This is a genomic window from Spirosoma endbachense (assembly GCF_010233585.1).
GTDB lineage: Bacteria > Bacteroidota > Bacteroidia > Cytophagales > Spirosomataceae > Spirosoma > Spirosoma endbachense.
The window spans coordinates 4,600,018-4,657,688 of sequence record NZ_CP045997.1 but is presented as its reverse complement, the minus strand read 5'-3'; the positions used below and the strand labels follow the sequence as shown (position 1 = coordinate 4,657,688).

The 57,671-nt window shown below is 48.2% G+C and carries 42 protein-coding genes (2 of these 42 only partly in view); 31 read left to right on the top strand and 11 right to left on the bottom strand.

Features of this window, described 5'->3' with window-relative positions; all coding sequences use genetic code 11:
* On the bottom strand, positions 1–908 hold the 5' portion of the coding sequence (locus tag GJR95_RS18770) for an SMP-30/gluconolactonase/LRE family protein (RefSeq protein ID WP_162387320.1). 91 nt of this gene lie to the left of the window's left edge; only the first 908 of its 999 coding nucleotides appear in the window; it begins with the start codon at positions 906–908; its stop codon lies beyond the left edge, outside the window.
* Between the two features lie 543 nt (positions 909–1,451).
* Between GJR95_RS18770 and GJR95_RS18765 the strand changes: the two genes are divergently transcribed.
* The gene (locus tag GJR95_RS18765) at positions 1,452–1,934 is read left to right on the top strand and encodes an ankyrin repeat domain-containing protein (protein ID WP_162387319.1); all 483 of its coding nucleotides are present in this window, start codon (positions 1,452–1,454) and stop codon (positions 1,932–1,934) included.
* 74 nt (positions 1,935–2,008) lie between these two features.
* Here the strand turns inward: GJR95_RS18765 and GJR95_RS18760 are convergent, their stop codons facing one another.
* The 4 genes from GJR95_RS18760 to GJR95_RS18745 all read right to left on the bottom strand — a co-directional run bounded on the left by GJR95_RS18760 (position 2,009) and on the right by GJR95_RS18745 (position 5,930).
* Positions 2,009–2,725, bottom strand: coding sequence for an SDR family oxidoreductase (locus GJR95_RS18760; RefSeq protein WP_162387318.1), 717 nt, complete (start codon positions 2,723–2,725; stop codon positions 2,009–2,011).
* Positions 2,726–2,846: 121 nt separating this feature from the next.
* Positions 2,847–4,199, bottom strand: a complete 1,353-nt coding sequence (locus GJR95_RS18755) for a PQQ-dependent sugar dehydrogenase (protein WP_162387317.1) — start codon at positions 4,197–4,199, stop codon at positions 2,847–2,849.
* A 219-nt stretch (positions 4,200–4,418) separates the two neighbouring features.
* Positions 4,419–5,207, bottom strand: a complete 789-nt coding sequence (locus GJR95_RS18750) for an alpha/beta hydrolase (protein ID WP_162387316.1) — start codon at positions 5,205–5,207, stop codon at positions 4,419–4,421.
* A gap of 135 nt (positions 5,208–5,342) precedes the next feature.
* Positions 5,343–5,930 (bottom strand): Crp/Fnr family transcriptional regulator, encoded by a 588-nt coding sequence (locus GJR95_RS18745; protein WP_162387315.1) that lies wholly within the window; start codon positions 5,928–5,930, stop codon positions 5,343–5,345.
* 284 nt (positions 5,931–6,214) lie between these two features.
* On the opposite strand from GJR95_RS18745, the gene GJR95_RS18740 reads away from it, so the two are divergent.
* Complete coding sequence (locus GJR95_RS18740; protein ID WP_162387314.1) at positions 6,215–6,967, top strand: hypothetical protein; 753 nt, start codon at positions 6,215–6,217, stop codon at positions 6,965–6,967.
* Positions 6,968–7,072: 105 nt separating this feature from the next.
* Here the strand turns inward: GJR95_RS18740 and GJR95_RS18735 are convergent, their stop codons facing one another.
* Positions 7,073–10,027 (bottom strand): glycosyltransferase family 117 protein, encoded by a 2,955-nt coding sequence (locus GJR95_RS18735; RefSeq protein WP_162387313.1) that lies wholly within the window; start codon positions 10,025–10,027, stop codon positions 7,073–7,075.
* A 256-nt stretch (positions 10,028–10,283) separates the two neighbouring features.
* Here GJR95_RS18735 and GJR95_RS18730 point away from each other — a divergent pair, with 256 nt between their 5' ends.
* Entirely contained in the window at positions 10,284–10,742 is a 459-nt protein-coding gene (locus tag GJR95_RS18730; protein WP_162387312.1) for a GNAT family N-acetyltransferase, read from the top strand.
* 102 nt (positions 10,743–10,844) lie between these two features.
* On the opposite strand, the gene GJR95_RS18725 is transcribed toward GJR95_RS18730, so the two are convergent.
* The gene (locus tag GJR95_RS18725; protein ID WP_162387311.1) at positions 10,845–11,597 is read right to left on the bottom strand and encodes an SDR family oxidoreductase; all 753 of its coding nucleotides are present in this window, start codon (positions 11,595–11,597) and stop codon (positions 10,845–10,847) included.
* 373 nt (positions 11,598–11,970) lie between these two features.
* Between GJR95_RS18725 and GJR95_RS18720 the strand changes: the two genes are divergently transcribed.
* Positions 11,971–12,270, top strand: coding sequence for a GNAT family N-acetyltransferase (locus GJR95_RS18720; RefSeq protein WP_162387310.1), 300 nt, complete (start codon positions 11,971–11,973; stop codon positions 12,268–12,270).
* A gap of 50 nt (positions 12,271–12,320) precedes the next feature.
* On the opposite strand, the gene GJR95_RS18715 is transcribed toward GJR95_RS18720, so the two are convergent.
* Both GJR95_RS18715 and GJR95_RS18710 read right to left on the bottom strand, forming a co-directional pair.
* Positions 12,321–13,049 (bottom strand): LytR/AlgR family response regulator transcription factor, encoded by a 729-nt coding sequence (locus tag GJR95_RS18715; RefSeq protein ID WP_162387309.1) that lies wholly within the window; start codon positions 13,047–13,049, stop codon positions 12,321–12,323.
* Positions 13,046–14,521 (bottom strand): sensor histidine kinase, encoded by a 1,476-nt coding sequence (locus GJR95_RS18710; protein WP_198424862.1) that lies wholly within the window; start codon positions 14,519–14,521, stop codon positions 13,046–13,048. Before GJR95_RS18710 ends, GJR95_RS18715 begins: the two co-directional genes overlap by 4 nt.
* A gap of 217 nt (positions 14,522–14,738) precedes the next feature.
* On the opposite strand from GJR95_RS18710, the gene GJR95_RS18705 reads away from it, so the two are divergent.
* The 8 genes from GJR95_RS18705 (at position 14,739) to GJR95_RS18670 (ending at position 29,111) form a co-directional block, all read left to right on the top strand.
* The gene (locus GJR95_RS18705; protein ID WP_162387307.1) at positions 14,739–15,641 is read left to right on the top strand and encodes an ABC transporter ATP-binding protein; all 903 of its coding nucleotides are present in this window, start codon (positions 14,739–14,741) and stop codon (positions 15,639–15,641) included.
* A 65-nt stretch (positions 15,642–15,706) separates the two neighbouring features.
* On the top strand, positions 15,707–19,162 hold the full coding sequence (locus GJR95_RS18700) for a M1 family aminopeptidase (RefSeq protein WP_162387306.1): 3,456 nt from the start codon (positions 15,707–15,709) through the stop codon (positions 19,160–19,162).
* A 233-nt stretch (positions 19,163–19,395) separates the two neighbouring features.
* On the top strand, positions 19,396–20,097 hold the full coding sequence (locus GJR95_RS18695; RefSeq protein WP_162387305.1) for an RNA polymerase sigma-70 factor: 702 nt from the start codon (positions 19,396–19,398) through the stop codon (positions 20,095–20,097).
* Positions 20,094–21,098: a FecR family protein gene (locus GJR95_RS18690; RefSeq protein WP_162387304.1), complete on the top strand. Its 1,005-nt coding sequence runs from the start codon at positions 20,094–20,096 to the stop codon at positions 21,096–21,098. Before GJR95_RS18695 ends, GJR95_RS18690 begins: the two co-directional genes overlap by 4 nt.
* Positions 21,099–21,132: 34 nt before the next feature.
* Positions 21,133–24,660 carry a SusC/RagA family TonB-linked outer membrane protein gene (locus GJR95_RS18685; RefSeq protein WP_198424861.1) on the top strand — a complete coding sequence of 1,176 codons (3,528 nt, stop codon included), beginning with the start codon at positions 21,133–21,135 and terminating at the stop codon, positions 24,658–24,660.
* 40 nt (positions 24,661–24,700) lie between these two features.
* Positions 24,701–26,164, top strand: a complete 1,464-nt coding sequence (locus tag GJR95_RS18680) for a RagB/SusD family nutrient uptake outer membrane protein (protein WP_162387303.1) — start codon at positions 24,701–24,703, stop codon at positions 26,162–26,164.
* Between the two features lie 139 nt (positions 26,165–26,303).
* Positions 26,304–27,365 carry a glycoside hydrolase family 2 TIM barrel-domain containing protein gene (locus GJR95_RS18675; protein ID WP_162387302.1) on the top strand — a complete coding sequence of 354 codons (1,062 nt, stop codon included), beginning with the start codon at positions 26,304–26,306 and terminating at the stop codon, positions 27,363–27,365.
* Positions 27,366–27,392: 27 nt separating this feature from the next.
* A complete protein-coding gene (locus GJR95_RS18670; RefSeq protein ID WP_162387301.1) occupies positions 27,393–29,111 on the top strand; it encodes an arylsulfatase in 1,719 nt (572 codons plus the stop codon).
* 144 nt (positions 29,112–29,255) lie between these two features.
* Here GJR95_RS18670 and GJR95_RS18665 read toward each other — a convergent pair whose 3' ends face one another.
* On the bottom strand, positions 29,256–30,104 hold the full coding sequence (locus tag GJR95_RS18665; RefSeq protein ID WP_162387300.1) for a porin family protein: 849 nt from the start codon (positions 30,102–30,104) through the stop codon (positions 29,256–29,258).
* A 250-nt stretch (positions 30,105–30,354) separates the two neighbouring features.
* Here GJR95_RS18665 and GJR95_RS18660 point away from each other — a divergent pair, with 250 nt between their 5' ends.
* Together GJR95_RS18660 and GJR95_RS18655 are read left to right on the top strand one after the other, a co-directional pair.
* On the top strand, positions 30,355–31,470 hold the full coding sequence (locus GJR95_RS18660; RefSeq protein ID WP_162387299.1) for a mannonate dehydratase: 1,116 nt from the start codon (positions 30,355–30,357) through the stop codon (positions 31,468–31,470).
* A gap of 652 nt (positions 31,471–32,122) precedes the next feature.
* Positions 32,123–32,629 carry a GNAT family N-acetyltransferase gene (locus GJR95_RS18655; RefSeq protein WP_198424860.1) on the top strand — a complete coding sequence of 169 codons (507 nt, stop codon included), beginning with the start codon at positions 32,123–32,125 and terminating at the stop codon, positions 32,627–32,629.
* 212 nt (positions 32,630–32,841) lie between these two features.
* Here GJR95_RS18655 and GJR95_RS42180 read toward each other — a convergent pair whose 3' ends face one another.
* Positions 32,842–33,429, bottom strand: a complete 588-nt coding sequence (locus GJR95_RS42180) for a hypothetical protein (RefSeq protein WP_232541239.1) — start codon at positions 33,427–33,429, stop codon at positions 32,842–32,844.
* A 527-nt stretch (positions 33,430–33,956) separates the two neighbouring features.
* Between GJR95_RS42180 and GJR95_RS18645 the strand changes: the two genes are divergently transcribed.
* The 17 genes from GJR95_RS18645 to GJR95_RS18565 all read left to right on the top strand — a co-directional run.
* Positions 33,957–34,550 (top strand): RNA polymerase sigma factor, encoded by a 594-nt coding sequence (locus GJR95_RS18645; RefSeq protein ID WP_162387298.1) that lies wholly within the window; start codon positions 33,957–33,959, stop codon positions 34,548–34,550.
* Between the two features lie 177 nt (positions 34,551–34,727).
* Positions 34,728–35,816: a FecR family protein gene (locus GJR95_RS18640; protein WP_162387297.1), complete on the top strand. Its 1,089-nt coding sequence runs from the start codon at positions 34,728–34,730 to the stop codon at positions 35,814–35,816.
* A gap of 216 nt (positions 35,817–36,032) precedes the next feature.
* Complete coding sequence (locus GJR95_RS18635; RefSeq protein WP_162387296.1) at positions 36,033–39,404, top strand: SusC/RagA family TonB-linked outer membrane protein; 3,372 nt, start codon at positions 36,033–36,035, stop codon at positions 39,402–39,404.
* A gap of 42 nt (positions 39,405–39,446) precedes the next feature.
* Positions 39,447–40,886, top strand: a complete 1,440-nt coding sequence (locus GJR95_RS18630) for a RagB/SusD family nutrient uptake outer membrane protein (protein WP_162387295.1) — start codon at positions 39,447–39,449, stop codon at positions 40,884–40,886.
* Positions 40,887–40,970: 84 nt separating this feature from the next.
* A complete protein-coding gene (locus tag GJR95_RS18625) occupies positions 40,971–42,566 on the top strand; it encodes an FAD-dependent oxidoreductase (protein WP_232541238.1) in 1,596 nt (531 codons plus the stop codon).
* Positions 42,567–42,852: 286 nt separating this feature from the next.
* Positions 42,853–43,365, top strand: coding sequence for an RNA polymerase sigma factor (locus GJR95_RS18620; RefSeq protein WP_162387294.1), 513 nt, complete (start codon positions 42,853–42,855; stop codon positions 43,363–43,365).
* Positions 43,355–43,936: a hypothetical protein gene (locus GJR95_RS18615; protein WP_162387293.1), complete on the top strand. Its 582-nt coding sequence runs from the start codon at positions 43,355–43,357 to the stop codon at positions 43,934–43,936. Before GJR95_RS18620 ends, GJR95_RS18615 begins: the two co-directional genes overlap by 11 nt.
* Positions 43,937–44,291: 355 nt before the next feature.
* On the top strand, positions 44,292–44,771 hold the full coding sequence (locus tag GJR95_RS18610) for an organic hydroperoxide resistance protein (protein WP_232541237.1): 480 nt from the start codon (positions 44,292–44,294) through the stop codon (positions 44,769–44,771).
* A gap of 186 nt (positions 44,772–44,957) precedes the next feature.
* Entirely contained in the window at positions 44,958–45,977 is a 1,020-nt protein-coding gene (locus GJR95_RS18605; RefSeq protein ID WP_162387292.1) for a sensor histidine kinase, read from the top strand.
* Positions 45,958–46,719 carry a LytR/AlgR family response regulator transcription factor gene (locus GJR95_RS18600; RefSeq protein ID WP_162387291.1) on the top strand — a complete coding sequence of 254 codons (762 nt, stop codon included), beginning with the start codon at positions 45,958–45,960 and terminating at the stop codon, positions 46,717–46,719. Before GJR95_RS18605 ends, GJR95_RS18600 begins: the two co-directional genes overlap by 20 nt.
* Before the next feature lie 169 nt (positions 46,720–46,888).
* Positions 46,889–47,935, top strand: coding sequence for an alpha/beta fold hydrolase (locus GJR95_RS18595; RefSeq protein WP_162387290.1), 1,047 nt, complete (start codon positions 46,889–46,891; stop codon positions 47,933–47,935).
* 108 nt (positions 47,936–48,043) lie between these two features.
* Complete coding sequence (locus tag GJR95_RS18590) at positions 48,044–48,832, top strand: DUF1223 domain-containing protein (protein ID WP_198424858.1); 789 nt, start codon at positions 48,044–48,046, stop codon at positions 48,830–48,832.
* A 295-nt stretch (positions 48,833–49,127) separates the two neighbouring features.
* Entirely contained in the window at positions 49,128–49,793 is a 666-nt protein-coding gene (locus GJR95_RS18585) for an RNA polymerase sigma-70 factor (protein ID WP_162387289.1), read from the top strand.
* A gap of 52 nt (positions 49,794–49,845) precedes the next feature.
* On the top strand, positions 49,846–50,850 hold the full coding sequence (locus tag GJR95_RS18580; protein ID WP_162387288.1) for a FecR family protein: 1,005 nt from the start codon (positions 49,846–49,848) through the stop codon (positions 50,848–50,850).
* Positions 50,851–50,880: 30 nt separating this feature from the next.
* The gene (locus GJR95_RS18575; RefSeq protein ID WP_162387287.1) at positions 50,881–54,285 is read left to right on the top strand and encodes a SusC/RagA family TonB-linked outer membrane protein; all 3,405 of its coding nucleotides are present in this window, start codon (positions 50,881–50,883) and stop codon (positions 54,283–54,285) included.
* A gap of 42 nt (positions 54,286–54,327) precedes the next feature.
* Positions 54,328–55,995, top strand: coding sequence for a RagB/SusD family nutrient uptake outer membrane protein (locus GJR95_RS18570; RefSeq protein ID WP_162387286.1), 1,668 nt, complete (start codon positions 54,328–54,330; stop codon positions 55,993–55,995).
* Positions 55,996–56,026: 31 nt separating this feature from the next.
* Positions 56,027–57,671, top strand: the 5' portion of a protein-coding gene (locus GJR95_RS18565) for an FAD-dependent oxidoreductase (protein ID WP_162387285.1). Its footprint extends 116 nt past the window's final position; the window shows 1,645 of its 1,761 coding nt (coding positions 1–1,645); the start codon lies at positions 56,027–56,029; the stop codon falls past the right edge of the window.

Genomic DNA, 57,671 nt, shown 5'->3' with positions numbered 1-57,671 from the left:
TTGGCAATGAAATAAAATTGTGATCCGGCCACGACTCCTAAGGTTGGTTCAGTCATGAGCGGATGACCTGCAATCAACGAGTCGACCCGTTCAATGACTTTAGCTGTTTGGGATAGGTAGAGCCGACTGACTTTATAGGGTTTCGAGCGGTTCTGAATCGCTATCAGGCTGTTTTTGTAATAATACATACCATCTATGCCGCTCAGATCGGCTCCGGCCGGCCAGGCAAGTTTTGTTACCAGTTTCGTTGCCAGATTGATCGCCAGCGGCCCTCGCCGATAATCGGCAACATAGAGCGTTTGCTCATCGTCTGACAGGGCTAATCCCTGCAGGGAGTAAAACAGACTATCCGTTAAAAAACGCGTTATCATTTGTTCTCCGGCAACCAGTCGGTATAGTGAAGGTGTTCGGCTGTCTGTGCTGTAAACGGTTCCGTTTTTAGTTACGGTCAGGTCGCCTAATAGATGCGGTTTACCATCCGAAGCAACGGTATAGGTGTGCAAAAGCTGTTTGGCTTTCAAATCATACGCGACAAGTGACGACTGACCATCCGTTGACGCCGTACTCCCAATTGCCTGCGGTAACGTTGAGCTGCAAGCCCAAAGAATCCCACGGACACCGTCTACCTTCATACCGAAAACACCCCACAGGCTATCGGCGGGCAGTGAAAAGGGTTTCTCTCCCGTTTGCTGATTGTAGCTGATAATTTTACGTTTATAGACACTGCCTATGTAAAACGTTCCTGTGCTGGCTTCATAAGCAACGCCCTCGGTAATTAGCCCTGTTTCCGTTAACTGGAATGCAATTTTACCCGTTTTGTTTGTGAGATCCTGCGCCTGGATCGATTGGGTGAAAATCAGTTGTAGCAGTACAAAGAACAGAGCGCTTAATTGGAAAGAGTCGGGCATAGTTCTGTCAATTAAATCGGTGTTCAGCGTAATTCTAAAAAAAGACCTTTCAAAAAACCATTGTCGAGCAAACAATCATCTAAAGGTAAGCTAATTAGACGTTCTTTGATGCATCACAATGTCGCATAGAATTACTGACAGACTGCAAGCCTATTGAATCGTTATTGGTGGAGATTAAATCGGTAAGTTGATGAGATGGCTGCCCGCTTTAAGGCCGTTTAAAGGGTATTGACGTGAGGTCAGGTTAGTGGTTATTGGTGTGAGGTCAGGTTGAAGAACCTGACCTCTGCGGTTTCTCAAAACCGTATCTGCATGAAAGACTTGGTTTGGAGAATTAACCGGTGAACCGTCATCGCCGTGTCGGTTTTGAGAAACCGACTCCACATCTTACGTTTGAAGAAACCATTACCATTTCTTTAACAATCCTACACCTCATCGGCTGATTTCCATACTAATTCACGAATCAATAAAAACACTTTAGCCCCCGTAGCTGGTTATGGTATCAGCACGATGAATGGTTCAACAACTCAACGCTCTGACAGGATGACTTTTTATTCAGCCCGACCCGAAGATCTCTTTTTTGACGCTGCCCGAAAGGGCGATGTCGCCTACATAAAGCAACTGATCGATGATCAGATCGATGTAAATTTGCAGGACGGCAAAGGCTTTACACCATTAATTGTGGCTGCCTATGATGGGCATATTGAGGCCACCAGAACATTGCTGGAGGCAGGTGCCGATGTGAATGTTCAGGACGTTAGTGGAAATACGGCCTTAATGGGTGTTTCGTTTAAAGGATACGCTGAGATTGCCCGGATGCTGATTGAATATGGAGCTGATCTCAACAGCCAAAACGGGAATGGCGGCACTGCATTGATGTTCGCTACGTTGTTTGGTCGGAATCAACTGGTGAAGCTCTTACTCGACTACGGAGCTGATACATCAATACGGGACATCCGGGGACTTACCGCACTCGATCTTGCTATACAACAGGGCAATGAAGAAGCCCTGCAACTCCTTCAGTAAGTATTGATTAGGTAACTGGACCTAAAGGTGCTTGCCTTGCTTGACCCAGTTACCTGATCTTCAGTAGCTGGCATTTATTTACCCCCAGGTCGACTAGGTCTAACCTCAATCTTGCTGGGCAGGGTGCGGGCAGGCATCCGAATCAGATCAACGACAAGTTGACCAATATCTTCGGGCTGGATTTTCCAGGCGTCTTTTTCGTCAGGTTGGTGATTGTCGAAATAGGTAGCTACCGAACCGGGCATTATGGTTGTTACCTTGATGCCTTCGCTCCGCAGATCGAGCATGATGGCCTGCGAAAATCCAACCAGACCGAACTTACTGGCATTATAGGCGGCTCCTTTCTCAAAGAAATTTGTTCCGGCCAGACTCGAAATAGTAATGAAGTAACCTTCGGTGTTTTTCAATGCATCGATCGTTGCTTTGGCCGTATAGAACACACCCGTCAGATTGATGTCGATCGTTTCCTGCCATTGCTCGGGTGTTAAGTCCTGAATGGGCGCGAAATGTCCGACGCCAGCATTGGCGATGACATAATCGAGTTGATTCCAATTCTCCAGAACAGCGGCAACGGCCTTCTTCTGAGAAGCTAAATCCCGCACATCGGCAGCAATACCAATCGCACTACCGGGTTTAAGTTGATTAAGTGAATCAGCAGCCGAACGAGCACTTTCTTCCGATCGGCTGGTTATTGCAACCTTGATACCCTGTTGAATCAATGCCACGGCAATGCCGTAACCGATTCCCTTGGAGCCGCCTGTGATCAGGGCGGTTTTTATACTATCTGCCATGAATGAGTTGAGTTAAACTAACTGACTTGTTAACTCCGGTGCAGATTCGAAGGTTTCATCGGCTTATCTATACGAGACCCTCAGAATTTAAAAAGTGACGATAATAAGTATAAATGTAGGTTCATTCTCCGAGCCGTAACTGGGCTCCCCCAGCAAACAAAACCCGTCCGCCAACCTGGTAACTTACGCGCAATGTCTGACCAGTTTGGTTCGTAGCAACCGTAACGGCGTGACGCACAGTTGTCTTGTCGGCAGACGTTGGGATTCTGCCACATGACCAGACCGAAGTGTCGTGCCAGTTGCCATCTTTCAGGCTCTGGCAGATGTTGTTGGCGGTATAGATAATTTCATACAACGTTCCAGTTCCCCGGCTCAGGTAATATAAATTACCATCAATCCCTGCTGTTAGACCTACCGAGAACCCTGGGAGACCAGAGGCTAACGTTGACCGGACCGGTGAAGGACCTGATAAGTCAAGCATGTTAATCCAGTTGTTGCAAAAGTCCTGATAAAAGTACCGCCCGACATAGGAAGCCGGGTAAGTAGCTTCGGTTGGGTTATAAAAAGAACCTCCCGTAATGGCACAGCCATTTTCGTTTCCGGTGGCAGCATGGGGATACTTAAAAACAGGATTGGTAAAGGCCGGATTACTACTAGTCCCCTCTGCCGTAGGCCACCCAAAATTCAGCCCTCCCGTACTGGCATCGTTGATTTCTTCCCAGGTTTCCTGCCCAACATCATTTACGAAAAAACGGCCTGTTACGGGTTGCACGGCCAACGTGTATGGGTTACGTAATCCATACGCCCAGATTCGTTTTCTGGCTTCCGAGCCACTTGTATATGGATTTCCGGCGGGTACGCTTCCGTCCGTATTGATTCGTAAAACCTTCCCTAAATAATTATCCAGATACTGTGAGTTAGCGGGATTGGCATTTTCACCAACGCCAATGTACAATTTTCCGTCAGCGCCAAAAACCATCGATCCGCCGTTATGGTTTGTGGCGCCACTAAGCGCATCCAGCTCCAGAAGTATCAATTCACTGCCAGACAAAGCCACATCACCACTGACAGTGAAACGGCTGATCCGGTTATGAACGGTAACCGTACCGCTGGTTGGAACTGTATAGTACAGATATACGTGTTGATTAGTAGCAAAATCAGGGTCGAAGGCAATACCTAATAAGCCCCGCTCACCACTGGCATCAACCGTGAGTTCTACAAAAGGGGTTGGCAATAGACTCCCGTTTTTAACGACCCGCAATTGACCGCTCTGCTGGGCGACAAAGATTCGCCCATCGGGTGAAAAAGCCGCAATCGTTGGGGCACTTAGACCCGTGGCAACAGCTACCTGTGTGAAATTCGCCGGAAACGACTGTGCACATACGTGTGTTGCCATGAATGTGTAGACAAGAACAACCTGTAAGCAAAATGCCGTTCTGGTGAGACTATGGCTTCCCTGTTGCGGTCTGTTCATGGCGTTAGCTGTTTGTTATTTAAGGCTTTCGTCAGGCGATACTTTAGAAATGATTGAATTATCTGATGGTATTTGTGCGTAATCGTATATAAAGTATAGGTTGATCGGCCAATAAAACACCCTAATGTAGTTGATTTTCAGGACAGAGGCACAAAGAGAACAGAGATAATACGCTGTCCCCTTTGTGCCTCTGTCCTGAACCGAACTATTGCCAGCTATCTACGCATTCTTAGCCAACCACTCCAGAATATAATCGGCATCCTCTTTCCAGGTAGGTTGCCCAACTACAAAGTGATTGCGTCCTTCAAACTCTTTGTATTCCAGTACCGAACCACTCTGCTCATAAGCCTTGAAATTTCGTTTATTCAGGTGTGGTGGTATGATGTTATCGATGCTGCCAGACGTCAAGAGAAGTGGGGGATGCGCTTTTTCGAAATCCACGTGAGCGGCACTGGTTAGACCACCTCTGGCCACTGTTTTTGATTCAGGAATCGTATTTTCTTCGTATGCTTTCTCCTGATCTTCCAGCGACATCTCGTTGACGAACGCGTACTGCCAGTCTTCAAAAGACATTAAATACGTTTCGTCAAGGGACGTAAACAATCCAAGTGCTTTCCAGCCCGCTTTCAGAAACGAAAACTCATAGGGAATAACGCCCTGTGGCGGAACCGAGTGAATCGCGACCCCTGCAACGCCCAAATCCCGGTTGATCAAGATCTGAGTGATCAATCCACCCAGGGAGTGTCCGATGATGATTGGTTTTTCGGGAAGTGCTTTGACAATTTCCGCATAATGATCGACCAGATGAGACAGGGTCAAAGCCGCCAGATCGGTGTCATTTGGCTGTCTTGCCCGTAGCTCGGCAGCCGTCCCATCTTTATACGGCCAGGGTGGTGCAAGGGTAGTATAACCTTTGCTTTCAAAATAGGTCTGCCATTCTTTCCAGCCATGATGAGTGACAAAGGCTCCGGTTACGAATACAATAGTCTTGTTTTTACTGGTTTCCATGATTCAAGGGCATTAATGGTTTATAAAAAGAGAAACTTACAATACTGCTGCGTTAGAACACTGTTCATCTGCTCGTTGAACAGGACAAAAGTCAACAAGTGTACGGATAAGAATATTAACCCAGGTTAAAATCGGTTACCGAAGCGATAATCTTTTCCTAATACGGCTTAATGAAGGCCCCTGAATACCCAGGTATGATGAGATATGATAAAGCGGAATGGCCTGGAAAATATCAGGATGCTGTTCGATGAGATCCAGATACCGTTGTTCAGGTGTTTGAAAAAGAAAATCCTCCGTTCGGGTCATGGCGATATTGAAAGCCCGTTCGGCAACTAATCGGCCAAATCGCTCCCACTGGTGTGAGCGTTGATAAAGCTCAAGCAGGTGATTGATATGAATGTATAGAATCGTGGAATCGACCATGGATTCCGTATAATAATTGCAGGGCGTCTGATTAATAAAACTCTTGTACGAAACGACTACCTGGTTTGTTGAAAAAAAGAAAACGTTCTTTTCCTCGCCGGTTTTATCGTTAATGCAATACGCTCTGAAAATGCCATTGAGAATAAAACCGAGGTGTTTGCAAACGTTTTTGTATTCATTATAAAATTCGCCTTTCTGGTAGGTTCTTTTTTGCCAGTAGGGAATAGAGAGTGCAAAGGACTCTTCGTCTATTTCAGCAAAGGCGTTGAGTGCGTGGCCTAATACACCAAATTCGGTCATGCAGTAGGTTAATTTTCAGCTGATGAATATGATAAAAAGAGAGTTCAGCGAATTAAGCGATAAAAACGCTGGAATTCACAGAATTAGGCTTTTTTCCAAAATGTCCTTCGATTACTCCCGTTTGGAGAAGCGTGAAGGACGTGAACGAAAGCCAACCGGAAAGCCACTCATCCGCGAAATACCTTCCGTTATCAGCGAAGTTGTACGGTAGACAAATTTGCCCCAATATCAGGTCCTGCGGCCTATAACTTGCGAACGACATCGGCCATCATTCGCTTTCATCAATGAGAAAACTCCTTTTACTAACCCTGTTGTGCTGTTTTTTTTTCCTAACTGCCCAGGCTCAGATCGATACAATCAACACCGCTAGTCTGAAACTGAATATGGCGGCATTTAAAGAAGCCAAACGGTCATACGCTGTGTTTTTTGAAGATAGTACCGGCAAACGATTAACCTCCGCCGACATCTGGGACCGGACCATTCGCTTCTCCAAATCGGCTACCGGTCAGAAAATCTACGAGTTTGACTGGACGTGGTTTCAAAAAGATTCGTTGCTCGCGCATGTTAAGGCAACGGGTTTGCTGTCGTCGCTAGCGCCGTTAACGCATGAGGCTACCTATACGAAGCGAGGGAACCGAAACTTTGTCTTTACCGGAAACACCGTCACCATTCCTCCTGCCAACCGACGTACGGCCAAAGACAGCACGTTCAACGTTATCATGAATCCACCAGCTTTCGAGTTCCCGATGGACCTGGAAATTCTACCATTGCTTCCGTTTAAGAAAATAGGTCAGGAGTTTGCATTGGCATTTTATGAGCCCGGAGCCCCAACTTCAAATTATTACCGCCTGTCGGTGACTGGGAAGGAGGAGTTACCGATCAGCGGAACGGCCAAAATCAATTGCTGGCTGCTGAAAATAGATTATGGGCAACAGGGTGCTTTTGCTACTTTCTGGATTTCCGATCAATCGAGAGAGGTGATCAAAATGCGGGAGTATTTCAGGGGTCGCTATCGCTATAAAGTGAAGCTGTTTTAGCTTTCAGGACGTAGCCTGATTCATTGCAAATCAATCGTCGGAAGTCAGGCTCCCGACAGGAGTCCGGTGGGCAAAGTCAACCGGACTCCTGAATGCAACCAACTACTATCCGCCAAAGGCAGTGAGATGTCGCTGGAAAATGGCCTCATACTTCGTCGCAGCCGTTTCCTGTCGGGCTTGCTTGCAGGCTTCGACAATGGTTTGAAGCACGTATAGATCGCCCTCCGGACTGCCAAATCGCCCCTGCCCGCTTCGGGCATACGTGAGATTCTGGTCGGCGCGGGTGGCCATGGTATCAGCAATGGTCAGAGCTTCCTTCGTATCATTTACGGCAAACAGAAACCGGACATAATTAGACGAAATCTGGTCGTAAGGAATACTCTTGTCCGGCATAACTTTTAACGAGTAATTAAGCACCTGACGGGCTTTATCGGTTTTTCCCTCCCGAAGCAGCTGATCGGCCAGCCGGAAGAACGCAATCCGGGCCGAGATTACGGGTGGACCTTTATAGGTCTCGTCATAGTATACGTTTGGGTTATCGAACTCCCGCCAGTAGGTTTTGTGCATCATATTGGTAAACATGATATCGGAATTTACATAGCCATCCGTCGCTCCCGGAACGGCTACTGGCATTAACCGATACGTATAGCCTTCCAACTGCATATAATTTTTCATGTTCAGGTAATGATCGTTGGCCAGCGTGCTCGAGAAATAGATGGGGCGTTGCCAGTTATTTGTAGCGATCATATCGAGCATGACCAGATCAGGTTTGTACAGGTCTTTCTTGCCAATGGTCCACTGTAGAGTGTCTTTCATAAATGGCCTCAGTGACGCCGGAACAAACTTTGCGTTATCGACAACCTGTTTGTCAATCGGCAGAAAGAGCACCGACGACGGTAAAATATTGGTCATATCTCCACTGGTCAGCGGGACCTGAATGGCCGGGCTATTCGTTTTGACCAGATTGATATACTGCTTGAGATCAATGCCGTTTTTGACTCCTTGTACTTCATAGAAAGGTATAATATCATTTTTACCCTTGTTGAACTGATCGAACTCCAGCGACATGGGAACCGCATCTGACTCATACGTCTTTCGTTTCATCTGCTGAATGTACCACTCGGTGCCCAGAAGGCTAAGGTTGCAAACCCGTATGTCGCGCCGGAATCCTTCTACCTCCTGCACGTACCAGAGCGGAAAGGTATCGTTATCGCCCTCCGTAAACAGAATCGCATTAGGAGCACACGAATTGAGCATATTTTTCGCGAAATCAACCGAGTGAAAGCGGTGGTCGCGGTTGTGATTATCCCAGCTTTTCACGCACATGAGAATTGGCACCAGCAGACACAGGCCCAGAACAAGTTCGTTGCGTACTGTGGCTGATTTCAGGTAGGTCCGTAAAACCTCGGCAACCGCCATGACACCCAACCCCAGCCAGATGGCAAAGAAATAGAACGAGCCAACGTAGATATAATCCCGTTCGCGCGGTTCCGACGGTGGAGAGTTGAGGAAAATTTGCAGACCAATTCCCGTAATCAGGAACAATAATACCACAACCAGCAAGTCGTGCCGTCGACGAACGTACTGAAAGACAATGCCGAAGAGGCCCAGCAGAAACGGCAGCATATAAAAATTGTCGCGGGCTTTGTTCGCTTTCAACAGGTCGGGTACGTTCTGGTCCGATGACCAGGGTAAAAGATAGCCTGCTCCCTCTTCGTCGCTTTCGCGACCGGCAAAATTCCACATCAGGTATCGCCCCCACATGTGGCCTAACTGATAGGTAAACAGAAACTTAAGGTTGTCGATCATGGTCGGTTTCTGCCCTTCGGCCAGACCTAACATCTGTCGATAAAGCTGCGGATGGCTGAGCTGACTGCTGTAAAGCCGAGGAAATAATAGTTCATCACCGGGGGCATAGATGTACTCGGGCTGATAATCGAAGATGACGTATTTATCGCCTTCTTTCTTCCACATTGGCGCACCTTTTTTCTGATCGATGGGCCGGGCGGTAAATAAGGGGCCGTAGAGTAATGATCGGCTACCGTATTGTTCCCGCCCCTGATAGGCCCGGAAGTTGAGTACATCGGATGGGGCATTTTCATTGATTGGCGGATTGAAGCTAGCCCGAACCAATACCTGTAGGTAGGATGTGTAACCAATGAGCAGGAACGCCAGGGCAAGGAGTGATGTATTCAGGGTTACCCACTTCTGGCGAATCGACCAGATAATGCCAGACGTCATACCCCCCAGCAGTAGTACCGTGAAGAAAATGACCCCCGAATTGAACGGTAGGCCAAATGAATTAACGAACACCCGTTCGACGGTGAAAGCAAGCGCAGGCAAACCCGGAATCGACGCATTGATGATTCCCAGGGCAACCAGACCAATACTCAGGGCCATTATGCCTCCCCAGAAAGTTGGCTGGGGATATTTTTTGAAATAATAGATGAGAGCCAGTACAGGTAATATAACCAGATTCAGCAGGTGAACACCGATCGACAGGCCAATAAGATAAGCAATAAAAACCAGCCAGCGATTGGCAGTTGCCTGATCGACAATGCGTTCCCATTTGAAGGCAGCCCAGATGACAATGGCCGTAAAAAACGAGGACATGCTATACACCTCGGCTTCTACGGCAGAGAACCAGAAGGTATCGGAGAACGTGTACGCTAAAGCCCCAATGGTACTGCTGCCAATAATCAGGGCGGCATCGGCCGTAGAATATTCATTTTCAGCTGTACCGTGTAATTTCTGCGCCAATAGCGAAATGGTCCAGAACAGGAACAGAATGGTGAAGGCGCTGGCCAGTGCCGATCCCATATTGATCCAGTAGGCGACCTGAGTGAGATCACCTAATGAAAGCATCGAGAAAATGCGCCCCAAAAGAAGAAATAAAGGGGCGCCTGGCGGATGAGGAACCTGAAGTTTGAAGGACGAGGCAATGAATTCACCACAGTCCCAGAAACTGGCTGTACGCTCAACGGTCATCGCATACGTAGTAAATGCGACAGCAAAAACGAGCCAGCCTGCGAGGATGTTCAATCGTTTAAATAACAGCATACCGATGTAGAATTAGCGAAATGTATTTGTATAAGGTGCTGCCAAAACTACGGAAGATACCGCCCGACTGCGAGGCTACTACTGTTAAAGTTTGTTAATAATATCCTGTATATCAGTACATTGGTTTGTATAGCCGATGGCGCACACATTTTTGAATTGTATGCGCGTCGAATAAATATGAAATATATTATAGTATATGTGTTATGTAATTTGAGGGTTTTTATGTTTTATTTGTATCATAAAACTTCTTCCTACTATGACCATACGAATTGAAATAGAGCCAACTTCGTCGAGTGCTCAGGTCTATCGGCTTGACTTATTGGATGACTGTAACCAAACTGTTGGCTATGCCACTGGTGAGTTTAGACGTTATGCGGTGTGGTTTAATGGACAGCCTCACTTTTTTCTGGATCAACTGGTCATTCCCGATAAAGACCATCGCCAGCAGGGATTCGGTAGTCAGTTAGTAAAAGCAGTTGAAGCCTTTGCCCGAAATCAGGGAGCTTCCTGGATCAGGGGCCAGTTTGTACCTTCGCAGTTTGCCACTAGCCCGGCCGATGAACGGGCTTTAAGTACTTTCTGGAACAAAAACGGGTATGGGCTAAAGCGGGAAATTTATGACAATTCAATCCGGTTCTGGAAGCCACTGCGTTCGGCAACGAAGGGTCAACGGGTGGGCTCGACATCAGCAGGCGTTCAGAAAATGGCGGGTTAGTTCGACATTTAGCTGGGTCGTTGAATAATGTCGAATCATTGTTATCGGACAGCATAGTCCAACAGCAACGATTCGACGAATTTTAAGTGGACGGACCATCGATTAAAGAGTCATACCACCATCAACAATCAATTCGGCACCCACAACGAACGATGAATCGTCGGAAGCGAAGAAAAGGGCAACTTTGGCAATCTCTTCGGGACGGCCAAAGCGATGGAGCGGAATCTTCTCTATAATTCCCTGATTCATCTGGTCGACCTGCTGCTCCGACAACCCTAATTTAGTGGACGTATGCAGGGGAGTTTGTATCGGACCTGGGCTGATCGCATTGACACGAATGTTCCGGCTTATCAGTTCGACAGACAGATTTTTGGCCAATGTCAGTACTGCAGCCTTCGTGGCTGCGTAAACACTGGCACCGGGTGCACCGATATGAGCGTTTATCGAGGTGTTGAGCACAATCGAGCCGCCTTTATCCATGAAAGGCAACAGCGCCTGAATCGTAAAATACGCTCCTTTAACATTCGTGTTGACGCTTTCATCAAAAATTTCAGGCGTCATCTGCTCAAAGGTGGCAAATTTGGCGACTCCTGCATTGATGAACAGGATATCGATTGAGGTAAAATTTTCCTGAACAAATTCAGCAAAGCGATAAATAGCACCTGAATCGGTGGCATCCCAGATAAATCCGTACGCCTGTTCGCCAAGTTCGGTAATGGCCTGATCTACTGAGGCTTGACTGCGACCCGTGATAATTACTTTTGCTCCCTGGGCAATGAATTCTTTCGCAGTTGCCAGGCCAATCCCCGTGGTTCCTCCCGTAATGACAGCTACTTTATCCTGAAGACGATTCATAAGCGTGTGTTTTTGGCGTTTTATGTGTTGTAAGTGAAAATCCTGACGACCGTTCAGAGGAGACTCGTTCGGTCAAGGTATACTGAAAGAGTAACTTTTCAACCTGGATATTCGAACTATTTTAGCTGATCACAAGTACACTGTTAACAGGAATGAATCCAATGCTGGTAAAGGTGGATACAGAATGCTCAGATATAATGCCGCACTGAATGCGGCACCTAATGAAATGAATACAAATCGTATAGGAGAAAAGAACGGTTTCTGCTTTTATTACTTAGGTTAGCACTTGAGAAATAGTCGCCGAAAATAGACTGGCAACTGTTGGTTTAGACTGCTATACAAAAACAAAAGGATTGACTAATCGATATCGTTTATGGCTGATATTCAATTGACACTGAATGAAAAGAAACATGGCTCATTCTTTATTCAGGAAGGGGAGGAAAAGATAGCCGAAATGGTCATTGCCATTGCTGGTTCCAACCTGACGGTGTATCATACTGAAGTTGTGCCAGAACAAGAAGGGAAGGGGTTAGCTCATAAACTGTTGGTGTACATGGTGGAGTATGCCCGTCAGCATCAATTGAAGGTCATACCGCTCTGCCCCTATGTCCATGCCCAATTCAAACGCCATCCGGAGCTATATCAGGATCTCTGGGAGGGTGATAAGTCCTGATCGTTCCGTTTCAGAACCAGATCATGAGTATGCTGACTGGCGGCATTGGGTTATTGCCGGTTCAGAAGCTGCTTCATGACATGCCGGTAGTTTTTTCCAAGCGGTAATTGTTTGCCGTTCGTTAGGTGAATGGTATTCCCCTCAATGTAATGCACAAACTTTCGGTTGAGGATATACGATTTGTGGATGCGGATAAACGTTTCGCCGGAAAGCTGGCTCTCGAAACTGCTTAATGTTCTTGGGGTTAGCAGGAATTGCTGATTCTCCCATACTTTCACATAATTACCGAGACTTTCCAGGTAGTACACCTCATCCAGCGTAATCTGGATGAATTTCTTATCCGTTTTTATGTAGATCTGAGCCGGTTCATTACTGGCAATCGGGTGGGTTACGGGTGCAGAAACGGCTGGTTGCTGCTTTAATGAATGGATGGCCAGAGCACGGTTTGCCGCTTTTAGAAAGCGATCGAAACGGAACGGTTTTAACAGGTAATCGCAGACATCAAGCTCAAAACTTTCCAGGGCATGTTCTTCATAAGCCGAGGTAATGATAATAATCGGTTGGTGCTGCAAGGTTCGTAGAAAATCCAGTCCGCTCAGTTTAGGCATCCGGATATCCAGAAAAATAAGGTCTACGGTTTGCTTACTTAAAAACGCCAGCGCTTCTGTTGCCCTGTAACAGTGCCCGCAATTTTCCAGAAAAGGAATATCCTCCAGATAGCTCAGGATAATATCATGGGCCAGTGGCTCATCGTCGACGATCAGGCAGCGTATACTCATGCTAAGTCCAGTTGTAATTCGGCCGTAAAAGTATGATCCTGAGCCGTGGTTTTCAGCGCATGTTTACCGGGATACAGTAAAGTCAGTCTCCTTTTTAGATTGCTAAGTCCGATACCATCTTTTGTTTCGATAGCTGATTCGACCGAATTTTCACAACGGAAATAAAGCTGCCGGGAATCACATCGTAAATCGAGATGCAGAACAGTCTCGTTATCAGCGGATTCTATGCCGTGTTTGAAGGCATTTTCGACAAAGACGATCAGCAGCAGAGGAGCTATTGTCTGGCGGTCATCGGTTATGACTTGCTTAAACTGAAAATCTAACGCTTTCCTGAGTCGTATTCGCTGCAATTGTATATAATCGTCCAGATACTTCACCTCATCCCGGATGCTGACCGTTGGCTCCTGCCCTTTGTAAATCACATACCGCATTAACTCAGAGAGTTGAAGAATACTTTCCGATGTTTGTTTTGATTGTTGCAGGCTCATGGCGTACAAATTATTCAACGTGTTGAAGAAAAAGTGCGGATTAAGCTGTTGCTTCAACAGATCCAGTTCGGTCTGTGTTTTTTCCTTTTCCAGGGCCATGATCTGGCTATTTTGCCTGGCCCATTGAAGGGCTAGTACAATGGGCAAACTGATCAGCATGATGGCTAGCGCAGCAAACGCATTTTCCAACTTGAACGGGTTGGGCGGGAAGATATGTCCGAAAAGCTGGTTCATGGGCAATGACGCAATGAGCTGTGCCACAATGGGGTACAGTAAGGCAACGGTGGCTAAAACGCTCAAAACATATAACACCAGACCGTTTTGTCTTAACACCTTCGAAACCAGAAAACGGCTGTTGATATAGAAAAATAAATAGCCACATAAATACATAAACTGGAACTGAAGAGCGATGCTCAGAAAGGTGCCAAAATGCCGAATGATTTTTTCAATACTGAATTCGAATCCGATCAGCAGTTGTTCCTTTGTGTGATAAATCGGGTTGTTCAGGCTGGATACGGCCATAGCCGCAAGCGTCACCGAAATAAGTGTAACGCTGATCAGCAGGGCATTGTCAAGATCAATTTTCCGAATCCATTTACTTTGCCTGCCCCGCTTTTGGTAATACGCATTAGCGGCCAGCAAAAATTCAAGCGTATAACTACAAAGAGAACTAACAACGATCAGGTCATGATACTGGGTTGGCTGTACTAAAATGCAGAGGATTGTGCTGGTTGGTAAGCAAATGCCAAAACAGATAAACCAGTAGGTCAGGTAGCCACGAGAGGAGTGTAGCTGACTCAGTCGTTCTTTGTTCCAGGCGAATACAAGTGTCGGTACTTGAACCGGAGCCAGGACCAGGAGAACCACAAAATAGTCGCTCCACATAGCCGATGCGTTTTCCAGCGTATGGAAAATTCCCAGCCAAAGCAAAAGGCCGATAAAGAGCCAGAAATCCTGATGCCGGGCGAGAAATCCTGGTTTCATTGGTACGATATTTACGGTCGAAATGAATAAAAGAAACGCTTCGTGCTGGTTCGTACAAATCTTAATGACGAACGTACCGATTTTGATGATGTAGGTGCAGAAAGCCGATTGCCGAGTAAGCAAGAGCGTTCATCCGTTGATTGGCGACCGTTGTCATCTATTATTGACAGCTCCAGAACGGCCGGTTAATTTCAGCCATAATCACTAAACAATAGGGATGAACAGGCTGGAAATAGTCAATCTTACCAAAAGCTACGGCAACGGGGTAAAGGCACTGGACAATGTCTCACTAAGCATATCGAATGGTCTCTTTGGGCTTTTGGGCCCGAATGGTGCCGGAAAATCTTCGTTAATGCGCACGCTGGCGACCCTCCAGCAACCCGACAGTGGGCATGTACTTTTTGACGGTAAGGATATTCATCAAAATCCACAGCAACTACGACAACAGCTTGGCTATCTGCCACAGGATTTTGGCGTATATCTTAAACTGGCTGCGATGGACTTATTGAATCACCTCGCCGTATTGAAAGGGTTACTGATTCGAAAAGAGCGCGATGAACAGGTCATGGCCTTGTTGCAACAGACCAACCTGTATGCCGTTCGAAAGCAGGCCGTTAGTACATTTTCGGGAGGAATGCGGCAACGTTTTGGCATCGCGCAGGCATTGCTGGGCAACCCTCAGTTAATCATCGTCGATGAGCCAACCGCTGGCCTTGACCCGCTCGAACGCAATCGCTTTCATGATCTTCTGAGCGAAATCGGCGAGCAGGTTGTCGTGTTGCTTTCAACGCATATCGTGGAGGATGTACATGATCTATGCCCCGAAATGGCCGTTCTGGCGCATGGAAAGGTTATTTTACAGGGTAAGCCCGCTGCCTTGACCGAATCGCTGAAAGGACAGGTTTGGCGAAAAATAATCCCAAAAGATGCCCTACAGACGTATCAGGCAACATTTAACGTCATCTCGACCCGCCTGATCGCGGGTAAGCTGCAATTGCATGTACTTTCCGATGATCGCCCGGAGGCCGGTTTTGAACCGCTTAACCCTGGCCTGGAGGAGGTATATTTCTCCGCATTACTTGGCGCACAGCGTTCCAGAAAGGAGGGAAGCGCATGTTAGGTGTACTCTTACCGTTCGAAATAAGGTATCATCTCCGCCAGATCTCGTTCAGGGCAGCTGCTATCTTGTTTTTTGGATTAGGGATACTGGCCATTCAGGGGAGCTACGGGGGCGAGGAGGTCCACAAAAATTCACCCTATGCCATTACGGTTATCGTGGGACTGCTTTCCCTGTGCTCAATTTTCGCCAGTACGATCTTCTGCGCCAATGTTGTTTTGCGGGATACGACCTATAAGATGGATGCCATCGTGTTTACAACCGCTGTGGGCCGTTTGCCGTATTTCGGAGTACGGTTTTTAGGTCTGTTACTGGCTGTATTTCTGCTTCTTTGCCTTTCCTTATTGGGTATGGCTGCTGGTTCAGTGCTACTGGATAGCGGTCAGTCAGGTCCGTTTCGTTTCGATTATTTCTGGCAACCTCTTCTTGTTTTTGGCCTCCCTAATGTCCTGTTTTCCAGTAGCCTGATCTTCTGTACGGCCATGCTTAGCCAGAATGTACGGGCCATTTATGTGGCGGGTGTACTGCTCTATATCCTGTACTGGTCAGCGTCAATACTGGGCAATTCGCCTTTACTGGCAACGTCTAGTCTCAAAATTGCCGAACCTGATCCATTGCCGCTTTTGCTGGACCCATTTGGTCTGGCCGCTTTCTTTGGCGAGGCCCGTTTGTGGTCTGACTGGCAGCGTAATACTCAGCTGTTTCCCCTCCGGAATGTGTTCCTGCTGAATCGCCTGCTATGGACAGCGTTTGCGGGTATACTACTCACGGTGAGTTATCAGTATTTTACGTTTCGGCTCCACCTGCCTGCCCAGACCAGACAGAAAACAAGGCAGGAGTCGGTTAACCTGGTTCGTTATAGTCCTTATCAAGTTCATCCACAAGGTTACGCCTTTGGTTGGATAACCTTCCTGTCGCAGTTAAAACTGGAAATAATATCCCTGGTGAAGCATATCCCATTCATGGTTATGCTTTTATTATGGATTTTTCTCTTTGCCATTGAATTGAATGACACGCTGTTCAGCGGTTCTTATGGCATTCGCACGTACCCTGCAACTGGCGTTATTATCGACGAACTCAGGTCCATGCGACTGGCTATGTTACTGATCATTTTTTATGCTGCTGAATTGCTGGGTCGCGAACGAGCGGCAACTATGCAGGAATTAATCTACAGTACGCCCGTATTCACGTCGAGCTTATGGGGAGCCAAGTGCGTAACGCTGGGCGTACTTGTGGTAATTCTGGTCAGTACAAATATCGGGATTGGAATAGCCGTACAACTGAGTAATGGCTATTTTACGATTGAACTCCCTTCCTACCTTACGTTATATTATTACAGTGGCCTGCCGTTATTTCTGTTCGCGGTTCTGGCCGTTTTCATCCAGACCATAACCCCCAACAAATACCTGGGCATGCTGCTCAGTATGTTGGTTGCATTTTGTATCGTGTTCAGCAGAAGGCTCGGAATTGAACATTATCTCTTACGCTATGCCACTGTGCCCGAACTGACGTACTCGTACCTGAACGGTTTTGGGCATTTTGCCAACGCGTTCAACTGGTACATGCTTTATTGGGGGGCTTTTGCCGTGGTGCTTTCTTTATTGACCATTGGTCTCTGGCAAAATGGCCAGTACAATACCGGGTGGCAACGAGTGAATTCAATAGGAAGCCATTGGGGGAAATTAAGTGCCTATTTAGGGGCAGCCGCCGTATTGCTTTGGCTTTTTACCGGTTCGAAAATTTATTATGATACGAACGTAGTGGGCAACTACAAAAGCACCGCAGCAAAACTCGACTGGCAGTTGCGTTATGAACGGCAGTTTAAACCATTTTCCAGGCGTTCACAGCCAATTATTAAGGCTGTAATAACAGACATCGCTTTATATCCGAAAGACGGTAAATATACCGTGAAAGGCAGCTATCGGTTAAAAAATGAATCAACTGAGCCCATGTCAACAGTTTGGGTTGGTATTGACCCGGAGGTTACGTCCTGCCGTTTATCGATACAGGGTGCCAGACAGACCCGCAATGCCGAATTTAACCAGTATTGGTTCATTCTCCAGAAGCCGTTAGTGCCGGGCGCAGAGGTAACACTACATTTTTCAATGGAAGTTATCCGCTCTGGGTTTATGCCATTTAACAGTGAACATGCTGTGGTCGAGAATGGCACCTACATCGAACTGGAAAAATACGTACCGTTTCTGGGCTACAATAGCCGATTCGAAACTGATGATGCCAAAGCCCGGAAGAAATCAGGGCTTCCGTCACAGTCTATACCTGTCCCGGCGGATAATCGATATCACTTAATTGACCTCGAAACAACAGTTTCAACCGAGCCTGATCAATACGTTGTAACGGTGGGCGATTTACAGAAATCATGGATCGCCGATCAGCGCCGGTATTTTGAGTATAAAACCACTGCACCCATAAATTTTATGTTTGCCCTGAGTTCGGCACGCTATACGATCAAAAAAGAAACCTACAAGGGTGTTGAATTGAGCATCTGTTATCAGGATGGTCGGACCCATAACATGGCAAGTATGATGCAGGCTATGAAAGATGCGATGGATTATTGTAACAGCAACTTTAGCCACTATCCCCTGAAGCACTTCACACTTGCCGAGATTCCACACTATAAAGGTGCCGCTACTGCCTATCCGGGTCTGATATTCAGCGCTGAACGGATCAATTTTTTGAGTGACTTTCGGAATACGGACAACGTGAACTTTGGTTACGCAATCGTGGCCCATGAGGTGTCGCATCAATGGTGGGCCAACAAAGTAGCACCGGTTAATGGACCTGGAGACGGCTTGCTCACCGAATCCCTCGCCAAATACACCGAAGCCATGGTAGTCGAAAAATCGTTTGGTAAAATGCTTCTAAGGAACTACTTACAGACAGATAATGGGCTTTACTTTTCTATGCGAAACTCAGATGGAAAGGAGTTGCCGTTAGCCCAGGCAACCGACCAGCCGTATGTTTATTACCAGAAAGGAGGACTGGTTTTGTACGCCATTAAAGAAACACTTGGCGAAGCGAACCTCAACCGAGCCTTGCAACGCCTGATCGAGAAACATGCTTACCCTGCTACCAAAGCGACACCTGATGACCTGATTCATGAATTGTATCAGGAAGCTACCGCCACTCAGGCCAGGCGTATTGATGACTTGCTCAAAAAAGTAATCGTCTATTCAATGAAGGTTACGGTAGTGTCCTGCGAATCGCTCGTAAACTGTCAGTTCAGGCTAACGCTTCGGATTAATATGGGTAAAACGGAACAAGGATCAAACAAGCCGCTTTTGCCGGATGATGCTATCGATATCGCCTTGTTTGACCGGAAACCTGAAGAGTGGGATCAACACCTGAAACCACTCTATCTGCAAAAGCATCATTTCAGCAATGGGGAAACGCTATTAACGCTTACGATTAACAAAAAGCCCCAGTCGGTGGCCATTGATCCGTATGGCTATATGTTGGATGAAAACCAAGCCGATAACAGGCAGGAGGTAAGGTTCGGAAAATAGCGCGGTTTGAAGAAATCACGGGACGGTTTTATCTGGGGTTTAACCGTACGTTGTCAGTAGATATGTAAAACAGGTAAACTCAGGCTATTGGTGGGAATAGCCTGAGTTTACAATGATTAAAGGTGAGTTTGATAGTTATTATCAAAATAATAAAAAAAAATCTACGAATTGACTAGGGGATAAAGCGGCTTTTGCGGACTTAGTAGTAATTGCGATTCATTTTGCTACTGCCAATGCCCGAAAATCTACCTGATAAACCCGTTCCAACCAATCCGTTCCGGCAGTCAGCTGCCGAACCCATTGTGATGGATGCTGAATTTCTGATTCGGCAGGCATTCGATGAGAATGCCCGACGGGGTTATGAACTACTGTTTCGGCGCTATTATCGAACGCTGTGCAGTCAGGCCGTTCGTTTTGTGCACTCACGTACCATTGCCGAAGATCTGGTGAGTGAGGTATTTTTCAGCTTCTGGAAAAATCAGGTTCATCAGCACATTACAACCTCCTATCAGGCTTATCTGTACGGAGCCGTCAGGAAGCGGGCCTACTCACACCTACGGCAGGAATTTCAGCAGGAGCCGATGACATCGGAGGCCGAATCATACGTGACAGATGCCGTTGGTTCGCTCGATCCGGAGCAACTACTTCAGTATACGGAGTTGTATCAGCGCATTGAAGAAACCGTTCGAACGCTCCCGCCCCAGTGTCAGCGGGTGTTTATCATGAGCCGATTCGAGGGCAAAAAGCACCGCGAAATTGCCAATGAACTCCAGATTTCGCCGAAAACAATCGAAGCCCATTTAAGTCGGGCGCTTTCGCAACTACGCCAGATGCTCCAATTGGGCCTGTTTTGCTGGCTAACGGCCTTCGCTAGTATTCAGTCGTCTACCCAGCCGGTCTTCTCTGCATCGGTACAAACGTTCGTCATCAAATGAATCAGGCTATTAGGAAAGAAACGCTGTTTGAGCACTTTGCCGGTCGCTCAACAGCCCTGCAACGAACGATGATTGCCGACTGGTTACAGCAACCGGCTAACCAGATGCAATACGTAGCCTGGCTCGACGAGTGGGAACACCAGAATCTTCAATACCTGGCCGACGAAGACGTAGCGCTGCGCCGACTCTCGAATAAAATTGAGGTCTGGGAGCAGCAGCAACACCCCCTGAGTACGGAAGAGCAACAGGTGCCTGTTCGCCCGTTACCCATATCCCCACGATGGCTGGTCGCGGCCTCCGTGATGCTTTGCCTGCTGGCCGGACTATATGCGGGTCGACAACAACTGCTTTATCAAACGCTGGAGACGGATTTCGGTGAAACCAATCAATTAACCCTACCTGATGGATCGAAGGTAACGCTGAATGCCCATTCAACTCTTCGTATACCGCGTTTTGGCTTTGGCAATAAAACACGGGCGGTGTACTTAACGGGCGAAGCGGCTTTTTCCATCAAACATACACCTTCCCACCAGCGATTTGTTGTCCACACAAATCGCGGTGTTGATGTTGAGGTATTAGGAACCGAATTTAACGTATATGACCGGCCGGGTGGAACCAGGGTTGTTTTAAGCAAAGGGGCTATCCAGCTTACGTATTCCAGTCCGGCGAAACCCGTTCGCCAGTTGCGTCTAAAGCCGGGTGATGCGGTTAGTGTAAACACGTTGGGTCAATTAACGCAAAGTTTCACCACCCAGCCCGAAGTCAGTATGGCCTGGCGTGACCATCGGTTTGTGTTTAAAAGTACATCCGTTCGGGAGATCGCTGACCTTCTTCGCGATACCTATGGCCTGCGTGTGATTCTTAAAGACCCGGAATTAGCCAATCGTACGGTTACTGGTTCGTTTCAGGTCAAAAATGCTGATGAGTTTCTACAGGTGGTGGCCGAATTGCTGGAAATCAACTATAAGCAGAAAGACGATACCGTCACTCTTTTCGAATAACCTTCCGACTTACTTACCCTTACACAAAGCCTCTATGTGTTCACGTTTGAACTCCACTATGCTGCTGTTTTGCGCGTTGTTGAGCGGTTCTCAACCTGCCAGTAGCCAGACAATTGCCATGGTTGGGCAACAGGCCCGCACGGCTCCAGCCCTTCCGGCTATTGCCACACTCCGGCTGGCCGATGTATTGAGCGACCTGAAAACACGTTACCGTACCGATATTCTGTTTGAAGACCGGACCATTGCCAATCTGACCGTTCCATCCGACGTTTTAGCCGGGAGCACAAGCCTGGAAAACGCCCTGAGTCGATTACTAAAACCGTTTGACCTGCGCTACAAACAGGTTAAACCGGGCATTTGGGTCGTTCTGAACCGGAAAAAGTCAGTGTTAGACAACGGCCGAACCGGTGGATCGCCCCGATTTCCGGAAGCGCTAACCACGGAGCAGGATCTTACCGATAATAATCAGTTCAATCTCCGGTTGCCATCGTCTACGACCACGTCGGTGGTGACAGCACCTGAGGATATTTCCATCAGCGGCAGGGTGAGTGCGGCCGACAATGGCCGTACTGGCGGAGCGGAGCCTTTGCCCGGCGTCAGTGTGGTCGTGAAAGGTACAAACCGGGGAACAACCACCGACGCCAATGGCCGCTATCAGTTAAGCATTCCGGAACCGGCGTCAGGGCCGGGCTCGTTAACGCTGGTGTTCTCGTACGTAGGCTACGTTGCCCAGGAAATTAGCCTGCTCAATGGTAACGGCCAGCCACGTTCCGAGATCAATGTCCAGCTAGAGGAAACTAATCAATCTCTGAATGAGGTGGTCGTTGTCGGATATGGTTCTGTACGGAAAAGCGACCTGACCGGATCAGTAACCTCCCTAAAAGCACAGGATTTAACCCGTGGGACCAATGTGAACCTGCAACAAACCCTGATTGGGCGATCGCCGGGCGTACAGATCTATCAGAAAAGCGGTGAGCCCGGTGCAACCATGAGCGTACAGATTAGAGGAATTACATCCATTACGGGTAATAACGATCCTCTATACGTAGTGGATGGGTTACCGGTCAACGATGGGACCGCTATTGGCACGGCGAGCGCTGGCGGCACGACCAGCAATCCGAATAACAGAACACCCCTAAACAGTCTGAATCCTGCTGATATTGAGTCGATTGAAATTTTAAAAGATGCATCGGCTTCGGCGATTTATGGTTCCCGTGGGGCGAATGGAGTGGTGATTATTACGACCAAAAAAGGCAGGGAGGGCAAACTGAAGGTTGAGTACAACGGAACGTACGGCGTTCAGAAGGTTGCCCATACCCAGCGATTTATGACCGGCGATGAATATACAAAAGCCATCAACGAAATCATCGATCTGGGAAAGTTAAGTACGCCCAAAGTAACCGGCCCAAATGCCAATACGGACTGGCAAAAACTCTTGCTCCGGGATGCGCCCATTCAATCGCATGACCTTTCGTTTAGCGGAGCCGGTGGAAACACCCGATTTTATATGTCGGCCGGTTATTTTAATCAGGACGGGATTATGCTCAAGTCGGGTACACGCCGGTATAATGCGCGGGTGAATGTGGAGAATGGCATCGCGAACAAATACAATATCGGCATCAGCCTGACGACATCGTATACCCGCGATTACTACAACGCAACCGGAGTGGGGTTAAACGACAATGCGAGTGCTCTGTATATGGCGCAGAATTATGACCCAACGGCACCACCTTACAACGCCGATGGCTCTTATTATCGTTCGCCGTTGATGGCGCCCATGGATAACCCCCTGGCGGTTATTAATGGACAGTATGGTATGGGCGATACCTATCGTACGTTTGGAAATCTGTATGCCGAATATTTCCTGGCTCCGTCTTTATCGGCTAAAGTACGGGTAGGCGTTGATCTGAACGACAACCAGCGTTATTTCTGGATTGACCCAACGACATTAACCGGTTTGTCCTACAACGGTTATGCCGACGTGCGCGATGGTAAACGCGGCTACTACCTGGCTGAAGGTACGCTGAACTATAATAAATCGGTTAAGGATCACCGGATTAGCGCTGTTGTCGGCTCTACCTATGAGCGCTACACGTCCAGTTCATTAACGGCCAGTTCACGCTCCTTTGCCCTTGCAGACCTTACCTACGATGCCCTGGGCACTGGCGATAATACGCTGAATGGCGTCAGCAGTGGGCGTCAGGAGAATAAACTTATCTCGTTTCTGGGGCGGGTGAACTATGCCTACAAAGGGAAATATCTCCTCACGGGCTCCATCCGCGCCGACGGTTCGGCGCGTTTCGGTCCCAACAAACGGTTCGGTTATTTTCCTTCGGCCGCTCTGGCCTGGCGTATCCATGACGAGGATTTCCTGAAAAACAGCCGGTCGTTGAGCGAATTGAAATTTAGAGCCAGCTATGGCGTGACCGGTAACCAGCCTACCGTCAATTACCTGTATTTTTCGACCTACTCCGCTGGTCGCAATGCCGTATTTAATGGAAACAAAGTTAGCTCCTTACAACCGTCCCGGAGTGCCAATCCCAACCTGCAATGGGAGTCGGCGGTGCAGGCCGATGTGGGTATTGATTTTGGGTTCTTTAACTCCCGCCTGACGGGTAGTATCGACTACTATAATCGGAAAACGTCCAATCTCCTGTATGATATTCCGCAGCCATCGAGTACCGGTTTTGGCAGCCGTACCGAGAATGTAGGCAGTATGCGTAACAGCGGGCTTGAGTTTGCTCTGAAAGGCGTTGTGCTCAACAAGAAAGATTTCAGGATCGATGCGGGTTTTAACATCACTACGTTGAAAAATCAGGTGCTAAGCCTGGGAAATGTGAGCCAGTCCATTGGTACAGGGCCAGGTAGTATTGGCCAGGTCAGCATCCTGAAACCAGGCGAATCCATCGGATCATTCTACGGCTATATTGTTGATGGGGTCTGGCAGACGGGTGACGATTTCGGCCAGGCCCAAACGGGAGTTCGGCCGGGTGACCCGAAATACCGGGATCTGGACGGCAACAAAATTATTAATGCCAATGATCGCGTCATCCTCGGCAAATCGCTCCCCGATTTTTACTACGGCTTCAACTCCAGCGTTTCGTTCAAAGGGCTTGTTCTCGATGTGTTTTTCGAAGGATCGCAGGGAGCTAAAATGCTGAATAGCAGCCTGGTCGATTCGTACTATCCGGTCGATTACCGGCGCAATAAACTCGCTGACCCTTACCTGAACCGCTGGACACCAACGAATCCAACCAATGACTATCCTTCTTTCCTGCCGAATGATGTTCAGGGGCAGAGACAGGTGACCAACAAAACGGTTGAAGATGCTTCTTATCTGCGCCTTCAGGCCATACGATTATCGTATAAAATTCCAGTACCCTCTAACCGATACATCAGCGGTGCATCCCTATTCGTGAACGGGCAGAACCTCTACACCTTCACCAAATACAGTGGTTCCGATCCGGCAGCCAACGCGTTGGGTGACAATATATTACGGATCGATTATAATACCTATCCGCTAACGAGAACCTTTACAACCGGTCTTAATCTGCAATTCTGAACTAAAGAGCCATCACGTACAGAATGAAACTGGATCTCCCATGAAAAAGATAGTCCTCTATATAGCCCTGACCTGCTCCCTGTTTGTGCTTTCTTCCTGCGAAGAAGCACTTGAGGTAACCCCCAAGTCTGAATTTTCGCCGAGCAACGTGCTAACGTCCGAACCAGGTATCAAATCGCTGTTATTCTCGGCTTACGCACAGCAGCAAACGCAATCAAACTCCCGCTACGTCATTAATGATTCGGAAGTATGTACTGATATGGGGTTTAATACGGGGGGCGCCGAGAACGGGCAGCTTATTACACTCGTCAATTTTACCTGGGACCCCTCGATCGGAACCTTCAACGATGATATGTGGACCCCAAATTATCGGACGATTCGTGATGCCAATGGTGTTATCGATAATATCGCGAACGTAAATACCACCGATGCCATTAAAAAACTGTACAAGGCCGAAGCGCGGGTTTTGCGGGCACAGGCCTATGCGCTCCTGTACAGTTTTTTTGGAACGGTTCCCCTCAGAACGCCCGCTAATCAAACCGGTGATCTGGCACGATCGACCGACGATGAGCTCAAAGCCTTTATCGAGACCGACATTACCCAATCCATTGCTGATTTACCCGATCCGGGAAAAGAAGAAGCATATGGGCGATTAAACAAGGGAAATGCGAACGGGATCCTGGCCAAGTTTTATCTGAATACAAAACAGTGGCAAAAAGCGGCCGATGCCGCGAAGGCTGTCATCGACCTGAATTATTACTCCCTGAATCCTAGTTTTGTGAATCTGTTTCGGGTAGAAAATGAAGGCAGTAGCAACCGCGAAATGATGTTAGCCTTGCAATGCCGCCCTGAAGACCCGTTCGGGAACTGGTATCAGGCGGGTGCTTTGCCTCCTGCCTATAAAAGCAGTCCGCAATTCCCTGCTTACGTGTACAAGTCTACCATGTCTAACTTTGCGACTCAGTATCGACTACGTACGGCCTTCACCAGTACGTTTGCTGCAACGGATAAACGGCTGCAACTGATCTGCACCAGTTACGTGAACAACAGTGATCAGACGGTCGATTTGTCGACGGGCGATAATGCCCGCAGTTTTAAATACTGGGACAACAGTACAGTGGGGAATAACAGCGGAACCGATGTACCTGTTATTCGGTATGCCGATATGTTGCTGACACGGGCTGAAGCCATAAACGAGCTGAATGGCCCGACAACGGAGTGTTTTTCATTGATCAATCAGGTTCGAACCCGAGCGGGTATTGCTATTCTGACAGCCGCCGATGCACCGACCAAGGAGGCATTTCGCACGGCAATTTTCAGGGAAAGAGGCTGGGAGTTCGTATCGGAAGGTAAGCGCCGGGAAGATCTGATTCGCCAGGGAACGTTTATTTCACTGGCACTGGCCAGAGGAATAACCAACGCCAAACCAGAACGGGTATTATTCCCAATTCCACAGTCGGAGATTGATGCCAACAAGCTTTGTGTTCAAAATCCTGGCTATTAGATTAGCCCGTAACCAAGGGTGCCTAGTGCTCGGCCAAGTTAACCGATGCGCCGGGCCGCCGATGCGCCGGGCCGGGCCGCCGATGCGGTTTTAAAAACCTTATAGGTTTGTAATCAATTGAGATTCCGAATTATTTTTTATGAAAAAACTACTGATCGTACCAATTTTCCTGTTGCTTTCCGCGGCCGGGTTACATGCTCAAAACAAAATTTGGTCAACCGAAAAAGCCAATGAATGGTACCGGAAACAAGGGTGGGTGAGGGGCTGTAATTTCCAGCCAAGTACCGCCATTAACCAGTTGGAAATGTTTCAGGCCGCAACGTTCGATTCCCAGACCATCGATCGTGAACTGGGTTGGGCCGAAGGGCTGGGGCTAAATGCGATGCGGGTCTACCTGCACCATGTAGCCTGGACTTCGGACAAAGCCGGGTTTAAAAGTCGGCTCGGTCAATATCTTCAAATTGCCCAAAAACACGGTATCAAAACAATTCTGGTCTTTTTTGACGACTGCTGGAACGATGAATACCATCCCGGCAAACAACCAGAACCTAAAACGGGAATACACAACAGTGGCTGGGTGCGCGACCCCGGAACCATGATTCTGAATCATCCGGATAGCCTTTCGGTACTGGAAAGTTATGTGAAGGACGTGATGAATACCTTTAAAAATGACGACCGGATCCTGCTCTGGGATCTGTATAACGAACCGGGTAACAATCAGTATTTTGGCAAAAGTTTACCACTTCTTAAGGCGGTATATAGCTGGGCTCGTTCGGTTGACACTTCACAACCGATTAGCGCAGGGGTTTGGAACTGGGGTGAAAAGTTTACCGAGTTAAACAAGTTTCAACTGGAAAACTCGGACGTGATTACCTACCACAATTACCGGTATATTGACAATCATCAGAACCTGATCAAAGACCTGCGAAAATACAATCGTCCGTTGATCTGTACGGAATACATGGCTCGCAAAAACGGCAGCCTGTTCCAGACCATTATGCCCATGCTGAAAAAGGAAAACATCGGCGCGATCAACTGGGGGTTTGTCGCCGGGAAAACCAATACGATCTACGCCTGGGGAACGCCCATGCCTGATGGCAAGGAACCTGAATTGTGGTTTCATGATATTTTCAGAAAAGACGGAACGCCCTTCAGTGAAGATGAGGTCAGTAACATAAAAGCGTTAACCGGTAAAAAGTAAGCCTTGGTACAATCGAAATTTGTCTCTATGAAAAAAGGGCTATTTATCCTGTTATTCCCATCGATGGCCATTGTTGCCATCCTGATTTCTGGCGCATTCAACAAAAAACGCCCGGAGATACAGTTATCCAGGGCAACATCCCGGCCCAACATTATTGTGATACTGGCTGATGACCTGGGTTTTTCGGACATAGGTTGCTATGGAAGCGAAATTCATACGCCGAACATTGATTATCTGGCCAATAATGGGATTCGTTATACGCAGTTTTATAACACTTCCCGTTGCTGTCCTACGCGGGCATCATTGCTGACCGGACTCTATAATCAGCAGGCCGGCATTGGCAAGATGACCGATGCCGAAGATGAACCCGGTTATCGAGGGCACTTGACCGAAAACACCGTTACAGTGGCTGAAGTACTTAAATCAGCAGGCTATCAGACGGCCATGACCGGTAAGTGGCATGTATCCAATACCAACGTGCAGAAATCCCCGCAGGAGCAGTTGGACTGGCTGAATCACCAGAAGGATTACGGCGATTTTGCCCCCATCGAGCAATATCCGACCAGCCGTGGATTCGACAAGTATTTCGGAAATATCTGGGGCGTCGTCGATTTTTTCGATCCGTTTAGCCTGGTGAGCGGTACCAAGCCCATTAAGCAGGTGCCGAAGAATTACTATCATACCGATGCGATCAGTGATACGACAGTGGCATACATCAGGTCCTTTGCAAAGTCATCGGCTCCGTTTTTTTTGTATGTTGCCGAAACCGCTCCGCACTGGCCACTGATGGCTCCGCCCGAGGATATTGCCAGATACAAGGATACCTACAAATCGGGATGGGATGCCATCCGGAAAGCCCGTTATCAGAAAATGAGTAAACTAGGGTTGATTGATCCAGCTCAAACCAAGCTTTCTGAACGTTGGGAGGATGAACTAACCTGGGAAAATAACCCGGATAAAGAATGGGATGCTCGTGCAATGGCCGTTCATGCGGCCATGATCGACCGGATGGATCAGGGAATTGGGCGAATGATCAAAGCCCTTCGCGAAACGGGTCAGCTGGATAATACGCTGATACTTTTCTTATCGGACAATGGAGCGAGTCCTGAAAACTGCACCGCCTACGGTCCCGGTTTCGACCGTCCCAGTAAAACCAGAGATGGCCGCCCGATTGTCTATGACCTGAAAAAGAAGGTATTGCCCGGTTCCGAAACCTCCTACGCATCGATTGGCCAGCGTTGGGCAAATGTAGCCAACACGCCCTACCGTTACTGGAAGGCTGAGTCGTATGAAGGTGGCGTTCATACGCCATTGGTTGCCTTTTGGCCAAAAGGCATTACAGCCAAAAAAGGCAGCTACAGCGCACAAGTGGGCCATGTGATGGACTTTATGCCTACGTTCGTCGAACTGACCGGTTCCAGATACCCGTCGACCTTTAACGGTTATCCGATCACACCAACAACCGGAGTTAGTCTGGCCCCCTCTTTTCGGGGGAAGGCGTCTGCTGGCCACGAAATGCTATTTAACGAGCATTTTGGCGCCCGCTATGCCCGGTTGGGTGACTGGAAGATCGTTTCGGCAAGCCGTGACTCTAGCTGGCACCTGTTCAATCTGGCCACCGACAAAACCGAAACTCAGGATGTGACGGCCCGATATCCCGACAAAGTACGCCAACTGGAAGGCTTGTGGCAGCAGTGGGCCAATACGCATCAGGTATTTCCTAAACCGGGAAAAAAAGCCAGATAGTGGGACCCCTGTGGAAAGCTCGTTAGCCCGACAAAATTCCTGAACCAGTGAATTGCCTGTCATGGGGTAGGCTATTCGCTGGTTCAGGAATTTTTTGTGATTTGATCAGACACCAAAATGCATTCGAGCGACTAATTCAGGAGTTTAGCGGCCGCCAATGGGGATCAGGTAGCCCACTGATACCATAGCATTCTGGGGCGTTAATTTCGTCTCATCACTGCTATTCGAGAATAGATACGAGTATCTGCCTTCAAGCAAAAACTTACCCGGTCCGGCCTTCAGCGATACTCCGGCTCCCCCCGACGCGCCATAGGAAAACCGCCCTTCGTTGGTCATATCCATGGTCTGCGAATCAGATTGACCGCCTTCCCGAACCGAAATCGTTCCACTCAGCGTATAGGTAGCAACGGGTCCGGCATTTACAAAAAATTGAGCGTTGGACGTACCAAATGTAGCTTTCAGCAGAACGGGCACTTCCACCAGATTGTATTTGATCTGTAGGTAGTCGGCGTTAAACGCCATGCGAACGCCGTATTGTGTATACAGAATTTCGGGTTGAACCGAGAACGTTGGACCACCAATATTGAATACCACCCCACCATGAAAGCCAGTTACCCGTTCTAACTTAACCCCTGACCCTAACTCGGAAACGTCGACACCGCCTATTGTAGACGAGTTGCCGCCGAGCCGGAAGCCAATCTGGAAATGACTTTCCTTAGAGGGTATCGTCGATTGAGGTGCCGGACGGCTGGCTGCCAACGTCTGTGGTTTAGTCGGCGTTGGAGCTGTCGTAGCCTGTTCCTGATAGACCGGAGCGGGTTTCGTTGCCGCAACGGGCTTATTCTGGGGCGTTGTGGTTGTTTTGGCTGAATTTGACTGAGTCGCTGGCGTACGAACAGCGGGGCTAATAGGCTTACGTACAGCGGGTTTTTGTTGAGCCGACAAACTTAGCGATACTAAGATAAATGCAAAAAGCGAGAGAAGGTTCTTCATGTTAAATTGTTTTTGGTTGTTTACGGCCTCAAAGTTGAGTCTTTGCCTGGCTGTATCCAGCACCTGAATAGCTGAACTGGCATTTCATCGGGTTGAACCGAAAAAAAGGCTGTTCGAAAGCTGTATTCACCGCAGGCATGAATACTGTCATGCTTAGCCCGAGCACCGATTTATTTATGACCCGAATCGGGTGGGACAAATAAGTCGATATATTGACGTTCAAATTCAGCAAGACTTGTCGAATAAAACAGTGAAAAACACGCGTCGTCGTTTCATCAAGCAGAGCGCATCGTTAGCCGCCCTGTCAGTAACCGGGCAGCCTGCCGAAGTGCCCGCGCCGTTGGATATCGCCCGTGATTCCTATAGTAAAGACGGGGGAATTCAGTTCTGTCTGGCTCACTTCTATGGAATGGATAAGCGCCGGATAGAGCTGTCGAAACAGCTTCAGGTGATGAATGCCGTAGGGGGTATCAATGCACGGGCGCTGGGCATAACGGATGTCAATCCCTGGGATTACAAAGCCATTATGGCCGTTAAAGAGGCCTGGGCTAAAGAAGGATTGACCTTTCGGGTAGTCGAAGGCCCGCCCGCCCTCAACGAAAAAACAAAACTGGGTCTGGATGGTCGTGATCAGGAAATCGAAAACTTTATCAGTTTCATCGGGAATCTGGCCAAAGCCGGAATCGACACGATCTGTTATAACTGGATGCCGGTTATCAGTTGGGCCCGAACCAGCATGGATCGACCCAGCCGAGGTGGGGCACTGGTTAGTGCATTCGATATCGACAGCATAAAAGACAATACGCTGACTTCTTATGGCGAATTTACGAAAGAGACCATGTGGAAGAATCTGACCTATTTTCTGAAAGCCGTAGTACCGGCAGCCGAAAAGCATGGCGTTAAGCTGGCGCTGCACCCCGACGATCCTCCAGTGGATGCAATTCGGGGCATACCCCGGATTATGACGTCGGCGGATGCCTTCAAACGAATGATCGAGATTGTGCCAAGTCCCAGCAATGGCATTACACTGTGCCAGGGTACGTTTGCGACAATGGGTGAAGATATTCCGTCCGTGATTAAGTACTTTGGCAAGCGAAATAAAATTCATTTTGTCCATTTTCGCGACGTTCGCGGGGATCGGAATCATTTCGAGGAAACCTTCCACGATGATGGCAAAACCGATATGTACGAAGCCATGAAGACCTATTATGAGATCGGATTTCGTGGACCGATGCGCCCCGATCATGTGCCAACTATGGCCGGAGATAGCAATGAACATCCGGGCTACAGTAACATCGGTGCTTTATTCGCCATCGGTTATATGCGGGGCTTAATTGAAGCCATCGTTAAAGGCCGTCGTTCATGACAGTTCCGGTCTAAAATTCCGAACTCATAACACGTCAGCCCCATTTCGTATGCCAGCCCAAAGGCTGATGTGTACGTGATGGGGCTTTAACCTGTTGCTGCATTCAGGTTTACCCTGAGCCAGCTAGTCAGAAGAATCGATTGCAAATCCGCCCCTGATTTAATCAAAACATGTCGGTTTTATTCTATTCCGGCGCTTTCGGTACGCGTAGCTTCGCAGTCAATTGACTGCCTGACTTTCAACGATGTAGTTGCTGGTTTAAAGTAAAGTAGACTCCTGTTTAAGTGGAACTTGGGAAACAGAAGTGGCGTAAACTGGTAAACTTTTGGCGTATCTGGGTAATCGTGTTGAGAAAGAGCGCAACTACTTTTGCCGGAGCGTGAATAAGCTTCCAAAAAAAAACCTGATATGTCGCAAGATGACTACAAAATTGCCGGATTCACCCCCTGCGGTCTTAGGCAAAAGGGCGTAAGTTTGGGCACTAATCGGCCTGATATTCGCTCCTTAATCGTCAACTGCCCGTTTTGACCCTGACTCAGGCACAGAAATAAGCGGGAAATTTGTCAATGAATAGGGATCAAGCGGTTTCTGAACCGCTGTGGAAGCTAATGCAGGTTGTTTTAGAGCAAGTGAAAAAGGAAAATTAATTGCTATGACAGCAAGTAGGCCAGAGGAGATGCAACGCCATTATTCGAATTACCTGATTCGGGAGCGTCATGCCGACGAACCCGTTCCGTATAACCTGTTGCTCCTGGCGGACCCCAGTCCTGAGCAAATTGATACCTATTTACCCGATAGCCGAATCTATTTGCTGGAGGTGGAGGGTAGGATAGTAGGCATTGGCGTATGGCAGATATACGAATCAGGCGCTGGGGAAGTACTTAATCTGGCCGTTGCCGCTGACCACCAGAACAAGGGATTCGGAAAAGCAATGCTACAGGCAATAATCGTTGCAGCCCGGCAGAGTAGTGTTCAGCGGTTACTGATTGCAACGGGAAATTCAAGCATCGGGCAGATTGCGCTTTACCAGCAACAGGGATTCGACCTGATCGATATTGACCGGGATTATTTTGTACGTCTATATCCCGAACCCATTTGGGAGAACGGTATTCAGTGCAGGCATCAATTGATTTTTCAGAAGCGATTAAGCCACACCTGACAAAGTTGCCCCAACAACTGAAACAAAAATCAATGACTACAGTCTTTTCGCCAAACCCCGTGCCACGGTTATTTTTGAGCATCATGGTTAACCGTGGCACGGGGTTTGGCGAAAAGACTGGACTATTTTCCTGAGAATCAACTGATGCCCGAACTCGTCAAGCTAATTCTAAAACGTCACCCGTATGAAAGGGGCAAAGGGATTGAATTACGTTAGGAATCAATCCCAAATAGACCCACAATTACCCCCAACGCGCCTACCAGACTCACAATAAGGCCAATAAAAGCAACCGTACCGCTGCCTAATATCAATAAAAGCAAGCCTGCAACCAACAGAACAATTCCACCAATCAGCTTACCGCCATTCACAAGTGCCTTGTCGGGATGAGCCGCAGCCAGTTGTTTGCCGATTCGCCGGTTCATTTTCTTTTGTATCAGTTTTTGAAGCCCATTTTTCAGGCTGGGAGCATGGGTGGTCTTCAAGTCAGGCTTGCCTGAAGTAGAAGCCAGCAATGTCTTAATCCGGGCCATGCGTCTATTCAAATTTTTGTTTGCGGCCAGTTTGTTGTCGTTACGGACGTAGGTGTCAAGCTGTGTAATCACTGAAGTTGCCTGCACGAGTGACTCTTTTTGTGCCGAAACAGATTCGGCAGGCGTCTCTACCGATACTGTGATGGGAGGGGCAGCGGCATAGATTTTATTGGGGCTCTTCTGAAAATAAGCAACCGGACGGCTACAGGAGCCAATTAGTACAGTTCCGATAAGGGCAACCCCAATGTACTTCGTGAAGGTAGAAATCATTGATTACGTTAAGTTTAAGCGAAAAAGTTGTTTTAGGACTTTACTCCGGAATCTTATTTTCTACTAAAAAGTAGGGTGATGTGATCGGAAATAAAGCATGTATTTAGTAAACCAGCCTAATGAGCAAAGCCCATGTAAACAGGGCTCAGTGCGCCAAATGTAGGGTGGTGAGTCGTACAGCTAATTAATAATCGCTTAAATTCCATGCAGCAGTTGCATTAAAATGCCCCAACAGTGTCGGGTGATGGTAGCTGTAAGAATGGATTTTACGCTCAGTTACATCCCGGAAGCTTTGTGTCGCCCAGACTATACCCATCTAACCGGGGATCTACTGGTTTTATCGTGTCCTGAACATTGTCAGCGCTTTTTAGGAACGATTTATCCTGAGAATTAAATAATCTGAAAAAAATAATCGAAAAATAGGATTAAAAGCGAATAAACTTGGCATTAGTAAATATAGGGCCCTTGGTGGGTCGATAGCTCCAGCCATTGCCCTGATTGACCCATAACTAACTTATAAAAATACGGTGCCGATCCAGCCTTCTCCCAGCGACCTATGGTATGCCTTTCGTCAGGGGGATAGTGCGGCCTTTCAACAGATTTACCGACTTTACGCCCATGATCTGCTGAATTACGGCCATAAGGTTACGAACGATGTACCCCTGATCGAGGATAGTATCCATGATCTGTTCATTGAACTCTGGCAAAGCCGGGCTAATCTGAGTGATACTGATTCGATCAAATTCTATCTTTTTCGGTCGTTACGGAATAAAATCAATAAAGTTCGTAACCGGGATTTATTTTTTCAGGCTTCTGATATTGACTCGGCCCCCGTTCCCGCTGATGACTTTGTGATTGAAAACAACCTCATCGAACGCGAGGAAATCGAACAACTTTTCCGACAGCTCCGCAAAAGTTACGCCTTGCTGACACCTCGTCAGCAGGAAGCACTGAACCTGCGGTTCTACCAGCATTTCAGCAACGAAGAGATTGCCCAGATCATGGGCGTCAATTACCAATCGGCCTGTCGTTTTATTTACTCAGCACTGAAAACACTCCGCGAAGTCGTCCGAATTTTTTCGTTATCGCTGCTGTGGTTCGAATTAGCACGATTAGTTTAAAGCCAATAGAACGCTGATTTTTAAGGTGAATATGATGAGGTATGATTCCTTTTGTTTTTTGTGAAATCATACACCTAAAATTTTAATTATGATGATTCTATGTGGTTTATTGTTTAAAAAATCATATAAATCATAAGAATATTAAAAATAAGCTGACTATTGAAAAGCGATACAACCATGAATTATTATCAATTTAATGCGGAAGATCTGGCGGCCGACGACTACTTTAAGGAGTGGATCAACGCGCCCACGCCCGAGACAGAAGCATTCTGGAAAGAATTTCTGCGGGAATATCCCGAGCGATATTACCAGATAGAGGAAGCCAGGCGGCTAGTCACGGGTTTGCAGCATATTCAGCAGACGCCGGTTTTGAGCGAAACAGTGGATACCATCTGGAACCGGATTGAAAACACGCTGGAAGAGTCACGCACGATCCCGATGACGCGTTGGCTGAACTGGCAGCGCGGCTGGAAAATAGCAGCCTCGATAGGTCTGATTCTGAGCATTGGTTTTCTGGCCCGACAGTTGACACAAAAAGAAACGGACGCTATACCGGGAGTAGCCCGGACAGCCGACGAATGGGTTGAAACCGTAAATGAAGCGAATCAGATCATGCAGGTTCAACTGGCCGATGGAAGCCAGGTTGATCTGAATAAAGGCGGTCGATTGCGGTACAGAACTGAGCTGGCAGGTGCCCAGCGAGAGGTATATCTGACCGGAGAAGCTTTTTTCGATGTCAAAAAGAATCCTAAGAAGCCATTTGTCGTTTATGCCAATGGCTTGGTTACCAAAGTTTTGGGGACGAGTTTTCGGATTAAAGCGCTGGTCGATGCGCCGACGGTGACGGTAACCGTGCGAACGGGCCGGGTTTCGGTTTACCCAAATCAGCCGGGGCGGGTCCATGATCCTGAATCGAAAGGCATGGTTCTGACCCCCAATCAGGAGGCTGTTTTTCAACGCGATGCGGCTACGCTCAATAAAACATTAGTCGAAAGCCCTCGTCTACTTATTCCCCAAAAAGATGTGCAGGCGTTTGCGTTTGACGACGCATCAGCAGCCCAGGTATTTAATGCCATTGAGCGGGCCTACGGGGTCGATGTCATTTTTGACGAAGAAGTTATGCGGTATTGCACGCTAACGTTAAGTCTTACGGATGAAGATCTCTTTCAAAAATTAGATGTCATCTGTAAGGTACTGGATGCGGATTACAAGCTCATCGATGCCCAGGTGGTCATTTATAGCAAAGGCTGCCAGAAACCGAATTGATCACCTATACAAATAACCAGTCATAAGCGCCAGATAGCATTCCTGAAAAAGAGCATCCGTAGTGCTCGTAACACCACGGATGTCGAAAATCCCCTTCACGCGTTTGGTTCGCAGGCATCTCATGAAAAGATGCAGGGGGCGTTTTTGTCCTAAAACTTTCAAAAACAGGTAAAACTAATGAAAAAACCAGTACCCGTCCAAACCCTCTTTCACCTCATGAAACTCTCGCTGTTACAAGCGCTTTTAGTGGTGATTTTTGCGGGGGCTTCACTGGCTAACGATGCCACCGCCCAGGAATTACTCAATAAGCGAGTGACTTTCCGGCTCGAAAATCAGGGGCTCCGCAAAGTGCTTAAAGAAATTGAAAGCCAAACGAATATACGGTTTGCGTTTCGCCCGCGCGAAATTCCTTTTGACCTCAAAATCACGGTCGTAGCCACCAATGAATCGTTGGGCGACGTACTGGATAAAGTTGTCAAACCGCTTCGGTTACGGTACGAAGTCGTGGGTCGACAGATCGTGTTAAGTCCGGTGGCGGTGCCCGATGAAACTCAACCTTCCTTTCAGGCTGAGGTTATCGTTCCCGCTGATCAGACCGTTTCTGGAACCATCTCCGACGAAATGAGGCAGGCGCTACCGGGAGTAAGTATCGTGGTGAAAGGGACAAACCGGGGCACTTCCTCGGATGGAGACGGAAAGTTTCGGCTTTTGGTGCAGGATGGAAGATCGGTACTGATCTTTTCTTATGTTGGCTATGAGCCGCAGGAGGTAACCGTTGGCAACCAGACAACGATCAATATTTCTCTGAAAGCCGATAACAAATCACTCAATGAAGTGGTGGTTATTGGGTATGGCGCAGTCAAAAAACGAGATTTAACCGGTTCGGTGGCTTCTATCGGGTCAAGCGAACTGAAGGCACAGCCGGTTACCTCCTTTAATCAGGCCTTGCAGGGACGGGTATCGGGTGTGCAGGTGACGAACTCCTCGAATGCGCCGGGTGGTGGGGTCACCATCCGGATCAGGGGCGGCAACTCGATTTCGGCCTCCAACGATCCACTATATGTCATCGATGGATTTCCGGTAACTAATCCGGCAACGGCGCAGGGAGCCGGCGGTTCCGTCGGTTTTCCGAATGTACTGGCAACCATCAATCCAAGTGATATCGAGAGCATCGAAGTACTGAAAGATGCGTCGGCAACGGCTATTTACGGCTCTCGCGGTGCCAACGGTGTGGTACTGGTAACAACCCGACGGGGGAAGGAAGGTCAGTCGAGCGTTGATTTTGAAGCCTATTATGGCGTATCGAACATCATTAAAATGCTGGATTTGGCAACTGCCGAAGAACAGACAGCACTTAAAAATGAGCAGCTACGTAACCTCGGCTTTGCCGAACGCTATGGATACACGCCTGCCTACCCCAAAAAACCAGCAGAATACGGCGTCGGCACAAATTGGCAGAAGGAAATTTACCGGGCAGCTCCCATGCAGAACTACCAGCTTTCCTTTTCTGGCGGCACCGATAAACTGCGCTATTTAGTGAGTACCAACTATTTCAATCAGGATGGGATTATTATCGCCAATAACTACAAACGGTATACGGGCCGCATCAATCTGGACGCGAACGTAAATGACCGGCTAAAAATTGGGACGACGCTCACCGTCAGTCGGAGTGTTAACAATGGGGTCAATGAGAGCGGATACGGGGGAAGCCCTGTTGGATCGGCCCGAACCATTTCTCCGGCCAGCCCCGTGTATGACGCCAGCGGCAACTGGCAATTGCTGAACGTGGGACCGGGCTCGGGTATGGCCAGTATCGCCAATCCAGTGGCTTTGTTACGAACATCCACGAATATTCTGTACAGTGACCGGGTTCTGGGTAGTCTTTTCGGAGAATATAAAGTGTTGAACGGGTTAACCGCTCGTATTAGTGTAGGCGTCGACTTGCTGAATACCCGACGAAACGTCTTTTTTACCCCTCAGACACTGGTTGCCAATACCGTAAATGGATACGGCTCGAACGGAACTTCGAGCAATGTGAATCTGCTGAACGAAAACACACTCACCTATACCCGCACACTGAATGCCAGTCATGCCTTCGATGTACTGGCGGGGATCACATTCCAATCCAATCGGGAGGAACGGACCTATCAGGAAGCCCAGAATTTTGCCAACTATACGCTGGGCGCGAACAGTCTGGCTCAGGCATCGGTGCTGATTGCTCCCACCAATTCAGTACAGAAATGGGGCCTGAACTCGTATTTGGGCCGGGTCAATTACCGGTTCAAGGATCGGTATCTGTTCACGCTCACAGGTCGGGTAGATGGATCTTCCCGGTTTGGGCTTAACAATAAATATGGTTTCTTCCCTTCCGGTGCCTTTGCCTGGCGGGTATCCGATGAACCCTTTCTGAAAAATGTGCAGGCACTTAGCGATTTGAAGTTTCGCCTGAGCTATGGAATCACCGGTAATGATGGTATTGGTCTCTACAATTCCCTGTCGGCTTACGTCACATCACGCACCGTTTTTGGCGATACGGAGGTGCTGACAACGCAGGCTGGCCGAATTGGCAACCCCGATCTGCGCTGGGAAAAAACGGCCCAGTTTGATGTCGGGTTCGATTTGGGGCTGCTTAATAACCGAATTCAGCTAACGGCTGATTATTACCAGAAAACGACCTCCGATCTATTATTAGCCATCGACCTGCCTGCCACCATTGGCTTTACAACCGTCACCCGAAATATTGGCAGTCTCGAAAATAAGGGATTTGAACTGGGCATTACTTCGGTGAACATAGACGGAAAATTCAAGTGGACGACCAACGGAAATATTTCCACGAATCGGAATAAAGTGCTCCGGCTGGCCGATGCAGATCAGTACCTGGTGACCGATGGTGGTACAAGCATGCAAACGATTGTTAAAGTCGGGGAAGCGGTCGGGTCGTTCTATGGTCGGGTTTTCGATGGTGTATGGCAGTCAAATGAAGCCGTGAAAGCGGCCGGTGGCCTGGCTCAAACTGGCGACGTAGGAGGGGCACCCCGCTACAAAGATGTCAATGGCGATGGTGTATTCAATAACGCGACAGACCGGGCGGTGATTGGAAATGGCTTACCAAAATTCATCTTTGGCCTCACAAATACCTTTTCATTCAAGGGACTGGATCTGGCTATTTTTCTTCAGGGTGTACAGGGCAATCAGTTGTACAATCAGACCCGAAATATTACGGAAACGGACCCCGGCGCTACGGCACTTAAAAGCTTTATCAACGACCACTGGCAAACCGAAAAACCGTCCAACAATCGGCCTTCTGCCCGGCAGTGGAGTATTTTCAATAGCTCGTATCTGATCGAAGATGGGTCATTTTTACGACTCAAAAACATCTCGCTGGGGTATCGACTCCCATTGAAAACAAAAGCCATCCGGGCAGCACGGGTTTATGTAAGTGGGCAGAATCTCCTCACTGTCAGTAAGTATTCTGGTTATGATCCTGAAGTCAATTCGAACTTCACGAGTAATACCACCTACGGCATCGACAACTTCGCGTACCCACCGGCCCGAACCTTCACAATCGGCGGCACGATCACATTCTAACTACTTATTCCCTCTGGAAAAACTTAACCGATCTATACGGCAATGAAATCATTCAAATTCGTAGTATCCATGCTGGGCCTTCTGTTGATGGTCAGTGGATGCGAGAAAAATCTGGAAGAAGAACCCATCAGTTTTTTGAGCGAGTCGAATTCGTTTAATAACGCAGCTGATGCCGTCACCGCTATCAATGCGGTTTATGACAGGGCGAAATCCATTTACAGTATGCCAATGATCAGTCTGGGCGATTTGAGCGGGGAGGAGTTGACCCTTCGGCCCGATGGTAGTGCCTCGATCAGCGAAATCGACCAGCACAAATACACCTCGGCCAACACCCAGTTCGACGACTTCTATACGAGTTCATACGTTGCCATTGATCGCGCCAATCGAGTCATTGAAAACGTGCCGGTCATTGCGATGGATACGAAACTTCGTGATCAGGTTGTGGGGGAAGCGAAATTTCTGCGCGCGCTGTTTTATTTCAATTTAGTTCGTGCTTTCGGGGATGTACCGCTGGTGGTGAAAACCTCGACCGACGTGGTCAATGTCCGAGTTTCCCGCGACCCCACCGACAAGGTCTATCAGCAGATTACCCAGGATTTACTCGATGCCGAGAAGGTACTTCCAACCACCTACATCGTTGTGGGTGAAATCGGTCGGGCAACGGTCGGAGCGGCTAAATCCATTCTGGCGACCGTTTATCTGACCCGAAGAGACTGGACAAATGCGGCTGCTAAAGCGAAAGAAGTGATTGATTCAAAGACCTATAGTCTGGTTGCCGATTATCGGGATCTCTTTACGCCAGAAAAGGAAAACGGCCCAGAACACATATTTTCCATTCAGTACAGTTGTGTGCTTCCAAAATATGGGAGTCCGATGGCCGAAAATTTTGCCATTTATTTTAGCTATCCGATCAACCTGACCGGCGGATCTTACCAGGTCAGCAACTATTTCGCCAATTCGTTTTTAAAGGGCGACTACCGGAAAGATGTAACAGTCATTCTGGAAAAGAAACTGGCCAATGGAACGGTAGTGGCTTCCCGTACCGGCCCTCATCTGGATAAATACTGGGACCCACTGGCTTGCGGTTCCCAGCAGGCCCGTAACAATTTTCTGGTTACTCGTTACGCCGACGTGCTGTTGATCTATGCCGAAGCCCTCAATGAACAAAATGGCCCCGGTTCAGAAGCCTATTCAGCGATCAATCAGGTGCGGGCGCGAGCCAGAAAGGGAAATGCGGTATCGGACCTGCTAGACCTGAAAGGATTGACTCAGGCGCAGTTTCGGGAAGCCGTACTTCAGGAAAGAAGCTGGGAACTGGCAGGAGAAGGGCATCGTCGCTGGGATTTGCTGCGCACCGGCAAATTTCTGGAAGCCGCTCAAAAAGAAGGCTTTACCAATGCTACAGAAAAAAACCTGCTGTTTCCCATTCCCATTTTTGAAATCGACGTGAACCCGGCGCTCAGGCAAAATCCCGGTTACTAAGCCGCCCTGTTTGGGTCAATTATCACATCCTGTCAAGTTTCCATTCCAGGCAGTAGCGGGAGCGCTGCATTAATCTCAGATTTAATGATGAAATCGATTTTCTTTTTTTGCTTACTACTAGTCTGTTGCTGCTCGTTCCGGCTTAAAAAGCCTGCTCAAACAGAAACCTACGACGTAGTCGTTTATGGAGGAACCCCTGGCGGTATTATTTCGGCTGTAGCGGCCGCTCGCGAAGGGGTGCGTGTTCTGCTTATCGAGCCCACTAAACACGTGGGCGGACTCAACACCAGTGGCATCGGTACGGCCGAATCAGAACACATGATCGAGGAGACGTATTCGGGACTGCCCCTGGAGTTTTATGAACGCTTGGGTAAGCACTACGGCAAAAGCGGCCCTACGTTTTACTTCGAATCGCATGTGGCCGAAAAAACCTTTACCGATTTATTGAAGGAAGCGAACGTGACCGTCGTGTACGAAGCGTTTGTTAATTCTGTTCAAAAAAAAGGTACAGTCATTCAGTCCGTAAATTTGACGAATGGGAAAAACGTTGCCGGGAAAGTTTTCATCGATGCTACCTATGAAGGTGACCTGATGGCTCGCGCAGGTGTATCTCATACGCATGGCCGGGAAAGCCGTGGGCAATATGGGGAATCGTTGGGTGGCGTACGCTTTATCGATACGCCCATTGAGGCCGCTCCTTATGACGATTCGGGCAGGTTATTGCCGGGTTTTGTGGAACGGAATACATTGACAGAGGGGCAGGCCAGCGATCGGGTTATGAATTACAATTTTCGATTGATGATGTCCACCAAATCGGATCGGCGGCCTTTTCCCAAACCAGCTTCGTATAAACCGGAACGTTATCTTTTGTTGACCCGATTGCTTAAAAACCACCCGGAAACGACCTTAAAAGATATAATCGATCTGTATTCCTGGACGTATCCGAAGGGTAAATTTGAGACGAATAATAAGCAGAAAGCCGTTATTTCGTTGGGCCATTTTGGGGGCAATGTCGATTATCCGGAAGCCAATTATGCCCGACGGGATGCTATTTATCAGGACCATAAAGCCTGGACCCTCGGGCTGATGTATTATCTGGCCAATGACCCATCTGTTCCGGAGACTTTGCGAACGGAAACGGCGGGTTATGGCTTGAGCGCCGATGAATTTACGGATAATGAAAATTTCCCGTATTACCTCTACGTACGGGAGGCCCGCCGGATGATTGGTGCTTATGTGCAAACCCAGAAAGACATTCTACAGGAACGGACAAAGCCTGATGCCATTTGTTTGGGTTCACACTGGATCGATAGCCACCATGTTCAGCGGGTTGCCGTTTCGAAGACACAGTTTGTGAATGAAGGCCGAATCTGGGAGCCGATCACCCAGCCTTATGAACTCTCTTACCGAATTATTACGCCAAAAGCTACTGAGTGCACCAACCTGCTCGTACCTGTTTGTGCTTCGTCTTCTCATGTTGGTTTTTGTTCGTTACGGGTCGAATCGACCTGGATGCAACTGGGCAATAGTGCGGGTATTGCGGCCGCGATGGCCATAAAACAGAAAAAAGCCGTGCAGGATTTGGCCTACAATTCCTTAAAAACGGCACTGGAAAAGAAAGGGGTGATTTTGAGTATCAATCATCAGACCTGGAATGGCAACAAGGATGTGACGAAATAATCACTGATAATTAAGATCAGACAGCTAGCTGGCGAAAGGCCGTCAGGTTGGGACTTGGGTGACTCTACACCCTAAATTCCAGTCTGACGGCCTTTCTTATGTCAACTTATAGAGAACCCAGACGGATTCTCAGTATTATCCGACTTTGGCTAATCACTCCTAACGAACGAAGGCGCTGGATATAGGATGAGGTGGGAGGGTAAAACCGTAAAAATCATCGCTAATTTTTATAGACTTGTAAGAATTCACTCCCTGATGAGTACTAATAGAGTAAATACCGGGTGTCATGAGTGAACTAGAACAGAATCAAACCTTTACCCAGTGGCTTGGCCAATATAAGGCATTGCTGTTTAAAGTAGTACGGGCTTATGCCGTTACAGCCATGGACCAGGATGATCTTTTTCAGGAGATCATCATTCAGGTATGGCATTCCATTCCTTCCTTCCGTCAGCAGTCGTCAACCACCACCTGGATTTACCGTATTGCGCTAAATACGGCCATTAAATGGGCCAATAAAGAACGGAAACATACCCAAAGCACCGAAACTCTTGACCAGCTTCCGCCTATTTTACAGGGGCCTGCCATTCAGTTCGATGAACGTCTGACCTGGCTCTATGAAGAAATTTACAAACTCGATGAGATAGATCGTTCGCTTTCCCTATTGCTTCTGGATGGGTTCAGCTACAAAGAGATGGCGACAATATTGGGAATCACGGAATCAAATGTTGGCGTGAAAATCAATCGCATCAAGAAACTACTCATCTCTAAATCTAAACAACAGGATTATCATGGAATTTGACGAACTGCAAAAAATCTGGGATTCCCAGACAAAGGAACCACTCTGGGTGATCAATGAAAACGGGTTGCATAAACGCATTCTGGCAAAAAAGAACCAGGCTCATCATATCACTAATTTCAGTGAGTTACTCGCAATTTTGGTGAATCTGGGTGCCGGGAGCATTGTGCTTGGAATCAATTTCTTTAAGCGCCCTGAGAACCTGTTTATGTATGTAATGGCTGGCTGGATGCTTGTGACTGCCTTATTTGTTATTGTCAGTCGGATTCGTCGGCTTAAAAGTGAAACGACGTTTGATCGTTCGATGCTGGGCGAGCTGAATGAAGCGATCTCAATGGCTACTTACCAGGTTCGCCTGTCACGGCTGCTGCGTTGGAATATTGTTCCCATTGGCGCCCTTAGCCTGCTTAGTGTTTGGGAGGGTGGAAAATCAGGGTGGCTTTTAGTTGTCCTCATGATCTTTTTTGTCCTGGTCTATTTCGCCAGCGGCTGGGAGCATCGCATCTACACGGTCAAAAAAAGGGAGCTGGAAGTATTACTAAAAAAGTTACAGACAGAAGAGATCGTTAGTTAAAATCTTGCCCAATACGGAGGCCCCGGCATTCAGGTGTGATCGTTCCCGGAAGAATTAATGTTGTTGGTTTAGCCGGATTTTATTGATATAATCTCAAGGGTGTTCACCTCGCGCAGTGCGAAGTGAACACCCTTATTTGTTGCGGAGTATTTGGTGCAGCCAAATTGTAGTTCAAACCGAATCAAGAGTTGGGCAGGAGGAGAGGGTGTGTTATCTCACCCCATCAAATAAAAATAGTCGAACCTGGAAGTGTCTACTTCACGGTCAACTTTGTCCGGTTGCCACACTTCGTGATTGAGCTCCGTGTGCTGGAAGAATACTTTTGAGAAAACAATCAGACTTGATTCTTAAAACAATGGAAACGAACGAACTCGAAGTATTAACCATGGATTCGACAAAAATTTTCGAAGAAATCAACATAAATGAAGTTGGGAAAGTGCTCTATACCGGCAAAACCCATACGACCGGCGGTCGGGATGGCGCTTCCAGAAGCTCGGATGGACGACTGGATATTAAGCTCTCGTCGCCGGGAACGCCGGGCATTGGTACCAACCCCGAGCAACTATTCGCTGCTGGCTGGTCGGCATGTTTCGAAGGAGCGATGGGGATTGCAGCCCGCGACATGAAGATTAAACTCCCGGCAGACCTCGCCATCGATGCGGAAGTTGACCTGGCTAACACGGCTGGAGCTTATTTCCTTCAGGCTCGTCTTACTGTGAGCTTACCCGGACTGGACCGTGACGTTGCTCAGACATTGGTTAAAACGGCACACGAGACCTGTCCCTATTCGAAACTTACCCGAGGAAACATTAACGTTGTGATTAATCTGCTGTAAACCGACTAATCATACATAGATAGCCTGCCGTGATAACACGGCAGGCTATTTTTTAGCCGGAGCTGGCAGATAGCGAACGCAACGGTTGTGCTCAATCACAGAATTCTACATAAATCGTTCTTGCTTTAACGAGCGAGGAAGTTAAGCTTTGTGCTGGCTGGTTTTGTATCCCCAATATATTAGTCAATGAGAAATACAAACTTTAAAATCTCTCCTGGAATCATATGGACCAGTTCAATTTTCCTGGGTATATTATCATCTGTACCTCAGATAGCTGAGCGGCATTTCAACGCTGCGGAGGCAGCGGTCAACTCGGCCATTACCTGTCTGTTTTCTCTGTTTGTATGGTATTATAACCTATACACGCTACCCAAACACTACTCACAATACGGAAACAGGACCATTTCATACTATCGGCTTTTAAGCAGTCTGTTTGTTGGTATGGTGGTCATGTTGGGGTTAGCTTCTCTACAGCAACTCCTGTTGGCACATATCAATTTCGGACCCGTAATGCTGATGGTTGAGGTGAGGGGGATACTCATTAACCTGGTTTTTTACATGCTTCTGCATCTGCTCTATCAGAACTACAGGAATCAGCAGGTAAATATCGAACTGGAACGCACAACGGCCGATAATCTGGGAGCGCAGTATGAATTGCTTAAACAGCAGATCAATCCTCATTTCCTCTTCAATAGCCTGAATACATTGAAAGTTATGGTTGAAAGTGGGGATAAGAATTCGGTGGATTTTATTCTGAAACTGGCAAACTTCTATCGATTTACCTTAGAGAGTCGCAAATTAGACCTGATTCATTTGTCGGAAGAGCTGGAAATCGTAGAGGCCTATAACTTTCTGTTGAAAGCACGGTTTGAGGAAGGCTTTATATTTACAAAGACCATTGATGAACAGTATCTCAATACGCTTATTCCCCCGTTTACTTTGCAGTTACTGATCGAAAACTGCATTAAACACAACATCGTATCACTGGAACGGCCGTTGCATATTAAACTGTATACCGAAAATGATACACTCGTTATTGAGAACCAACTGCAATTAAAAAGAAGCGAGGAGTCTTCATTAGGCGTTGGGCTCCAAAATATCAAACAGCGGTATAATCATCTGTTAGACAGGAAGATAGAGGTCATATCCCTCGATAATACCTTCAAAATTAAACTCCCGATCATTCATGAACATCATCATCATTGAAGACGAGTTAAAGGCGGCCCGATCGCTTGAAACGATCATAGCAGAGGTCAGGCCAGAGGCTAATGTAATTGCAAAACTTCAGAGTATTGAAAGCTCTCAGAAGTATCTAACTGAGAACAATCAGCCCGACCTTATATTCATGGATATCCAGCTCTCGGATGGTTTATGTTTCGAGATTTTTAAAACGGTTAAAATTTCGTGCCCTATTATTTTTTGTACTGCGTTTGACGAGTACTCGCTGGAAGCATTTAAAGCGAATAGCGTTGATTATGTACTAAAACCATTTTCAAAAAATGATATCATCGACGCCTTCAGGAAAGTCGATGAACTTCGTTCATTTTTCCAGCAGAGTGCCATTGCCGGCCTGAATGATCTGTTGGCTCAACTTACACCACCAACCGGGAAAAAGAGTTTTCTGGTATTTAAAAACAATAAATACATCACCGTTGCCACAGATAGTATTGCTTTCTTTTATATCAGAAACGAGCTATCTACGATCAAGTGCTTCGATCTACAGGAGTACACGGTCAATCAGTCGCTCGATCAGATCAGTAGTCTATTGTCACCCAGCCAGTTCTTCCGATTGAACAGGCAGTACATCGTCAATTTTAGCGCAGTAAAGGAAGTAGAACATTATTTTATGCGTAAACTATACGTAAAACTGGTTATCCCGACGCCCGATAAATTGTTGATCAATAAGGAAAAAGCACCAACTTTTTTAAGCTGGCTCGAAAATCGATAATTGTTTTGTAGCAATTGAGGGCACTACAGAACAAAAACACTCACTGGCAACTGGGCAGTAAAACTGTCCAACTGGCCGATCAAAATGCCCGGTTAGCCCCTGAAACGCTGTTTCCGATTTGACGAATGGAATAAGTTTGATCAGAATTAAACTTAGTAACAATTGTCAAATGGAAAATCAAGCCAAAGTTGACCGTCGCCACTTTTTAGGTACTTCGGTCTTGACCCTTGCCGCCACTCAGCTCGGCTTGTTTAGTGTTGCGAATGCACAATCTGAAACTGTAAAACCAATAGGGTCTACCACGAATAAGCAAAGCTCAGACGCACCGTTCGGCCCCATCAGGCAGATAAATGCGGGCGTACTGAGTATTGGCTACGCAGAAGTTGGGCCCGCTAATGGGCCTGTTGTCATTCTCCTGCACGGCTGGCCCTACGATATTCATAGTTTCGCCGATGTAGCGCCTATACTGGTATCAAAAGGTTTCCGGGTAATCATGCCCTATCTGCGCGGCTTTGGTACAACGCGTTTCCTGTCAACTGAAACGTTACGGAATGGGCAGCAATCCGTCTTTGCGGTGGATACCATTGCGTTGATGGATGCGCTCAGGATCGAAAAGGCAGTCGTCGCCGGTTTCGATTGGGGAGCACGAACCGCCAACATCCTGGCTGCTCTCTGGCCTGAACGCTGCAAAGCGCTGGTCTCCGTGAGTGGGTATCTGATCGTTAATCGGATAATGAACCAGCAGCCATTGCCACCTAATGCCGAATATGGATGGTGGTACCAGTATTACTTCGCTACAGAGCGCGGCAAAATCGGCTACAGCGAAAATCGGAACGATTTTAACAAGCTCATCTGGAAGAATGCCTCCCCGAAATGGGACTTCGATGAAGCCACTTTCAAGCGCACGGCCACTTCTTTCGACAACCCGGATCACGTCGCCATTGTGATCCACAATTACCGCTGGCGTCTGAGTCTGGCTGAAGGCGAATCGAACTTTGACGATCTGGAAAGACGACTTTCTACCGGTCCTGTCATTTCGGTTCCCACGATTACTATTGCCAGTGATTTCGATGGAGCGGCCGCCGACGGAGCATCTTACAAAAAGAAATTCACCGGCAGGTATTCGCACCGAATCCTGAAGGACATTGGCCACAATGTTCCCCAGGAAGCCCCAGAAGCCTTTGCCAAGGCAATTTTTGACGTAGACAGTTATTGATTGGCGAGGTTCAAATTACTCCCACAATACCAGTCCAGTCATCCCATAGGTGCTAACCAGGAGGCTTTGAAGAGACTACTGCCAAGTAAAAAAATAAAAACTGAAACCATGAAATCCATTAACGTTTTGACATTCATTGCCAGTCTTTTGATGCTGGTTCTACTAGTAACTGACTTTATTAATGGTAAAACGAAATTCGAACCACCCGTAGGTGGTAAAGGGTTTGCCTTGATCGAGCTGTTTACTTCCGAAGGCTGTTCAAGTTGCCCGGCAGCGGATGATTTGCTGGCTAACATTCAAAAAGAGTCAAGAGACAAACCCGTTTTCGTACTGGCTTATCACGTCGACTATTGGGACCGCCTTGGGTGGAAAGATAGCTTTAGTAGTCCCGATTATTCCAGGCGGCAGGTAGCGTATAGCCATTGGCTCAACGAACCGCAAATTTATACGCCACAGGTTATCGTGAACGGGAAAGCCGGATATGTTGGATCAGACGAAAGCGCTCTCCGTAATGCCATAAACGGATCATTGTCAGCCGCGTCGTTGGGCAGTGTTGCCCTTCAGACTCAACAACATGGTGAACGATTGACTGTAAATTATCAGGTAACCGGAGGGTCAACTTCCGATCGGCTACTGCTTGCAGTTGTACAAAAAATGGCCAGTAGTAAAGTCCGCAGTGGTGAAAATGGCGGGCGCACGCTATCGCATGCTCAGATTGTACGCGGATTGCATCAGGTGACCTTAACCCCTCAGAAAAAAGGACAGAGCACGATTAAGCTTCCTGCTGGCTTTACGCAACAGGACTGGGAGGTCATCGGCTTTATACAGAATGCAACTACGGGTGAAATTACTGGTGCAACAAGGGCAACACTCGCTACTTTGCCAGATGCTGGTTAGTAACTTGCAGTTTCTCCATAAAAGCGTTCGGAATCAACACGTGCCAACAGCAGAAGCCTGAGCCATACGACTCAGGCTTCTGCTGTTGGCACGTAAAACACGCTTGAATCAAAATAGAGCAGGGGCTACTCACTATACCAAAACCGGTTAGTCTAACCAGAGAAACAGATTGTGGTTCACACCCCTCAACTCGTTTATTTGACGTTTTTTGAGAAATAAATCACTTTTTTTTGAAAACCAGTAAGGGTAAAATTGTACAATTAAGTCTTTGATTCGTTTAAGCAATTCCGAGTCAATGGCTACCTTTACAGTATTGTCTACTAACCCCTCGCCCGACCCCTGGTCTTCGCCTTCAGTAAACGGAGAAAAGCCGATGTCGACGGTATATGATTCAGAACTTTTTCTGCGAAAAGCTTTTGAACAGGAGCCACGCAAAGGATTTGAGTTGCTGTTCAGGCACTATTATACGCCTTTGTGCAGCCACGCCGTTCGATTTGTGTATTCCCGGCAACTGGCGGAAGATCTGGTGAGTGAAGTATTTTATCAGTTCTATCGATCGGAAGCTTACCGGAAAATACACTCGTCCTACATCAGTTATTTGTTCACGGCGGTTCGAAACGAAGCCTATACGCATCTGCGCAAAGAATTCGGCAAAACAGATTCGATTGAGTCGGCCACCGAAAACCATCTGCCGAGCAATCAGCCCCAACCCGATTCGGAAGTTCATTTCAATAACCTCTTTCTGGCCGTTAACGAGGCCATTAGTCAGTTGCCCGTCCAGTGCAGGCGGGTCTTTCTGATGAGCCGGTTCGAGAACAAAAAGTACGACGAGATTGCTGCTGAATTGCAGATTTCGCCCCGAACCGTTGAAGTTCACATCTCCAAGGCGCTCAAACACCTACGCCAGACATTGCGGGAAGAATGGACCCTGCTGCTGTGTTTACTCAATCTTTTTTTCTAGTGAACTAAGGGGAAATACGGCTTTCGAAGTCTCTCGTTCAAATTCTACGAATATGAATCATTCGTTATCGAAACATAACCTGTTCACCTATCTGGCTGGACAGGCCAACCCGCTCGAACGACAACTGGTTGAGGAATGGCTGAAAAATCCAGACAATGCCGAAACCTTCCATGGCTGGCTGCTCGAATGGGAAATGCGCTCGTTGCAATTTATACCTGATCAGGAAGCTGCCTTTGACAAACTAACGCAGCGTCTGGAGCAGGCTGAAGCACCGGAAGCAGGCGAAAACGTGCTGCCGATGCGACATTCACCTTTCCAATTGTGGGGATGGAAACCCTATCTGGTAGCCGCAACGGTTTTGATCGCCATTGGGCTGGTCCTGAGTCCATTGCGAAACAGATTCCTGTACCAAACCTATCAGACGACTGCTTTTCAGGAGCAAACAATCCGGCTCGACGATGGAACCGATGTTAACCTGAAACCCAATTCGTCGCTTCGGGTGCCCCGCTTTGGTTTTCAGACTGATGTCCGGCAGGTACTGCTAACAGGTGAAGGGCGTTTTTCGGTAACACACAAGCCAGATCATCAGCGATTTGTGGTCAAAACATCCGATCAGTTTCAGGTCGAAGTGCTGGGTACGGAATTTACGGTGTATGCCCGGAAGCAAAGGACCAACGTCGTGCTGGACCGTGGAAAAATCAGGGTCGATTACAAAACGGAAACGAAGGAGCAGCAAGTCATGATGAAGCCCGGTGAAATGGTCATGTTGAGTCAACAAGGTACGATTCAATTACGAAAACTGGCCCCGGTGAAGGCCCTGACCGCACAACAGGAGCATCTGTTCCTTTTCCGGAATACCTCTTTGTGGGAAGTCTGCTATCTGATAGGCGAACACTTCGGGGTTAACGTAGAAATTACGGATGATTCGCTTGCTCACCGAACCATCTCCGGGAATTTCCGGGCCCGAACCGGTAGTGAACTCCTGGAACTGCTGACGGCGACCTCCCGACTCCGTGTCGATTCCACCGAAAATACCCTCCTCCTGAAAGACAACTAATTATTCTGCCTCTTTATACGATTAGACCACATGAAGAAAACCGTTTACCACTTAAGTTTTCTGGCTGTTTTATTGACCAATTATCCAATAAACGTCTTTAGCCAGACACTCGCGTCGGCACAGGTTATGCAACGGTCCGCCGGCCGAAGCAGTCAAACGCAACTCAAACATGTTTTACTCGATTTGCAGCGGCATTATCGGGTCGAAATTGTCTTTGAGGACCAGATCATGGTCGGCAAAAATGTCTCCGCAGATGCGTTGAATCTGAACCTTTCGCTGGAGAAAAATCTGCATCAACTCCTGAAACATACGGGTTTGCGGGTTCGGAAAATTCGGAAAGATACCTACGTGATCACCGAAGCCCGTCGCGAAAAATCAACAGTTTCAAACGAGGGAACGGAACCGGCAGAATCCGGTAAGCCGACTGCTCTATCTGACGAACCAACTGTTATCCATGTGTCGCAGCTACCCGTGCCACAACAACCAGACGTGGCCGATCTGAGCGTTAACGGAACTGTAACGGACGAAACGGGAGCTGTTTTGCCGGGCGTGAGCGTAATCCTGAAAGGTACGACCCGTGGTACGAACACCGACAGCAAGGGCTTTTATCAGGTGAATGTTCCTGACGAGAATGCCGTGCTGGTGTTCAGTTTTGTCGGTTACCTGTCGCAGGAAGTATTGGTTGGTAAGCGTACCACCGTCGGTGTAAAGCTAGCAACCGACACCAAAGCACTGTCGGAGGTGGTCGTTGTGGGGTACGGAACCCAGAAAAAAGTAAACCTCACGGGTGCAGTATCATCCATTTCCAGTGAAGAGATAACCCGCCGACCCGTTGGACAGACATCGGCCGCTCTGCAGGGGTTAATGCCGGGCGTTACGGTGTTTCAGCGGTCAGGCAGACCAGGGGGCGATGGCGGAACGATTCGGATTCGGGGCGTTGGAACCATTGGGGGCGAATTCGGAAGTAGTCCTGACCCGCTGGTTTTGATTGATGGCATCGAGGGCTCTATAAATAGCATCGACCCGAACCTGATTGAATCGATCTCCATTCTTAAAGATGCAGCTTCGGGTTCTATTTATGGTGCTCGGGCTGCCAATGGCGTTATTCTGGTAACGACAAAACGGGCCAAAGGAAGCCGGATATCAGTCAATTATAACAACTACATCGGCTGGCAGACACCCACTAATCTGCCCAAAATGGCAAATGCCATCGACCACATGCTAATGACCAATGAAGCCTATGTCAATGTGGGTCGTTCGCCATTGTATGCCGATGCCCTGATCCAGAAATACCGTACAGAAGGGTCAACCAATCGGGATTTATATCCGGATACCGACTGGCAAAAGGAAGTACTGACGGGCTCCGGTTTGCAGCAAAGCCATTTTTTGAGCGTCAATGGTGGGAGTGAAAAGATTCGTTTCCTGACATCGGTAGGTTATCTGGATCAGAAAGGGATTATAGCGAACTCCAGTTTCAAGCGGTTCACCCTGCGGAATAATACGGATATTCAGTTTTCGAAGAAATTCAGTGCCCGCGCCGATCTGCAACTTGTGGCCGCTACGACCATCGAGCCGGGCCGGGGTTCCGAAGAAGTATTTCATTGGATGAACCGGATTCCGGCCAATCAGATCGGTATCAATTCCAATGGCACCTGGGGCGACGGCTGGAACGGCGATAACCCGATTGCCATGTCGAGGGATGGGGGCACGAAGAAAAACAACAGCCCTTACGTGCTGGTGAATGCCGCCCTGGTTTACAAGCCCATCGAAGGGCTGACGGCGGAGGTAGCCTATGCTCCGAAATTCGCTTTATCGACCGATAAGAACTTTAACAAGGCTATCCAGGCCTACAAACCGGATGGTACACTGAGTTTCCTGGCACCAGCCAAAAGCTCCCTGACCGAATCGACCAACCAATCGTTGTACACCACCCTGCGTGGAACCCTTACGTTTGACAAGACCTACGGCGAAAACGGCTTGAAAGTACTGGTCGGTTTTTCCCGTGAAGATTTTCGGAACGATAACAACTCGGCCTATCGGGAAGGGTATTTGTTGCCTGACTATCAGGTAATTAATGCGGGTGCGTCCGACATTCAGCGGACAACGGGGGGCGCGTCGGAATGGGCGCTGCAATCCCTTTTTGGTCGTGTAAACTATGATTACAAGCAGAAGTACCTGCTGGAAGCCAATGCTCGTTATGACGGTTCGTCCCGGTTCGCCAGTGGGCATAAGTACGGATTTTTTCCGTCGGTATCGGCGGGATGGCGCATATCGCAGGAATCGTTCATGCAGCCATTGCTGAAGGTTGTCAATGAATTGAAGGTGCGCGGATCGTGGGGACAGTTAGGCAATCAGAATATTCCAGGCGGTAATTATCCGTTTATGTCGTCACTGCAATTTGGTCCCTATTCGCTGGGCAAGCAGATCGTTAACGTAGTGGCGCTGAATACGCTGGCCAACTCCGATATTTCCTGGGAAACTACCGAGATGACAGATATCGGACTGGATGCAACATTATTTTCAAGATTGTCCATAACGGCCGATTACTACTACAAGCAAACGCGTGACATTTTGCTTAGACTGGATGTACCGACGATTATTGGATTGGGAGCACCGTTTCAAAATGCGGGTATCGTCGAAAACAAGGGCTGGGAACTGGGTTTGACGTATAAAGGTGCTGTCCGGGATTTTCGCTACGATATCGGATTTAATCTTTCGGACGTAAAAAATAAAGTAGTTGATCTGCGGGGCGTCAACCAGACAGGTTTGACCGTGAATCGGGAAGGGTATCCAATTGGCTCCATTTACGGTTTGCAGGCGGAGGGTCTTTTCCAAACGGCCGACGAAGTCGCTTCCCATGCCCAGCAATTTGGGGTGATCAAACCCGGCGATATTAAATACAAAGACCAGAACGGCGATGGGATTATCAACGGCGACGACAACGTAGTACTTGGAAGCACAATTCCCCGGTTTACATATGGGACTACGCTGAATGGGTACTACAAAGGCTTTAGCCTGAACATTGTGCTCCAGGGAGTTGGCCAGGCCGACGGGCTGCTGAACGAGCAGGGCATCATGCCGTTTTTCCTCGGTGGAACGGTGCAGGAGCAGCATAAGGATCACTGGACGCCGGAAAATCCGAATGCAACTTTTCCCCGCCTGGCTTTCAGCGAATCGAACAACGAAAAGATCTCCAGTTTCTGGTTGCGGAATGCGGCCTATCTGCGCCTGAAAAATATTCAGCTCGGTTATTCGCTCCCCACGGCACTGACCCAGCGGGCGGGCATCAGTAACGTACGGTTTTTCGTCAACGGCCAAAACCTACTGACCTGGGATAAATTCTGGAACGGCTACGACGTCGAGTCGCCGGTCGGAACGGGACGCAGTTACCCACAGGTAAAAATGGTCAGTTTTGGGATCGATGCCAGTTTCTAAGGCCAGCGTGATTTATAGCTACTTTCAAAGACATCATAACGAATGAAAAAGATACACTACTGGTTTTTGCTGGTCTGCCTGATGCTGAGCACGACGGCCTGCGAAGATTACCTCGAACGTTTTCCGCTGGAAGGCCCAGCCGATCAGTCTTATTTTGCCAACGCCAGCGAACTTGAACTGGCCGTAAATGGCTGCTACAAAGGCATGAACTTTCATCCCACCGATGCAATGCCTACCCAACTGCTGCTCGATGATTGTACTGATCTCGGCTGGGATCGGAACAACAGCACCCTGCAACAGCTCGGAAAAGGCAGCCACGACAGCAACAACGGATTTGTGAAATCCGTCTGGGACAACTCGTATAAAATTATCGGCCGCTGTAATTTCATTCTGGACAATATGGGTAAGCTGGATGGCAAAATGGATGCTACGCTGCAAGCCCGTTACCGGGCAGAAGCCCGATTTGTCCGCGCCTACATGTACCATTACCTGATCGAATTGTTCGGCGGTGTGCCTCTGGTTACCAAAACAGTAGGACTATCGGATTCGCAGATTCCAAAAGCCAGCAAGGAAGACTGTGTCACGTTTATTTTTAGCGAACTGGATGAAGCGGCTAAGGATCTGCCGGTTACTTACGATGCCAAAAATGTTGGCCGGGCTACCAAAGGGGCCGCTCTGGCGACCAAAGCCCGGACGGCCCTGTACAATGGTAAGTGGGATGTTTCGGCCAAAGCGGCCAAGGATGTGATGGATCTGAACGTACACAAGCTGCATCCCAACTATGGCGAACTATTCTCTTACAAAGGCCAGACTTCGAATGAAATTATCTTTGCCTTGCAGTATTTGAAAACCAGTACCGTTATCCACAGTACACCGCAGAATTTCCTGTCACGAAATGCGCAGGGCGCTTCTAATAAAGTGCCGGGTCAGATCCTGATCGATTCGTACGAGTGTACAGACGGCTTGTCGATCGATAAATCGCCCCTCTACAATCCGAAAGAGCCGTTCAAAAACCGCGACCCACGCCTGGATTTTACGGTGGCTGTACCGGGTTCCAACTACTTCAATTTCAAGTTTGAAACCCACAAAGACAGCGTCAAGACGATTAACTACGCCACGGGTGCCAGGGTCGACAACCAGGATGCGATTCATGCGTTTGCCACCTATACCGGTTATTGCTGGCGCAAATACACCGATATGACCGACAAAGATGACCGCAGCAATTCGGAACTGAACGTCACGCTGATCCGGTATGCCGAAGTGTTGCTCATCTATGCCGAAGCGAAGATCGAAGCCAACCAGATCGATCAGTCGGTATACGATGCCATCAACGCGGTTCGTCAACGCCCAACGGTCACTATGCCTGCCATCAAAACGGGTAAAACCCAGGCAGAACTGCGCTCGGTTATTCGCAAGGAACGTAAGTATGAATTGACAAATGAAGGCTTTCGATTGATGGACATTCGTCGCTGGAAACTGGCCGACAAACTGCTGGTGGGCAATTTTCTGGGCCGAATTCCAAAAGGACTGCTGGCTACGGCCCCCAGTATCGACGCAAACGGAACGCCTGATTACAGTAGTGTTCCCAACAAAGCCGATATGCGGGTAGTCGAAGTCCGGATCTTTAAACCTGAGCGGGATTATCTGTGGCCGATTCCATATATCGAAACGGTGACAAATAAAGCGCTCACCCAGAATCCTGGTTACTAACAAGCTTTTCATTCAATCTCGTTGACGCAAAATGCCCACAACCCGACGGCACTTTCTGAAACTATCCGGCCTGAGCGGTCTGGCCATCACAGCTGGGCTCGCCGAACTCCACGCTGGCAATGCCATCCCGCTCGCAGAAAACGACTACGACCTGATCATCGTGGGTGCAACACCCGGCGGGATTATGGCGGCAGTAGCGGCTTCCCGACTGGGCAAAAAATCGTTGATTCTGGAGCGGACAGCGCACATTGGTGGCTTGCCTGCCAATGGCCTTGGTGCTACCGACATTGCAACCCGTGGTGCCACCGGTGGCTTGTTTCTTGAATTTGTTCAGCGCATCAGGGCGCATTATGTCGGGAAATATGGTGCCGATTCACAACAGGTGAAAGATTGTTCGGATGGATACCATTTCGAACCGTCGGTAGCTGCCAGAATCTTCGCTGATTTTCTGAAGGAAAGCCCCAACGCTACCGTTCTGACCATGCGGCAATTCGACTTTGAACCCGAAAATCTAACGATTCAGAACAATAAGATTGAAGGTATACGGGTAACCGATCGAAACACGAAAAAGGCAGAAACATACCGGGGACGTTTTTTTATCGATGCCACCTACGAAGGTGATTTGATTGCGGCCGCAGGTGTTCCCTTCTTTCTTGGCCGAGAGGGTAAGTCTGATTACAATGAAGTCGGAGCCGGGCGGGTGTATAAATACTGGGCCGGACCGGAAGGGCCGGGCTCGACGTTTCAGGGCGATAATGCCGTTCAATCGTATAATTACCGGCTTTGCGTAACGAACGATCCGACGATTCGGGTGAAAATTCAGAAACCGGCTCGTTACAATCGGGAGGAATACGTATCGTTGATCGACGATGTCAAAACGGGAACGTATACCGGTGTTGCCATGATGAAACTGACCGACGCGCAGAAGGTCGAAAATCAGCGACGGGCAAAAGCTGGTTCACCTCCCGACATGCCCGGCATGCCGAAAGGTATTGCCTGGCTGACGAATATGGTTAAGCTGCCCAACGGGAAGAATGACGGCAATAACCAACACCATGCTTTTATTTCGACGGATTTGCCAGAAGAAAACTGGCCTTATCCAACGTCGGGCTGGGAATGGCGGGACCGCTTCGCCCAACGGCTTAGGGACTATACGGAGGGCTTGTTTTACTTTGCGCAAAACGACTCTGAACTGCCTGACTGGTTTCGGAAAGAATGCGCCGAGTGGGGGTGGGCCAAAGACGAATACACCGACAATGGTCATTTTCCCCGGCAACTCTACGTTCGAGAGGGTCGACGGATGAAAGGCAAATACATTTTCAAAGCGCAGGATGCACAACCCGTCAGGCCGGGTGAACGACCTCCGCTCCACCCCGACAGTATAACGGCCAGCCACTACGCCCTTGATTCGCACGCTGTTCGGAAACGGGAAGCGGGTCGAATTCACCTGGACGGCTTTATTAGTTATCCGTCGGCGGTTTATACCGTACCGTTCCGGGTGATTGTGCCAGACTCACCACTGGAGAACCTGCTGGCTCCGGTTCCCGCTTCGGCCACCCACATCGGTTTTTCGACACTTCGGATGGAACCGTGCTGGATGGCGCTGGGTCAGGCTGCCGGAACGGCAGCGGCTCTGTGTGTGCAGAAATCGCAATCTGTACATGAATTAGCGGTTC

Excerpts from the sequence above, each read along its gene's own strand:
- GJR95_RS18765 (WP_162387319.1), top strand. The coding sequence starts at position 1,452 with ATGACTTTTTATTCAGCCCGACCCGAAGATCTCTTTTTTGACGCTGCC.
- GJR95_RS18760 (WP_162387318.1), bottom strand. The coding sequence starts at position 2,725 with ATGGCAGATAGTATAAAAACCGCCCTGATCACAGGCGGCTCCAAGGGA.
- GJR95_RS18755 (WP_162387317.1), bottom strand. The coding sequence starts at position 4,199 with ATGAACAGACCGCAACAGGGAAGCCATAGTCTCACCAGAACGGCATTT.
- GJR95_RS18750 (WP_162387316.1), bottom strand. The coding sequence starts at position 5,207 with ATGGAAACCAGTAAAAACAAGACTATTGTATTCGTAACCGGAGCCTTT.
- GJR95_RS18745 (WP_162387315.1), bottom strand. The coding sequence starts at position 5,930 with ATGACCGAATTTGGTGTATTAGGCCACGCACTCAACGCCTTTGCTGAA.
- GJR95_RS18740 (WP_162387314.1), top strand. The coding sequence starts at position 6,215 with ATGAGAAAACTCCTTTTACTAACCCTGTTGTGCTGTTTTTTTTTCCTA.
- GJR95_RS18735 (WP_162387313.1), bottom strand. The coding sequence starts at position 10,027 with ATGCTGTTATTTAAACGATTGAACATCCTCGCAGGCTGGCTCGTTTTT.
- GJR95_RS18730 (WP_162387312.1), top strand. The coding sequence starts at position 10,284 with ATGACCATACGAATTGAAATAGAGCCAACTTCGTCGAGTGCTCAGGTC.
- GJR95_RS18725 (WP_162387311.1), bottom strand. The coding sequence starts at position 11,597 with ATGAATCGTCTTCAGGATAAAGTAGCTGTCATTACGGGAGGAACCACG.
- GJR95_RS18720 (WP_162387310.1), top strand. The coding sequence starts at position 11,971 with ATGGCTGATATTCAATTGACACTGAATGAAAAGAAACATGGCTCATTC.
- GJR95_RS18715 (WP_162387309.1), bottom strand. The coding sequence starts at position 13,049 with ATGAGTATACGCTGCCTGATCGTCGACGATGAGCCACTGGCCCATGAT.
- GJR95_RS18710 (WP_198424862.1), bottom strand. The coding sequence starts at position 14,521 with ATGAAACCAGGATTTCTCGCCCGGCATCAGGATTTCTGGCTCTTTATC.
- GJR95_RS18705 (WP_162387307.1), top strand. The coding sequence starts at position 14,739 with ATGAACAGGCTGGAAATAGTCAATCTTACCAAAAGCTACGGCAACGGG.
- GJR95_RS18695 (WP_162387305.1), top strand. The coding sequence starts at position 19,396 with ATGCCCGAAAATCTACCTGATAAACCCGTTCCAACCAATCCGTTCCGG.
- GJR95_RS18690 (WP_162387304.1), top strand. The coding sequence starts at position 20,094 with ATGAATCAGGCTATTAGGAAAGAAACGCTGTTTGAGCACTTTGCCGGT.
- GJR95_RS18685 (WP_198424861.1), top strand. The coding sequence starts at position 21,133 with ATGTGTTCACGTTTGAACTCCACTATGCTGCTGTTTTGCGCGTTGTTG.
- GJR95_RS18680 (WP_162387303.1), top strand. The coding sequence starts at position 24,701 with ATGAAAAAGATAGTCCTCTATATAGCCCTGACCTGCTCCCTGTTTGTG.
- GJR95_RS18675 (WP_162387302.1), top strand. The coding sequence starts at position 26,304 with ATGAAAAAACTACTGATCGTACCAATTTTCCTGTTGCTTTCCGCGGCC.
- GJR95_RS18670 (WP_162387301.1), top strand. The coding sequence starts at position 27,393 with ATGAAAAAAGGGCTATTTATCCTGTTATTCCCATCGATGGCCATTGTT.
- GJR95_RS18665 (WP_162387300.1), bottom strand. The coding sequence starts at position 30,104 with ATGAAGAACCTTCTCTCGCTTTTTGCATTTATCTTAGTATCGCTAAGT.
- GJR95_RS18655 (WP_198424860.1), top strand. The coding sequence starts at position 32,123 with ATGACAGCAAGTAGGCCAGAGGAGATGCAACGCCATTATTCGAATTAC.
- GJR95_RS42180 (WP_232541239.1), bottom strand. The coding sequence starts at position 33,429 with ATGATTTCTACCTTCACGAAGTACATTGGGGTTGCCCTTATCGGAACT.
- GJR95_RS18640 (WP_162387297.1), top strand. The coding sequence starts at position 34,728 with ATGAATTATTATCAATTTAATGCGGAAGATCTGGCGGCCGACGACTAC.
- GJR95_RS18635 (WP_162387296.1), top strand. The coding sequence starts at position 36,033 with ATGAAACTCTCGCTGTTACAAGCGCTTTTAGTGGTGATTTTTGCGGGG.
- GJR95_RS18630 (WP_162387295.1), top strand. The coding sequence starts at position 39,447 with ATGAAATCATTCAAATTCGTAGTATCCATGCTGGGCCTTCTGTTGATG.
- GJR95_RS18625 (WP_232541238.1), top strand. The coding sequence starts at position 40,971 with ATGATGAAATCGATTTTCTTTTTTTGCTTACTACTAGTCTGTTGCTGC.
- GJR95_RS18620 (WP_162387294.1), top strand. The coding sequence starts at position 42,853 with ATGAGTGAACTAGAACAGAATCAAACCTTTACCCAGTGGCTTGGCCAA.
- GJR95_RS18615 (WP_162387293.1), top strand. The coding sequence starts at position 43,355 with ATGGAATTTGACGAACTGCAAAAAATCTGGGATTCCCAGACAAAGGAA.
- GJR95_RS18610 (WP_232541237.1), top strand. The coding sequence starts at position 44,292 with ATGGAAACGAACGAACTCGAAGTATTAACCATGGATTCGACAAAAATT.
- GJR95_RS18605 (WP_162387292.1), top strand. The coding sequence starts at position 44,958 with ATGAGAAATACAAACTTTAAAATCTCTCCTGGAATCATATGGACCAGT.
- GJR95_RS18600 (WP_162387291.1), top strand. The coding sequence starts at position 45,958 with ATGAACATCATCATCATTGAAGACGAGTTAAAGGCGGCCCGATCGCTT.
- GJR95_RS18595 (WP_162387290.1), top strand. The coding sequence starts at position 46,889 with ATGGAAAATCAAGCCAAAGTTGACCGTCGCCACTTTTTAGGTACTTCG.
- GJR95_RS18590 (WP_198424858.1), top strand. The coding sequence starts at position 48,044 with ATGAAATCCATTAACGTTTTGACATTCATTGCCAGTCTTTTGATGCTG.
- GJR95_RS18585 (WP_162387289.1), top strand. The coding sequence starts at position 49,128 with ATGGCTACCTTTACAGTATTGTCTACTAACCCCTCGCCCGACCCCTGG.
- GJR95_RS18580 (WP_162387288.1), top strand. The coding sequence starts at position 49,846 with ATGAATCATTCGTTATCGAAACATAACCTGTTCACCTATCTGGCTGGA.
- GJR95_RS18575 (WP_162387287.1), top strand. The coding sequence starts at position 50,881 with ATGAAGAAAACCGTTTACCACTTAAGTTTTCTGGCTGTTTTATTGACC.
- GJR95_RS18570 (WP_162387286.1), top strand. The coding sequence starts at position 54,328 with ATGAAAAAGATACACTACTGGTTTTTGCTGGTCTGCCTGATGCTGAGC.